Below are 54,485 nucleotides of genomic sequence, written 5' to 3'. Positions count from 1 at the left end.
GGACGGCGGCGCTTTCAATCGGCGGCGTTCGCGCCTATGAGTGAGGCTTGTCCTCGGGGGGCCGCGCTTAGGCGGCTGAGAGGCGGGCGAGCCCGCGACCCGTAGAACCTGATCCGGGTCATGCCGGCGAAGGGAAGGCGTTCCGAGCATGCGCATGCCCGGATTCCCGGTCGCCGGCAGGCCTTTGGCCGCAAAGGAGCTTGCCGGTGAACATCCAGACGCCCGTCAAAGACGCCATTCCCACCGGCGAGCGCCCCGGCTCGCGCAAGGTCTATCAGCCCGGTGTGCTGTGGCCCGACATCCGCGTGCCGTTCCGCGAGGTGGCGGTGCATCCGTCGGCCAACGAGCCGCCGGTGACCATCTACGATCCCTCCGGCCCCTACACCGACCCGAAGGTGAAGATCGACATCGACCAGGGTCTGGCGCGGGTGCGCGAACCTTGGGTCGTCTCGCGCGGCGACATCGAAGTGGTTGAAAATCCTCGCGAAGTGAAGCCGGAAGACAACGGCTTCGCCAAGGGCGAGCATCTGGCGCCGCAGTTCAACGCGCCGCGCCGCGTCTATCGCGCCAAGGCCGGCGGGGCGGTCACCCAGCTCGAATACGCCCGCCGCGGGATCATCACGCCGGAGATGGAATACGTCGCCATCCGCGAGAACCTGCGCCGCGAGCAGGCCGACCCCTTCATCCGCGACGGCGAGGACTTCGGCGCCTCGATCCCCGACTTCGTGACGCCCGAGTTCGTCCGCGACGAAGTGGCCCGCGGCCGCGCGATTATCCCGGCCAACATCAACCACACCGAACTCGAGCCGATGGCGATCGGCCGCAACTTCCTGGTGAAGATCAACGCCAACATCGGCAACTCCGCCGTGCTGTCGACCGTCGCCGACGAGGTCGACAAGATGGTCTGGGCGATCCGCTGGGGCGCCGACACGGTCATGGACCTGTCCACCGGCAGGAACATCCACAACATCCGCGACTGGATCATTCGCAACAGCCCGGTCCCGATCGGCACCGTGCCGATCTACCAGGCGCTGGAAAAGGTCAACGGCGTCGCCGAGGACCTGAACTGGGAGGTTTTCCGCGACACCCTGATCGAGCAGGCCGAGCAGGGCGTCGATTATTTCACGATCCACGCGGGCGTGCGGTTGCCGTTCATTCCGCTGACCGCCAAGCGCGTCACCGGCATCGTCAGCCGCGGCGGGTCGATCATGGCCAAGTGGTGTCTGGCGCACCACAAGGAGAACTTCCTCTACGAGCACTTCGAAGAGATCTGCGAGATCATGCGGGCCTACGACGTCTCGTTCAGCCTGGGAGACGGCCTGCGTCCCGGCTCGATCGCCGACGCCAATGACGCCGCCCAGTTCGCGGAACTGGAGACCTTGGGCGAGCTGACGCCGATCGCCTGGAAGCACGGCGTGCAGGTGATGATCGAAGGGCCGGGCCACGTGGCCATGCACAAGATCAAAGCCAATATGGACAAGCAGCTGAAGGCCTGCGGCGAGGCGCCGTTCTACACCCTCGGCCCGCTAACCACGGACATCGCGCCGGGCTACGATCACATCACCAGCGCCATCGGCGCGGCCATGATCGGCTGGTTCGGCACCGCCATGCTTTGCTACGTCACGCCGAAGGAACATCTGGGCCTGCCGGACCGCGAGGACGTCAAGGAAGGCGTGATCACCTACAAGATCGCCGCCCACGCCGCCGATCTCGCCAAGGGCCATCCGGGCGCTCGCACCTGGGACGATGCGCTCAGCCGCGCCCGCTTCGAGTTCCGCTGGGAGGACCAGTTCAACCTCGGTCTCGACCCGGAAACGGCGCGCCAGTACCACGACGAGACCCTGCCCAAGGAGGCGATGAAGACCGCGCACTTCTGTTCGATGTGCGGCCCGAAGTTCTGCTCGATGAAGATCAGCCAGGACATCCGCGAGGCCGCCGCCAAGCAGAACGACGTCGCCGCCGGCATGGAGAAGATGAGCGAGAAGTTCCGCGCCGAAGGCGGGGAAATCTACGTTCCCGCCACTTCGGCGGAGTAGCTCCGCCGCCGCTCCCCCGGGGGAAGCTGGGACCTGGAACTTGCCTGCGACCGCATTCGACGTGGATGGGGCATATTCAGCTTGGGTCCCGGCTTTCGCCGGGATGCGCGGAGGACGTCATGGAATTGAGGCCCGGTGCGAAGCTTGTCGAACAGGACCTGTCCGACCTCGACTGGACCGACGCCGACCTGACCGATGCGGTGTTCGAGCGCTGCACGCTCAAGGACGTCCAGGTTCAGGGCGCCGTGCTCCAGGGCGCGCGCTTCACCGAGTGCCGCCTGGTTCGAAGCCGCTTCGCCCATGCCGACCTGCGCGAGGTGGTGTTCCATGGCTGCAGCTTCGCCGATGACGACGGGCATGTGGGCGCGACGTTCGCCTTCTGCCGGCTGGAGGAAGCGCGACTGCGCAAGTGCGACCTGTCGTTCGCACGGTTCGAGCGCTCAAGCCTCTGGGGCGTCGAGATGGAGGCCTGCAACCTGCGGGGCTCGGCCTTCGTCCGCGCCGACTTCAGCCGCGCGTTCGGCCGCAACGTCGTGCAATGGGCCGGAGCGCTCAAGGGCTGCAACCTGGAACTGGCTGACCTGACCCAGTTTCGCCTGCCGAAGGGCGACCTGAACCGATCCAATCTGCGCGAGGCGGTTCTGGTCGACGCCGATCTGGAGGGCGCGGACCTGCGCGAATGCGACCTGTTTCAGGCCTTGACCGTCGGCGCAAAGCTGGCCGGCGCCGACCTGCGCGGCGCGGAGGTGAGCGGCCTGAACCTGGCTGAACTGGCCACCCTGCAAGGAATGAAAATCACGCTGGATCAGCAGTATCGCCTGCTGAGCGCGATGGGCGTGGATGTCCACGCCGAGTGATCAGTCCCGTTCGGCGCGGGCTTTGACCGGCTCGGCCTTCCAGACGCGGACAGCGACCGCCGCCGTGATCGAGGCCAGCACGGCGGTGATCGCGCCACACCACTGAAGCGTGTTCATGCCCTCGGCGGCGAAGCGGCCGACGGCGGCGCTGACAAAGAACACAAGACCCGCGGTGCCCCACTCGGCGCCCCAGCTCGAAAACAACAGCTTCAGCATAAGTAGTCCTCAATGGATCGCGACTGCGGCGGCAAAAGCCACAGCGAACGGCGTTCGGGAATGTGGCAAGGGGTCGCTTGGCCGTTAGGCGGCCGCGGCGAGTCCCTGGCGATCGGCCACTGCCTGCAGCACTCCGAACAGCTTGGCGGCCTCGATCGGCTTGGCCATGTGCAGGTCCGCGCCCGCCGCCAGGCTGGCGGCCTGATGCGAGGGCAGGGCGTTGGCGGTGAGCATCACGATGGGCGTCTGGCCCAACCCGCGCATGCGTTCGCGCTCGCGGATCGCCCGCACGGCGGTCAACCCGTCCATGACCGGCATCTGCATGTCCATCAGCACCAGGTCGAAGCGCTGGAAGGCGAAGGCCTCGCAGGCCTGCTCTCCGTTCTCCACGCAGACGAGGTCGACGGGCAGTTCGGCGAACAGCACCTGGACGACCTTGCGATTGGTGGGGTGGTCGTCGGCCAGCAGCACGCGCAACGGGCGGTCCGGAGCGGCGTCGGCCTCGGGCTCGGCCTGCGCGTCCACCGGGGCATGAGTGATCGCCATCGGCAGCCTCACCGTGAAGGTCGCGCCTTCGCCTGGCGCGCCGGTGGCGTCGATCTCACCGCCCATCAGATCGATCAGTTGCTTGGCGATCGTGAGACCCAGACCAGCGCCGCTATATCTGCGCGTCCGGGAGCGGTCGCCCTGCTCGAAGCGGCTGAACAGGCGCGCCTTGTCGGCCGGATCGAAGCCGATGCCAGTGTCCTGCACATCGATCCGCCAGCGGTCGGGACCGTCGGCGCGCACGGCGATGGCGACATAGCCCTCGCTGGTGAATTTCACGGCGTTGGAGACGAGGTTGAGCAGCACCTGCTTCAGCCGGACCGAATCGCCGGCGACCACGGTCTCGGCAGCCGGATCCAGGTCGACGATGACGTCGAGCGCCTTTTCCTGGGCGCGCGTTCCGGCCAGGGCGGCGACGGCCCGGATGGCGTCGCCCAGGTGGAACGGACGCTCCACCACCTCGACCGCGCCGGTCTCGATCTGAGAGAGGTCCAGCACGTCGGAGAGCAGCCGCTCCAGCGACTCTCCCGACCCCTGGATGATGCCGACCATCTCGGCCTGCGAAGGATTGAGCGGCGTCCTGCCGAGCGCCGCGGCGATCGCATTGACGCCGTTCAGCGGGGTGCGGATCTCATGGCTCATATTGGCGAGGAATTCGCTCTGCGACTTGTGGCTGACCACGAACTGGATGGCTGCCGCGCGAATGCGGGCGATCATCACCGCGCCGACCAGGCCGAAGGCCAGCAGCACCAGCGCTACGGGCAGGACGGCGGCGCGGGCCAGTTCGGCTCCAGGCTTGTGCGGGGTCCAGCTGAGGATCAGCGGGGGCTGGCCGGCGCCGGTCGGCAGGACGACCTCCGCGTCGCCGGGCGCGGCGGCCGACCGGCCGACGCTGGAACGCAGATTGTACAGCTGCAGGCGCTCCTGCAGCTTGCCCAGGGAGTTAGGATCAACCTTCAGCGCCATGATGACGATGGGCGCGTATGGGCGGCTCGGAACCGCGGTCGCGAAGTCCGGCTGCACCAGGGTCGCCGAGACCAGATATACGGCGCCGTCCCGGGCGACGAAGTCGCTGGCCTGGATGGCGTGCGAGACGATCTGCCTGGGCGCGCCGATGTCACGCTGCGCAATCGGCCCACGCTCGGCTTCAGCCCGTCGCACTCTGGCGATCAGGGACTCCGCGCCGCGGAACTTCAGGAAGCTGGACGGATCGACGGTCTTGCGATGATGGCGCGCATAGAGCGCACGGTTGTCGCCGTCGAGGACGAAGAGATGCTCGAAGTCGATATTCTGGGCGAAGTAGTCGTTCAGGTTGGCGTCGGCCCAGGCCGCGTTGAACCGGTTGTCGAGGTTGACGATCGCCTCGTCCCAATTGGTCTCGGGCAGGATCGAGCGTTCGATCTCGGCGATGTTGGTCAGGATGCCACGCTCGACGAGTGCGATCTCGCGCAGGCGGACGTCCTCGTCCACCTGCCGCGCCCAGATGAGCAGGCTGGCGACAAACACCGCCATGGCGCCCAGGGCCAGCGCCACCAGGGGCGCCAGTAATCTGAACTCGGACTCCCGCCGCATATCCCGGCCCCTTACTCGGCACTACGGAAGGCGACATTGCGGCTTAGTGGTTAAGGGAGGGTGTGGTCACGCTTGATGCACGAAAAAGGCGACTCCCGTGCGGGAGTCGCCTTCCTCCGTCGCTCTCGACGCTTTTAGGGCGTCGGCTCGCCAAGGCTCTCCTGAGCCGGCGCCGGGGCCGAGGACGCGGCCGGATCGGGCGTCATGGGAACAGCCGGCGCTTCAGCCTCCGGCGTGACGGTCAGCGCCGGGGGCGCGATCGCCGGAGCGCCAGCCGGGGTCTGTGCGATCGCCGAATACGGGACCGGCGCCGACGGCAGCGTCGCGCTGGCGTCGCTCGCCCAGGTCTCGGGGCTGTCGGCCACGGGGGCCGGAGCCGGGCGGGCGCTGGCGGTCCGGACCGGCGCGGCTCTCGGCGCGGCCTGACGCTCGATCACGGGCGGAGCCGGCGGCGCCGCGGCGGTGGTGGTGGTCAGGGCAGCCGCACTGGTCGCCGGCGGAGGCACCTCAGGCATCGCGGCGATCTCAGTGACCGGCGGGGCGGCGGCGGGCGTTGCGGCCTCCTGTTCGGCCATCAGGCCATCGCCAGGCCGCATCATCAGGAAGGCGGCCGTGGCGAGCACGCCGGCGGTGACGACGCCGCCGACGATCAGCTGGACCGGCGGTCCGCTGCGCTTGGTCGGGCGACGGGCATAGATCGGGGCGAAGACCGGCGCCTCATCGGCGCGGTTCGCTTCGGCGCGAGCCGCCGAACGCGGCGTCTCGAAGTTTTGTCGAGCGATAGGATCGTAGGTCGTGGTCATTTCGGATCTCCCGGTCATGGGTCGAAATGAGCAACGGCCGAGCCTGAGATTGCGTTCCGTAGTTTACCGGAGCGGAAGATCTTTCCGAGTGCCTGAAAATCCTGAATTCATAGGGATAATTGGCCGTGAAGAGGGTGAAATTTTCTTCGTTGCACTGCCTGTTCGGAATCAGCGACGGGCGATTGCTTGTCTAAACTGAGGCGCGTTCGGCCGGCTTTCGCCGCGATCCCGCCCTATTCCTTGCGGGTCGGGTTCAACTCGGCGATCGAGCGCACGATCCTGTCGGGCTTGATCGCGCTGTCTGGCGGCAGGCCCTCGCCCAGATGATCGTGCCAGATCGCGTAGATGCCGAGCCGCTGGGGCGCGACGACCTCCCACTCCAGATTGTCGCCGACCATCCAGGTCTCGTGCGGGGCGACGCCCAGCGCCTGCATGGCGTGCAGATAGGCTTGCTCCTCGGGCTTGCCGAAGCCGGCCTCGCCCTCGATCTGCACGTGGTCGAACAGCGGGGCCAGATTGAAGCGTTCGACCTTGGCCCGTTGCGGCGCAGCCGCGCCGTTGGTGACGAGGGCCAGTTTCACGCCGAGGTCGCGGAAGGCCTGGACCGTCTCCAGCGCGCCGGGAAAGAACTTGGCCTGCTCCTCGCGGTAGACATGGAACCGCTCGCCGAAAGTGCGGGCGAACGCCGGCGTAAGGCCCGGAGCGCGGCCGTGGAGTTCGGAAAAGCCTTCCTCCACCGCCAGGATGCGGCCCGCGCCGAGATTCTGGCGCCAGATGGCCGCTCGCGACTCGTCAGACCAGAACCGTCGGAAGCCGGCCTCTATCGCGACCGCGGCGTCTTCCGGCGCCACGGGGGCGAAGTGGTCGGCGAACTCCTCGATCACCTCCTGCAGGATGAGGCGGCGAGAGCCGAACGAGATGATGGTTTCGTCGAGGTCGAAGAGAATCGCTTTGGGCAGGGCGTCCATGCCCAGTTCCAGTGCCAGTGAAACGGGTCGGATTCCAGAGCGGAGGGCGGCAGGTGAGTCCTCGGCGCCACGCTTTGGCTCGCCTGACGCGTGTGTGACCGCGAGGGGCGACGGCTCAGCTTGACCCCTCTGACCGGGCGCCTCCAAGGTGGCGATACGTCGGAGGGAATGAATGCGACTCAAGGCCCGTCTGGAGCGTGATTGGCGGTTCTTTCGCAATCTCAGGCGCACCCTGAAGAGGGTGAAAACCATCGCGCCGACCTCGCCCAACCTGATCTGCGACGATATTCAGGCGGCGGTCGATCAATGGCGCGACCGTCCCGCCCTGACGTTCGAGCACAAGACGATCACCTATGGCGAGATGGACGCCATCGCCAACCGCTTCGCCCATTGGGCCAAGGGGATCGGCGTGCGGCGCGGTCAGACCGTGGCGCTCTTCCTGCCCAACCGGCTTGAGTATTTTCCGATCTGGTACGGCCTGACCAAGATCGGCGCCGTCACCGCCCTGATCAACAACCAGCTGGCCGGCGCGCCGCTGGCGCACTGTCTGAACATCTCCGGCGCGGCGCACGTCATCGTCGACAGCGAGACCTCGCCCGCCTTCGAGCAGGCCAAGGGTCTGCTGGAGCGGACGATGCAGCAATGGGTGCTGGGGCAGGCGCACGGCGACCAGCGCGACCTCAGCCAGGCGCTCAAGAGCTGCAGCCAGTTGCCGCCGGACCGGTCCGTGCGGGACGGCATGACCGCCAAGGACACCGCGCTCTACATCTACACCAGCGGCACGACCGGCCTGCCCAAGGCCGCGCGCATCACCCACGTGCGGGCGCAGCTCTACATGCGCGGCTTCGCCGGTTCGACCGGGGCGAACGAGAAGGACCGGATCTACGTCGCCCTGCCGCTCTATCACGCCACGGGCGGGCTCTGCGCCCTGGGCGCGGCGCTGCTGAACGGCGGTTCGGTGGTGCTGAAGAAGAAGTTCTCCGCCAGTCACTTCTGGGACGACGTCGTCGCCGAGAACTGCACCATGTTCGTCTACATCGGCGAGCTGTGCCGCTACCTCGTCAATCATGAGGAGGTCGAGGGCGAGCGCCTGCACAAGATCCGCCTGGCCTTCGGCAACGGCCTGCGCGCCGACGTCTGGGCGCAGATGAAGAGCCGCTTCCGGATCCCGGAGATTCTCGAGTTCTACGGGGCGACCGAAGGCAACGTCTCGATGTTCAACTTCGACGGCAAGGTCGGGGCGATCGGACGCGTGCCGAAGTGGCTGAAGGATCGCTTCAACTTCCGGCTCGTCCAGTTCGACGTCGAAAAGGAAGAAGAAGTCCGCAGCGTCAACGGGCTGTGCATCGAGGCCGGCGCTGGCCAGATCGGCGAGTGCATCGGCAAGATCGGCCATGACGCGCGCAGCGAGTTCACGGGCTATGTCGACAAGGCCGCCTCGGACAAGAAGATCCTGCGCGACGTGTTCACGAAGGGCGACGCCTGGTTCCGCACCGGCGACCTGATGAAGACCGACGCCGACGGCTACTTCTATTTCGTCGACCGCATCGGCGACACCTTCCGTTGGAAGGGCGAGAACGTCTCGACCGGCGAGGTGGCCGGCCATCTGCAGGCCATTCCCGGCGTCGCCGAGGCCAATGTCTATGGCGTCGAGGTCGAGGGCGCCGACGGCCGCGCGGGCATGGCGGGCCTCGTCGTCGATCCCGACTTCGACATCAAGGTCTTTGAGGAGGTGGTGAACCGCGAACTGCCGTCCTACGCCCAGCCGGTCTTCGTGCGGATCCTGCCGGCGATCGAGACGACCGGCACGTTCAAGTACCGCAAGATCGACCTGGTGGCGGAAGGCTTCGACCCGGCCCTGTTCAAGGGCGTTGTCTATTACAAGGACCCGACCAAGGGTTATGTGAAGATGACCAAGCCCGGCCACGCGAAGATCCTGGCCGGCGGCGTGAAGCTCTAGCGCCGCGCGCCCTACGCCTGGGCGCGGACTCGCCTATATTGGCGACATGCCGACCGAAGTGACCGCAGACGCGCCCCTGCAGGGTGCAGCCCTGATCAAGGACGAGGTGCGCCGTCTGCCCGACGCGCCCGGCGTCTACCGCATGATGGGCGAGGGCGGCGAGGTCCTCTACGTCGGCAAGGCGCGCTCGCTGAAGAAGCGGGTGCTGCAATACGCCCAGGGCCGCTTCCACACCCAGCGCATCGCCCTGATGGTCGACCTGACGCGCTCGATGGAGTTCGTCACGGTCCGCACCGAGACCGACGCGCTGCTGCTGGAAATCAACCTGATCAAGCAGCTCAAGCCGCGCTTCAACGTGCTGCTGCGCGACGACAAGAGCTTCCCCGAGATCGTGATCCGGCGCGACCACGCCGCCGCCCAGCTGCGCAAGCATCGCGGCGCGCACACGATCAAGGGCGACTATTTCGGACCGTTCGCCTCGGCCCACTCGGTGACCAAGACGCTGAACACCCTGCAGAAGGCGTTCCTGCTGCGCTCGTGCTCGGACAGCGTCTACGAGAGCCGCACCCGGCCCTGCATGCTGCACCAGATCAAGCGCTGCGCGGCCCCCTGCACCGGGCTGATCAGCCTCGAGGACTATGCGGGCCTGGTCGAACAGGCCGAGGACTTCCTGCGCGGGCGTAGCCGCGCGGTCGTCGGCAAGCTGTCGGCCGAGATGCAGGCCGCCTCGGACGATATGGAGTTCGAACGCGCCGCCCGGATCCGCGACCGCATCCGCGCCCTGGCCTCGGTGGCGCAGGAGCAGCAGATCAATCCTGAGACCCTTGAGGAGGCCGACGTCTTCGCGCTGTACGCCGAGGGCGGCCAGGCCTGCGTCCAGGTGTTCTTCTTCCGGGCGGGCCAGAACTGGGGCAACCGCGCCTATTTCCCGCGTGTGGACAGGACCGACGAGGACGTCGACGTCATGTCGGCGTTCCTGGGCCAGTTCTACGACGACAAGCCGATCCCGCGGCTGATCCTGACCAACATCGAACCCTCGGAGTGTCAGTTGCTCTCCGAAGCCTTCGCGTTGAAGGCGGGGCGCAAGGTCGAGATCAACCAGCCCAAGCGCGGCGAGAAGGCCCAGCTGGTCGATCACGCCCTGACCAACGCCCGCGAGGCCCTGGGCCGCAAGATGGCCGAGAGCTCGGCCCAGTCGAAGCTGCTGGCCGGAGTTTGCGAGGCCTTTGGTCTGGAGGCCAGTCCCGAGCGCATCGAGGTCTACGATAACGCCCACATCTCAGGGACCAACGCGGTCGGCGGCATGATCGTCGCCGGCCCGGAGGGCTTCCAGAAGGGCCAGTATCGCAAGTTCAACATCAAGGGGACCGACCTCACCCCCGGCGACGACTACGGCATGATGAAGGAAGTCATGCGCCGCCGGTTCTCGCGCATGGTCAAGGACGAGGAAGCCGGCGAGAATCCGCCGCGTCCCGACCTGGTGCTGGTGGACGGCGGGGCGGGCCAGCTGGCCGCCGTGATGGAGATCATGGCCGACCTGGGCGTGGACGACATCGACGTGGTCGGAGTCGCCAAGGGGCCGGACCGCGACGCCGGCCTGGAGCGCTTCTTCATCGAGGGCAAGACGCCCTTCATGCTCGAGCCCAAGTCGCCGGTGCTCTACTACCTTCAGCGCCTGCGCGATGAAGCGCACCGTTTCGCCAACGGCAGCCACCAGACCCGGCGCGCCATGGACATCAAGAAGAACCCGCTCGACGAGATCGACGGCGTCGGGCCGGGCCGCAAGCGCGCCCTGCTGCATGCGTTCGGGTCGGCGCGGGGCGTCAGCCGCGCCTCGGTCGACGACCTCGCCAAGGTCGACGGGGTGAGCGAGGCGCTGGCGCAGCGGATCTTCGATTTCTTCCGCAAGGGTTGAGCATGCGGCTAGTCTGCTCGTCCTGATCAACGAGGAGACGCTCATGTTCCGCATCGCCGCCGTAGCCGTGCTCGCCGCCCTGATCCCGGCCGTGAGCCAGGCCAGCTCGCCGCAGGCCTGGGAAGAGTTCCGCGCGGACGTGGGCGCCAAGTGCCTGGCCGCGGCCAAGGCGACGGGAATGAAGGCGCCGGAAGTGCTGGTCCACCCTGTCGGTACGGAGACCCACGGGCTTGCCGTGCTACGGGAGGGCGCGGACAAGCGAATCTGCGTCTATGCCAAGCAAACCAAGACGGTCGAGCTGACGCCGGCCACCTAAAGGACAGTCCAGCGCGCCATGAAAGCTCTGCCGAACATCCTGACCTCGCTGCGGCTGGTCCTGACACTCTTCGTCTTCCTGGCCCTGGCGACGGCGGCCGGCGCCGTGCCCTATGTCAGCGAGCGCCTGACGCCTGAGGCGCAGTTCTCACTGCAGCGTTGGGCCTTCTGGTCGTTCGTCATCGCCGCCGTCACCGACTTCTTCGACGGTTGGCTGGCGCGCAAGCTCGACGCGGTCACGGTCTGGGGCGCGATCCTCGACCCGATCGGCGACAAGGTGCTGGTCTGCGGCGCGATCCTGGGCCTGCTGGCCATGGGCGGTCAGCCGGCGGTGGTGCTGCCGGCGGGCCTGATGCTGTTCCGCGAGTTCACGGTCAGCGCGCTGCGCGAAGTCGGCGCCGGCAAGGGCGTGAAACTGCCGGTCACGATGTTGGCGAAGTGGAAGACGACGCTGCAATTGACCGCCCTGGCGGCCGAGCTGCTGGTGGCGTCGTGGGGCGCATTCGGCCTGCCTGCCGATCCGGCCATCGAGCAGCCGGTGGTGCTCTTCGCCCACGGCCTGATGTGGCTGGCGACGATCGTCACCCTGATCACCGGCGCGCAGTACTGGGAACAGACCCGCAAGGCGCTGATGACGAAGTAGGGGGCCCGCGTCGCCGCGAGCCCCACGTGGTCGCTCAGGCCGGGGCCTTCTCGCCGGCCCGAGCCTTCACGCGCTCGAACCAGGCGACGATGTTCTTGTTTTCGGGGTTGAGCGGCTGGCCCACCGTGGCCCCGAACTGCAGGAAGCAGAACAGCATGATGTCGGCCAGGGTGAAGCGCTCGCCGGCCACCCAGGTCTTGCCGGTCATCAGGCCGTCGAGCCAGGTCAGCTTTTCCTGGGCCAGTTCCTTTAGATCCCCGGCGGCATGCGGGATCGTCCGCATGCGGCTCTGGAACAGCGGCAGGCCCTCGGCATAGCGGAAGCCGCTGGTCAGCGGCTCGCAGATGTTGAGATCGATACGGCGCACCCACATGCGGGTGGCGGCGCGCTCCTCGGGCGTCGCGCCGATCAGCGACGGGCCCGGCAGCTTCTCGTCCAAGTACTCGCAGATGGCGGTGATCTCGGCCAGGTGCGAGCCGTCGTCCAGTTCGAGGCACGGCAGCTGCCCGGCCGGGTTCTTGGCCACGTAGGGCGCCTGGCGGTTTTCGCCGCCCATCAGGTCGACCTTCTCGGTCGGCAGCTCCGCGCCCTTCTCGGCGAGGAACATCGTCACGACCGCCGGATTGGGGCCCATCGAAGAATAGAGTTTCATGCCGTCCTCCCTGGACTTCTGCTTGGGCGGCATCTCGCGCGCTTTACCTTGGGTCGATCAAGTCCGTTTGTCGCGATTGGGCGACTAGGACATCGGATTGGCGGGCGGCGGCGGCTCGGGCAGGGGGATGAACTCCTGGTCGTCGGCGTCGGGCAGCTTCATGCGTCCGGCGCGCCAATCGGCCTTGGCCTGTTCCAGGCGGTCCTTGGACGAGGAGACGAAGTTCCACTCGATCAGCCGAGGACCGATCGGCTCGCCGCCGAGCAGCATGACGATCGCGTCGCTGATCGCGGTGAACAGGACGGGCTGGCCGGGCAGGAACACCAGCATCTGGCCCTCGTGGTACTGGCGCCCGTCCACCTCGACCATGCCCTGGGCCACATAGGCCGCGCGTTCGGGATACTCGGCCGGGAGCTGCGCCTGGGCGCCGGCGTTCAGATGCCAATGGACGTAGAACATCGGCGAATGGGTCTGGACCGGCGAGGAGGCGCCGAAGGCCTGGCCGGCGATCAGCCGCGCCCACATGCCCTTTTCCTCATGGGTCGGCAGGACGTCGGGCGAGTAGTGGCTGAATGAGGGCGCCATCTCCTCGTCCTCGACCGGCAGGGCGATCCAAGTCTGGATGCCGTTCATTCGGCCGCCCTTCTCGCGCAGCGTTTCGAAGCGCTCGGAGTGGGTGATGCCGCTGCCGGCGGTCATCCAGTTGACCTCGCCTGGACGGATCGGCTGGGTGACCCCCACGGAATCGCGGTGGGTCATCTCGCCTTCGAACAGATACGAGAGCGTCGAGAGGCCGATGTGCGGATGGGGCCGCACATCCACTTCGCGACCGAAGCCGGCCTGGAAGTCCGCCGGCCCCATGTGGTCGAAGAAGATGAAGGGCCCGATCATCCGCCGCTTGGCGTACGGCAGCACGCGTCCGACCTCGAACCCGCCGAGGTCCTTGCGCCGTTGGTCGATGACGAGGTCGATCATTTTCCCGCTCCCTGCGTTTCCTCCTGCAGGGGAGGTGCAGGAAGGAGGCTAGCCTTGCGCGCTCACATAGGGGCTGACAAGGCCGAGGGGCGCGGCGGTGGTGTGCTTCACGGACCGAATGACGATCCGGCTTTCGATGTTCGACACCAGGCCCAGCGACAGGATCTTGTCGCGCAGGAAATCGTCGAAGGCATGCATGTCGCGCGTCACGATGCGCAGTTCATAGTCGGCGGCGCCGGTTACGGTGGCGCACTGCACGACTTCGGCCAGCTTGGTGATCGCACTTTCGAAGGCGTCGAGGTTGTCCTTGGTCGGCAGGCTGAGCTTGACGGTGCAGTAGACCTCGAAGCCAAGGCCCAGGAGGTCGCGGTCCAGGATCGTCACGCGGCGCTGAATGACGCCGGTGTCTTCCAGGCGCTTGATCCGCCGCCAGCAGGGGCTGGAGGACAATCCGACCCGTTCAGCGATCTCTGCGACCGACAATCCGGCGTCATGCTGGATCAGATCCAGAATCTTGGCATCGACCGCGTCGAGGGCCTCGGACAATATTTCCTCCATCAAACGGCATATGTCGGCGTCATTCTTGCCCCGAAATGGCTTTGGAGGGGCACGCCTTTGGCAAGCAATTCCATCGATCTTATATGATCTTCTATAGCCATTGGGGAGCCGAAAAGGAAAGATATTGCTATGCGGCACGCTGACGTGACGCTCGACGACAAATTCCTGCTCACGGAAGGTCGAGTCTTCATCACCGGCGTTCAGGCGCTGCTCCGGGTGATGATGGATCAGCATCGGCTGGACAAGGCCGCTGGCCTCAACACGGCCGGTTTCGTGTCGGGCTATCGCGGCTCGCCGCTGGGCGGCCTGGACCAGCAGGCCCACCGCGCCGGCAAGTTCCTCAAGGAAGCCGAGGTCGTCTTCAAGGAAGGCCTCAACGAAGACCTCGCGGCCACCGCCGTCTGGGGCAGCCAGCAGGCCAATCTGTTCCCGGGCGCCAAGTTCGATGGCGTGACCGGCATGTGGTACGGCAAGGCGCCGGGCGTCGATCGCACCGGCGACGCGTTCAAGCACGCCAACTTCGCCGGAACCTGGTCCAAGGGCGGCGTGCTGGCCGTGGCCGGCGACGACCACACCTGCAAATCCTCCACCCTGCCGTCGCAGTCCGAGTTCGCGTTCCAGGACTTCGAGATGCCGGTGCTGTCGCCGGCCGACGTGCAGGAAGTGCTCGACTACGGCCTGATGGGCATCGCCATGTCGCGGTTCTCGGGCCTGTGGGTCGGGCTGATCGCGCTGGCCGACACCATGGACTCAGGCGTCACCATCGACGTGTCGGTGAACCGTCACCAGATCGTCGTCCCGACCAACTTCAACATGCCGGCCGGCGGCCTCGGCATCCGGCTGAAGGACCAGCCGCTGGAGAAGGAGCGCCGGCTCCGCAATTTCAAGATTCCAGCTGCGCTCGCCTTCGCCCGCGCCAACCGTCTTGACCGGGTCATGCTCGGATCCTCGCGGCCGCGCCTCGGCATCGTCTGCCAAGGGCAGGCCTACAAGGACGTGATCGAGGCGCTCGCCGCCATGGGCATCTCGTCCAAACAGGCCTCCGATCTCGGCGTCGCCATCTACAAGGTCGGCATGCCCTGGCCGCTGGAGCCGACGGGGCTGCGCTCATTCGCGGCCGGCCTCGAGACGCTGATGGTCATCGAGCACAAGCGGCCGCTGATCGAGACCCAGGCCCGCGCCGCGCTCTACGACCTGCCGGCCCACGCGCGGCCCAAGATCGTCGGCAAGGTCGATGAGCAAGGCCATCCCCTGCTGTCGACGCTGGGCTCGCTTTCGGTGGCCGAGGTCGCGCTGGCGATCGCCGACCGACTTCCGCCCGGACCGCATATGGAGCGGGTCCACGACTATCTCAGCCGCGTGTCGGCCGCCTCGGTCGCCGCCGTGACCCTGGCCGCCGACCAGCAGCGCAAACCGTTCTTCTGCTCGGGCTGTCCGCACAACACCTCGACCCGCCTGCCGGAAGGCACGCGCGCCCTGGCCGGCATCGGCTGCCACTACATGGCCAGCTTCAACGACCCGCAGACCGACCTGAACAGCCACATGGGCGGCGAGGGTCTGACCTGGGTCGGCTCGGCGCCGTTCACCACCGAACCGCATGTGTTCGTGAACCTGGGCGACGGCACCTACAATCACTCCGGCTCGCTGGCGATCCGCGCCTCGGTGGCCGCCAGTTCGCACGTCACCTACAAGCTGCTGTTCAACGACGCCGTCGCCATGACCGGCGGCCAGCCGGCCGAGAGCGGCTTCACTCCCGCCCAGATCACCCGCCAACTGGCCTCCGAAGGCGTCGCCAAGACGGTGATCGTCGCCGACGATCCCAGTCGCTACGAGGGCGCCACCGACCTGGCGCCGGGCGTCGAGGTCAAGCCGCGCTCCGAGCTGATGGCCGTGCAGAAGATGCTGCGCGAGACGCCCGGGACCACGGTGCTGCTCTACGATCAGGTCTGCGCCACCGAGAAGCGCCGTCGCCGCAAGCGCGGGTCGATGGAGGTCGCCACCAAGCGCGTCTTCATCAACCCACTGGTCTGCGAGGGCTGCGGCGACTGCTCGAAGAAGTCGAACTGTGTCTCCGTCGAGCCGCTGAACACCGAGTTCGGCCGCAAGCGGAAGATCAACCAGTCGACCTGCAACACCGACTATTCCTGCCTGGACGGCTTCTGCCCGTCCTTCGTCACCATCGAAGGCGGCGAGAACGCCCAGGCCAAGACCATGCCGGCGCTGACCGCGGACTCGACCCCGCTGCCGACGTTCGAGCCGCTGGAGGGCGTACGCAACATCGTCTTCACCGGCATCGGCGGCACGGGCGTGACCACAGTCGCGTCCATCCTGGCGATGGCCGCGCACGTCGACGGGCGCGCTTCGTCGGTGGTCGACATGACCGGCCTGGCCCAGAAGGGCGGGGCGGTATTCTCGCACGTCCGCATCGGCGAGACCGAGGACACCGTCGTCGGCGGCCGCGTGCCGGCGGCCAGCGCCCACGTCCTGATCGCCTGCGACATCCTCTCGGCGGCCGGCGCCGACGCGCTGGCGCTCTACGCCAAGGACCGCACGGTCGCGGTCGGCAACGAGGACTTCGCGCCGACCGCCGACTTCGTCACCGACCGCGATGTGCGCTTCGACAGCGGCGCCATGTCCCGGCGGATCAAGGCGGCCAGCAAGGCCTACGACGAATGCCCGGCCCACCATCTGGCCGAGACCACCTTCGGCGACGCCATCTACGCCAACATGATCATGGTCGGCTTCGCCTGGCAGAAGGGCCTGATCCCGCTCTCCAGCCGCGCGGTCTATCGCGCCATCCGCCTGAACGGCGTGCAGGCCGAGGCCAACCTCCAGGCGTTCGAGCTGGGCCGCCGCGTGGCGCACGATCCCAGCCTGGCCCGGGCCGCCGAGGAGCACACGCCGACGCCCGAGACCATGCCGCTGGACGAACTGATCGCCCATCGGACCCGCGAGCTGACCGCCTACCAGAACGCGGCCTACGCCAAGCGCTATGCCGACACGGTGGCCAAGGTCGCGGCCGCCGAGGCGCCGCTGGGCGCCGACGCTCTGACGCGCGCCGTCGCCGTGAACCTCTACAAGCTGATGGCCTACAAGGACGAGTACGAGGTCGCGCGGCTCTATACCGACGGCCGGTTCGCGGCCGAGCGCGGCAAGACCTTCAAGGGCGGCAAGGCCAAGATCCTGCTCTCGCCGCCGCTGATCGCGCCCAAGGGTCCGGACGGCAAGCCCAAGAAGATCGAGTTCGGCGGCTGGATGCTGGAGACCGCGTTCCCGATCATGGCCAGGATGAAGAGCCTGCGCGGCGGGCCTTTGGACATCTTCGGCCGCACCGAGGAGCGGCGCATGGAGCGCGGCCTGATCGCCGAGTACGAGGCCGGTCTCGACAAGCTGCTGCCGGGCCTCGACGCCGGGCGCCTGGCCCTGGCGACCCAGATCGCCCAGGTCCCGCAGGCGATCCGCGGCTTTGGCCACATCAAGGAAGCCTCGGTGAAGGTCGCCAAGGCCGACGAGGCCAAGCTTTGGGCCAAGTGGGAGGCCGCGACGGCCTAGATCGGCAGGGCGTTGGCGCGTTCGGCGAGCAGCGCCGCCTTCAGCGCCCCATCGCCGTTGCGTCCGGCGGCCTCGATGATCGTCAGGTCGAGGAGGTCGCGCTGGGCGTGGCTGCCGCCGAAGCGGGCCGCGCGGTTGCGCACCTCGCGCAGACGATCGACGGTCTGGCCGAAATGGCCCTCGCCGAACGCATGGATCGCCTGCATGACCGGCAGACCGACCTCGCCTGTAAAGCCGGCGTTGTCCACGCCGCTGGTCAGGGCTTTCGCCTGCAGCTCCAGCAGGGCCTTGGCCGCTTTCGGTCGCCCGGCGCCGACAAAGGCCATCATCGCGTGGGCGTCGTCGAAGGCGTAGGTTCCCTTGTCGACCTTGGCCTCATAGGCGTCGGCCAGCGGCTCCCATCGCTCGCCCAGATCGACGCCGCGCAGGTGCAGCCGCCAGAGCAGCGCCGCCGCGTCCACCATGTCGAACGCCATATCCGATTTCGCGCCCCAGATCGGGCCGTCATACAGCGCCAGCACCTCGTCGACCTCGTCCAGGCCCAGGTGGAAGAGCGCCAGATGCCACCAGTTGTGCACCTGGAAAAAGCTCTCCTCGGTCCATGACGGGACATCGCCGCGGAACCAGGCGATCCCGTCGCGGCGGCGATCCTGCATCTCCATCACGTGGGCCACCGCATGGCGGGCCCAGCCGTTGCGGGCGTTGAGCTCGATGGACTTCCGACCGGCCTCCTCGGCGCGTTCGTAGTGGCCGGATTCCTCCAGGCCGAAGGCGTGCATGCCCAGCAGGGCATGGTAGCCGGGCTGGCCGGGCGACCATTGCGGCAACGCCCGTCCGATGCGGTCGCGCAACATGCGGCTGTCGCCGACCAGGAAGTCGATCAGGTGCCCGACCTGCAGGGCCAACCCATCGCGCGGATTGGCGATGGCGAGGTCCTCCAGGATCCGGGCCGCGGCCTTCAGTTCGCCGTCGCGCATCTTGGCGAGGGCGGCCAGGTGCCCGCGCTCGCGGTCGTTGGCGGGCAGGTCCTGTGCGTCGGCCAGGGCCGCGACGCCGATCTGCGAGGTCTCGGCGTTGGCGCCGATCAAGGTCAGGTAGGACTTCAGCGCATGGCCCATCACGAACTGCGGACTGTCGGCCAAGGCCTCGTCCAGCAGGGTCATCGGATCGCCCGCGTAGCAGTAGTAGGCCTCCAGGGCCTGCTCGTACCGCTCGGCCGCGCCGGCGCTGGCGCCGCTCAGAATGTCTCCGGAAAACGCCCGCACGCTCATCTACGCCTCCATCGAAGGGGCCTGAAAAATGGTGGGGTACTTGTCGGGAGTTATACGAGCGGCGGCCGATGGCGGCAATCTAAGGACGGTCGGCGACGGCCCTCCTGGGCGGCCTACTTCGCGGCCTCGCGGATGGCGGCCGTCAGGCTGTCGCGCGCGGCGTTGAGCTCTGCGGTGTCAGCCGCCGGCCAGGCCGAGTTGATCGCGATGACGAGGTCGTCCTTCGGGAAGGTGGTGATCGCCTGGCCGAAAATGCCGATCGCCTCATAGGCGCCGGCCTTTGGATTAACCCACCAGAAGTAGCCGTAGTCGCCGTATTCCGGATGCGCGGGATCGACGGCGACGTGCGAGCGGGTGGCGTCGGCGGTCCAGCCCTCTGGCGTGATCTGCTGACCGCCGGCCTTGCCGCCGCCGAGGATGAACATGCCGATGCGGCCATAGTCGCGCAGGGTCATCGACATGCAGCAGCCGCCGCGCTCGTGGCCTGCGACGTCCTCGGCCCAGATGGCGTCCTGCTCCATTCCGAACGGCGCCCAGATCTTCTCCGACAGATAGGTCGCCAGCGGCTTGCCGGTCGCCTTGGAGACCAGGATACCGACCAGGTCCGTCTCGCCGGTCGAGTAGTGGAACTTGGCGCCCGGCGTCACGTCGCGCGGCAGCTTTCGCATGTAGCTTACGATCGGATTGACGCCAGGCTCAGTCACCGCCTGGCCGACCTTGGCGACGTCGGAATTGAGGTCGGTGTAGTCCTCGTTCCACCTGGCGCCGGAGGTCATGGTGATCAGCTGGCCGACAGTGACGCCGTCATAAGCGCCGCCCTTGAGCTCGGGCACGTAGGTCGTAACCGGCTCGTCCAGGCTCTTGATGTAGCCATCCTTGATCGCCGCCCCGACCAGGGTCGAGGTCACCGACTTGGCGACCGAAAACGAGGTCCAGCGGTCGTCCGCATTTCTGTCGAGGCCGTAGCGCTCCAGCACCACCTTGCCGTCCTTGATCACCAGCAGGCCTGAGACGCGGTAGGCGGCCATGTAGTCGGCGACGCTCATGGTCTTGCCGCCGATGGCCACCTTCACCTTGTCCTCGATGGAGGCGCCGCCGGGCAGCGGGAACACGTGCTCGCCGCGCTTCACCACCTTGTAGGGGACGACCTTCTCCATCGACTTGTAGCCGAGCTTCTGCTGCTCGGGGGTCCAGGTCAGAACCGCCGCGCCGCCCGGCAACGGCGTGTCGGCCGCCGCCTGCGCCGCAACGGGCGCCAGCAGGAACGCCGCCGCCAGGGTGAGTTTCATTGCGTGCATGGCCGCCCTCCCGCTCTATTTATGATTGAAGGCCAAGCTAGAGAGCGCTGCGCGGTTTGCATACTGGCGTCCTTCGGCTAGGCCTTGGCGCATGGCGGATTTCGATTTCGATGCGGTGGTGGTCGGGGCGGGGGCGGTGGGCCTGGCTTGCGGCTATGCGCTCAGCAAGCGTGGCCTGGTGGTCGCGGTGCTGGAGGCCGGCCCGATCATCGGCGAGGGCGTCTCGGCCCGCAATTCCGAGGTTATCCACGGCGGGCTCTACTACCCGACCGGATCGTTGAAGGCGCGGCTCTGCGTCCAGGGACGGCGTGCGCTCTACGCGTTCCTCGATGCGCACAAGGTCGCCTACGACCGTTGCGGCAAACTGGTCGTCGCGACCAACGCCGAGGAGGTCGGCCGCCTGGACGGCATCCTCGAGCAGGCGGAGGTCAACGACGTCGAGGGCATGGCGCGCCTGACCAAGGCCCAGGCTCTGGCGCTCGAGCCCCAGCTCAACTGCGAGGCCGCGCTGATCTCCCCCGAGAGCGGCGTCTTCGACAGCCACGGCTACATGCTGGCTCTGCAGGGCGAGATCGAGGCGGCGGGCGGCGCGGTGGTCACCTCCACGCCGTTCGAAGGCGCGACCCCGCTCGATGGCGGCGGCTATTCGATCCGTGCTGGAGGGGCCGAGCCGACGACGCTGACCGCACGTCTTCTGGTCACCGCGCCCGGCCTTTCCGCCCAGGCTGTCGCCGGAGAGATCGAGGGCTTTCCGAAGGCCGGCATCCCGCCGCTGCACTACGGCAAGGGCGTCTACTTCCGGCTCAGCGGCAAGGCGCCGTTCGCGCGCCTGATCTATCCGCCGCCGATCCCCGGCGCCCTGGGCACCCACTATCGGCGCGATCTCGGCGGCCAAGCCGTGTTCGGCCCCGACCTGCACTATGTCGACGCGCTGGACTACAGCGTCGATCCGGCCTTGGGCGATGAGTTCTACGCCTACATCCGCAAGTTCTGGCCCGGCCTGCCCGACGGCGCCCTGGCGCCCGACTATGCGGGCATCCGTCCCAAGCTGCATGGCCCTGGCGAGCCGCAGCCCGATTTCCGGATCGACGGCCCGGAAAAGCACGGGCTGGCGGGCCTGGTCGCCCTGTTCGGGATCGAGAGCCCCGGCCTGACCTCCTCGCTGGCGATCGGCGAAGAGGTCGCCGGGCGGCTCGGCCTTTAGCCCTTCGGCGTGACCTTCAGGACCCGGCCGTTCTTGCTGTCGGTCGCCAGGTAGAGCGCGCCGTCGGGGCCGACGATCACGTCCCGGATGCGCTCGTTCAGGTCGGTCAGCAGGCGCTCCTCGCCGACCACCCTCCCGTCCTGCATGACCAGCCGCACCACGGCCTTGCTGGCCAGGCCGCCGATCAGGATGTTTCCCTTCCAGGCCGGGAAAAGGTCGGCCTCATAGAAGGCCATGCCGGCCGGCGCGATCACCGGGTCCCAGTAGTAGACCGGCTGCTCCATGCCTTCCTTGGCGGTCAGGCCGGCGCCGATCTGCTTGCCGGAGTATTCCAGGCCATAGCTGATGGTCGGCCAGCCATAGTCCTTGCCGGCCTGCGGCTGGTTCAGTTCGTCGCCCCCGCGCGCGCCGTGCTCGACTTCCCAGAGCTTGCCGGTCTTGGGATCGATGGCGGCCGACAGGATGTTGCGGTGGCCGTAGGACCAGATCTCCTGCTTCACGCCGGGCTTGCCGACGAACGGGTTGTCCTTCGGGATCGAGCCGTCGGAATTGATGCGGACCACCTTGCCGAGAGTGCCGTCCAGGCGCTGGGCCTGGGCGCGGCCTTCCAGGATCGAACGCTCGCCGGTGGTCACGAACAGCGTGCCGTCCGGCGCGAACGCCAGCCGCCCGCCATAGTGCTTGGTCGAGTTCAGCGACGGCGTCTGGTGGAAGATGACCTGCACGTTTTCCACGCGGTCGCCGGTCAGCTTGCCGCGCGCCACCGCCGTGTTGTTGGTCCCGTCGGCCGCCGGCTCGGCGTAGCTCCAGTAGATCAGGCCGTTCTCCGCGAACTTCGGATCGACCGCCAGGCCCAGCAGGCCGCCCTGGTCGGCGCCGACCACGGCGGGCAGGCCCATAACGGGTCCCGACAGCTTGCCGTCGGTCCCCAGGATGCGGAGTTGGCCGATGTGCTTTTCGGTGATCAGCAGTCGGCCGTCGGGCAGGAACGCCAGCGCCCAGGGCATCTCCAGGCCCTCGGCGATCGTCGTGACCTGGACCGCGACGTTCGACTTCACTTCCGGCGCGCGCGTCTGGCCGGCGAAGGCGGGCTTCTGGTCCGGCGCATTGGCAGGCTTGGAGTCCACCGGCGCGGCCGTCCTCGCCGACTGCGCCTGCCCGTCCGATCCGCCGCAAGCGGCGACCAGGGCGGCGAGGGCGGTGGTGATCAAGAGACGGCGCATCAGGGGCTCCAGGGGTTCAGGGACGTCCGGCGACGGCGGCCAGGGCTTCGGCCGGCTCGGCGCCTTCAAGGTGGATCAGCGACCAGACTGCAAAGAACAACAACGGCCAGCGTCCGGTTGCCTGGGTGGTGAAAGCGGCGCCCGCGTCGGGGCCGAGAATGCGGCGCACGGCTTCGACCCCGCCGATCCGCCCGGCGATCTCGCCGGCGCGCGGGGCGATCCAGGCGTCGACCGGCACGGTGAAGCCCTTCTTGCGCCCCCAGGGATCGGCCGCAGGGCACGCCTGCTCCAGCCACTTGCGCAGCAGCCATTTCCCATAGCGCCCCCGCACCTTCATGCGGTCGGGCAGGGGGAAGGCGAAATCGGCGACCTGCGGGTCCAGGAACGGCGTGCGCCCTTCCAGCCCATGCGCCATCAGGCAGCGGTCGAGCTTCAGCAGCAGGTCGTTGGGCAGCCAGGTGGCGATGTCGGCCCATTGCGCACGCTGCAGGCCGGAAAGCGTCTTCGGCGCGGACGCCGCGGCGCGCCAGCGCTCGACGACGCCCTGGTCCTCGGTCCGCGGTTCGGCGGGACGCCCGCCCAGCCAGGCGGGGCGCAGGGCGCGGCGATAGCGGCCATAGCCGCCGAACAGTTCGTCGCCGCCTTCGCCGGTTAAGACCACGGTCAGCGTGCCCTTGGCCGCTTCGGCCAACTTGTAGGTCGGCAGCGTGGCGTAGTCGGCGGTCGGATCGTCCATCGCCCAGGCGACCTGCGGCAGGATCCGCCAGAAGTCGTCCTCGCCGAAGCTGGTCTCGCGCCAGTCTAGGTTCAGCGCCGTGGCGACCCGTTCGGCCTGGCCCCGCTCGTCGCGCGCCCCGGGCGCCTCGAACCCGCAGGTGAAGGCAGTGACCGGCCGCGCGTTCAGCCGCGCCATCAGCGTCGCGATCGTCGCCGAGTCGATGCCGCCTGACAGGAACAGGCCATAGGGCACGTCCGAGCGCTGATGCACCCGCACGCTGTCTTCCAGCACGCTGTCCAGGCGCTTGATCAGTTGGGCTTCGTCGCCGCCCCGCGACGGCGGCCGCGCGGCGATCGCGGGCCTGACCTCGCGCGGCGTGATCTTGCCGTCCACGACCTCGACGATCTCGCCGGGCGCCAGGCGGCGCAGGCCCTTGAAGATCGTCTCGCCGGTCAGGGTGTAGTTGAAGGCCAGCAGCTCGCGCGCCCGATCCTCCGACAGCTCCGCCCCGATCAGGCCCGCCGCCAGGAAGGCGCGCGGTTCCGAGGCGAAGGCCACCGAGCCCTCGTGCTCGAGCAGGTACAGCGGCTTGATCCCGAACGGATCGCGCACCAGCCAGGTTCGCCCGTCGTTCCCGACCAGGCAGAAGGCGTACATGCCGCGCAGGCGATGAAAGGCGGCGGGGCCTTCCTTGGCGTAGATGTGCAGCAGCGGTTCGAAATCCGAGCCGGTGCCCATCTGGCCCTCGAGGCCGAACTCCTGCGCCAGTTCGACATAGTTGTAGATCTCGCCGTTGCCGATGACGGTCGAGCCGGCGCCGTGCAGAGGCTGCCACCCGCCTTCCAGGTCGATGATCGACAGGCGCGCATGGGCGAGGGAGCGTCCCTCGCCGTCCTCGACGAACACGCCGTCGGGGCCGCGGTGTGTCAGGGCCTCGATCATCGGGCGGGCCGAACCGCCCGCGCCGAGGATCCCTGCGATGCCGCACATCAGGCGGCTCCGTAGTCGGCGAACAGGCGCCGCCATTGGGCGACGACCGCCGCCGGCGAGAATTCGGCCTCGACTCGCTCCGATCCGTTCTGGACCAGGCGGATGCAGAGCATCGGATCGGCGATCATCCGGTTGACGGCCTCCGCCAGCGCCCCGGCGTCGTCGACCGGCACCAGCAGGCCGTCCTCCTCGCTGCGGATCAAGGCCGAGGGGCCCTGGCTGGCGGCCGCGACGACCGGCAGGCCGTGCGCCCAGGACTGGATGACCACATTGCCCAGCGGTTCGTAGCGCGAAGGGAACACGCAGATGTCCGCCGCCCGGTAGAGGGCCGAGGGATCGTTGCGCCAACCCAGGAAGCGAACGCGCGGCGCGACGCCCAGGGCGGCGGCCATGGCGCGCAGCTTTGCGTCCAGCGGCCCGGCCCCGGCGATCCAGAGGTAGGCCTCGGGGATGTTCACCAGCGCTTCGAGCGCCACATCATGCGCCTTGGCGTCGTGCAGCCGGCCCATGGCCAGCAGCAGCGGCACGTCTTCCGGCGTCTGCAGGTCGGCCCGATTGGCCGGCGCGGTGTCCGGCGGGGCGAGGGCGAAATTGGGAATGTAGCGGACCTTGCCCGCCGGCCAGCCTTGGCCCACCACCCACTCGGCGATGTCCTCGGTGTTGGCGACAAGCTCCTCGAAGCCCTTGTAGTACTTGATGTTGTAGTAACCGCCCAGCCGGCCGACCCGCGCCCACGGGCCGGCGGGCGTGTGGCGCGCCGCCCGGTTCATCCAGGCCAGCGCCAGTTTCACCTCCGAGCGGGTCGCAAAGGTCTTCAGCTTCGGCTTGGTCAGGATGTCGATGGGGCCGCCGAACCGGAACACGCCGGTCGGTACCTGGAGCCGCCGAAGCGCGGCCTCGCGATTCGGATTGGCGCGAATGGCGGCGGCCTGCTTCACCCCGTCGTCGGCCAGCGCCGCGATCAGATCGAGGAAATAGGTCTCCGCGCCGCCTTCGCCGGCCGTTCCCAGAAGATGCAGGACGCTCATGCCGGGGGGACCCTAGTGTGGGCCGCGCGAAAACGGAATCCGCTTTTGGTCGAGACGTCGCATCCAACCCGCTTGAAGATGCGAAAAACCCAATCTATAAACCGCGCCTCGCCGAATGGCCCGGCGGCTGGGTAGCTCAGATGGTTAGAGCGGTGGATTCATAACCCACAGGTCGGCGGTTCGATCCCGCCCCCCGCCACCACTTCAAAACGCCGGCCGGAACAGGCCTGCCAGCGTTTCAGACAAATCCGATCTTGCGATGACGCCGCGCCGTTCCGCGCTAGCCGGCGGCGGCGGCCGTCTCTGCGGCAATGGTCCGGATCGCCTTCTCGAAGGCGGCGGCGGGTTGGCCGCCGGAGATCAGGTAGCGGTCGTTGACGATCACCGCCGGCACCGAGCTGATGCCGGCCTGATACCAGTGCCGTTCGGCTGCGCGCACGTCATCGGCGTATTGGCCGGAGGTCAGGACCTCGCGCGCGGCGCCGCCGTCCAGTCCGGCGGCCTGCGCGGCGGCGACCAGCACCTCGTGGTCGGCCGGGCTCTGGTTCTGGGTGAAGTAGGCGTCGAACAGGGCGCGCTTCAGCTCATGCTGGCCGCCGGTCAGGCCGGCCCAGTGCAGCAGCCGGTGAGCGTCGAAGGTGTTGTAGATCCGGCTCTGCGCGTTGGTCTTCATCGTGAACCCGACATCGGCGGCGCGCGCATGAATCGCGGCGCGGTTGGTCGCCGACTGCTCGGGCGTGGCGCCGTACTTCTGGCCGACGTGCTCGACGATGTTCTGCCCTTCCGGCGGCATGTCCGGATTGAGCTCGAAGGGCTGGAAGTGGATCTGCGCCTGGACCAGGTCGCCGACATTGCGCAGCGCTTCCTCAAGGCCGCCGAGACCGACGACGCACCAGGGGCACGAGACGTCGGAGACGAAGTCGATCTTCATGGGCTGGGTCATCGCGGTTCCCTCGGTCAGGACGAACAACGCCCGCGCCAGGGGGGAATGGCGCGGGCGTTTCTCTGTAGACGCGAGCCTGGCGGGGGGGACCAGGTTTTTCTCGCCGTCAGGAGACAGATTGGGAGCCGGAGCCGACTTTGCAATGGCCCGATCAAGGCCATTTCGCGGTCGGCGCCGCTAGAGCGCCAGGTCGCGGGCCCAGCGCGCGAGCGCCGCCATTTCTTCGCGCGAGCGGCGGATGTCCTCGCGGATCACCACGCAGGTCGAAGGCTCGAAGACGCCTTTCTCGATGTGGATTTCGAGCGCCGCGATCAGCGCCTCCTGCGCGGCTTGGGCGCGCGATACCGGATAGATGTTGGACAACGCTGTGCTCCCTTCGCTCGCAAGCTTCACTGCAGGATCTACAGGGTCAATTATGAGCCGCTTATGCCGTCGTTGGGCGTCGCGATTGCCCGAAGGCGGCGGCTGGGCGATGATCGCAGTATGGAAGAAGGGGCGCCTGTTTTGAAGACCGCGATAGTCCTGGCCGGCGCCTTGGTCCTTTTGGGCGCGTGCTCGCCCCGGGACGTCACGAACAAGGCCGCCGAGATTTCGCTCTGGGCGCAGCGCGGGTTCGCCGAGTCCCAGGCGGACTATGGCGACAGTTTCCCGGCCTATGGCGGCGGCGACGGCTATGTCCGCCCGCCGACTCCGACGCCGTTCGAGCAGGCGGCCGCCGGCGCCGCGGCGGAGAAGGCTGATGCGCCCGCAGCGCAGCCGCCCGCCCCGCAGTATGTGGTGATCATGCCCTAGCGGTGGGCTGTTTCCCGCAGCGTCTTGACCCCGGCCGCATCGGTGGCGTGCCAGAGCGCAGGCAGGAAACGGCGAAGGCCCTTCGTCCAGCGCTTGCGATAGCGCCAGCCTTCGCCGTCCGGTGCGATGTCGAATTCGTAAGCGGGGGGCGGCGGCGCCTTGTCCATGATTGATCCTCACTCCAAGCGTTCGAGGCGCTGGGAGCAGGATCGGCGCCAACCCGCCGCTTAGCGGTCGTCGCGCAGGTAGACGACGTTGGAGCGGGCGCTGCTCATCAGGTGGCCGATCAGGAAGCCGGCCAGCGCCGCTGTGGCCAGCGCGATGTAGGGGCGCTCGTGCACGAACACGTCGGCCTGTTCGGCGCGCTGCTTGGCTTGCACCTTCAGCCGGCCGTATTGGTGTTCGGCCTCGCGGCGGGCCTGGCCCACCTTGTCTTCCATCACGGTTCGGGCGTCGCGCGCGAAGGTCGTCGCCGCTTCGGCCAGCGCGCCGGACGCGGCCACCGCGCTCTTCTGAGCCCGCTTGGCGGCGCGCTTGGTCTCGGAGCGCACGTCGCCGGCGGCGTCCTTGAAGGTGTCGGCGGCTTCGCGCACGGCGTCGCGCGCCTCGCCGTTGGTGCCATAGGCGTTGGTCATAAAATCTCTCCGCTCGGTGGACGCGCCGCGCCCGTTCTCCTGGGGGTGAGCCCTTGAAACGAGAGGGGGAACCGACGGTTCCGGTCAGCCTACGGAAAAGGCGCCGCGGCGGCGCGCGGGCCACGCGCGGCAAATTTCGTGGGCGCCGACATCAATCTGACATTGCGCTGCAGCAGAATAGGCGTACCTCGACTTTTGCAAGTGCACAGTTGCGTAGGCCCTTCGCGGGTCAAAATGAGGCAGTCCGATGATCATGACGTCCCTTCGAGTTTTCCCCAGCCTGTTCATCGGTCGGCGTGAAGTGCTCCAGGCTGTCGAAAGCCCGGCCATCTCCGAAACTGAAACCGGCTCGGCGTTTCTCTGCGGCGCCTGCGAAGAAGTCGTCATGACCGGGCGCGACAGCGCTCAGATGCGCGACGTGGTCGTGAAGTGCCGCTGCGGCGAGTACAACCAGCTCTAGATCGCGACGATCCAGCCGTCTGTCAGGCTGGCGACCACTACGCCGACCAGAACCATCTGTGCGCCGCCGCTCAGCGAGACGACGACGTCCGCGCCCACCTGGGCCACGGTCCAGCTCGCGCCCTCGCTTACCAGCACGCGATCGCCCTCGGCGCGGATGAAGTCCATCACGCGATCGACCCCGGCGTCGCCCCAGGTGTGGAAGCTGTCGGCGCCGGCCGCGCCCCACATCGTGTCGTCGCCGCGGTCTCCCGACATCCAGTCGTCGCCGGCCTCGCCGTACATGATGTCGTTGTGCTGGCCGCCGCGCATGACGTCGGCGCCCACGCCCCCGTACATCGTGTCGTCGCCCATATTGCCATAGACGAGATCCATGCCGTTCTCGCCGAACAGCAGATCGTTGTGCTGGCCGCCGACGACCCAGTCGTCGCCTTCGCCGCCATAGGCCGTGTCGGCGCCCTGGTTGCCGTGGATGTCGTCGAAGCCCAACCCGCCGACGATGTAGTCGTCCCCGGTCTCGCCGCGCAGGAAGTCCTGCCCGTCGCCGCCGCTCAGGCTGTCGTTGCCGGCTGCGCCATAGAGGTCGTCGTCGCCCGCCCCGCCGGTGAGGGCGTTGGCCGCGGCGTTGCCGTTGATGGTGTCGGCGCCCGTGCCGCCAATTGCGTTCTCGATGGTCGCGCCGACCGCGACAGCGACGTTGCCGACCAGGCCGCCGACATTGGAAAAGGCCCCCTCGCGCAGGTCGATCAACTGGCGGACCGAGAAGCCCGAGAAGTCGAAGGTATCGACACCGCCGGCGTCCCAGACCGCAAAGACCAGCTTCTGGCCCGAGGCGATGGCGTCGAACCAGGGCCGATCGGCGGTGGAATTGAAGCCGTAGACGGTGTTTCCAGTACGGGTCGACATGTTCGCCCCGTACTCCATCTGGGCCGCTGCGATGTCGTCCAGCAGGGGCGCGGCCGAGTAGCGGCCGCCGAAGTTGGCGCCGGTGTTCTGCTCGCCGAAGTAGCTCATCACCGTGAACTGGCGGGAGTCTTCATAATAGAGCGCGTCGGCGCTGTAGCTCGGCGATCCGTCGGCGTCGTAGTCGGCCGGGTGGCCCAGGCCGATCGCGTGGCCGATCTCATGGACCAGCACCATCGCGCCGTAGTTGCCCATCGCCGGGGAAAGGTTGCTGCCCTTGGTGCTGTTGATCCAGACGTCGCCCGCGCGGGACGAGGACGCGGTCGACCCGGGATAGAAGGCGAATGCGGCCGACCCCTCGCTTCCGGTGGCGTAGTTGCCGAACAGGATCGTCGCGTAGTCCGAATAGGCCGCTTCGCCGGCGCCGCCGATCCCGACCCGCATGAAGCGGATGTTGGCCACGTCGCTCCAGGCGGCAAGGGCCAGCTCGGTCTGCAGGATCTGCGCCTCGTTGAACCGCGAGAAGCCGGCGGTGTCTTCGGGCATCGTCGTCGGGGCGTCGGCGCGATAGGCGTAGGTCACCGCTGCCGGGACGCCAAGCGCGCCCGACCAGCCCGGTTCGCCGCGAATGATCTGATGGGCCGCCTGGGCGACGGTATAGCTTTGCTTGCCGTCCACGAGGCCGCCGCGCGCGTCGGCGTTCAGGAAAAACTGCGGGGCGGGATCAACTGACATGGAACGCTCCCAGCGACATTGATAGGCGCTCGATGCGGGTCCGACAACCGGCCCCCCGACGGCCCCTCATCCCTAGGCCCGGCGGCTTGCGAAACGATTTACGCCACGCGGGCCGCGCCCCATTCGTTCCAGCCGGCGAAGCGCGGCGTGCCGGGAAGGTACATGGTCTGCGAGCGCTCGACCTGGAAGCCGGCGGCGGCGATGGCGCTGGTCACCGGGCGGGTCAGGTGGCAGCCGCCGGCCAGCCGTTTCCACAGGGGTTCGATCCGCCGCTGCCACTTGGCGACGTCCGGGTCCGGGGCCAAGCCGTGCTCGCAGAATAGGAACCGCCCGCCCGGCCTCAGCACCCGGCGCGCCTCGGCCAGGGCCGACGTGGGCGTGTGGACGGAGCAAAGCGTGAAGGTGCAGACGACGCAGTCGAACGCCGCATTTTCAAAGGGCAGGGCCTCGGCGACGCCGTCTTCGATAGAGACCTCGAGCCGTGGATCGCGCGGCGCCGCCATGGCCTGGGCGCGCAACTCCGCGGCGGGGTCCACGCCGAATACGCGGCTCACCTTGCCGGCGTCATAGAGCGCGAGGTTGAGCCCCATCCCGACACCCAGCTCCAGCACCCGGCCCTCCGCCAGCGGCACGATCTTGGCGCGCTGCTTCATCATCGGCGGCGAGGCGCACGCGCAAGTCAGCAGCTTGGGAAGGATGCGGCGTTCGTAAAAGGTGGCCATGGGCCGACGATGACGGGCGCGGCGGCGCGCGCCTAGCCCTTACGCCGCGGCAGCGTCGCTCGAACCGCCCAGGTTTTCCTGCAGGGTGCGCAGCAGGTGCTCCGGCTTCATCGGCTTTTCCACGACCCCGTTCATGCCCGCCTTCAGATAGGCGGCGGCGTCTTCGGGGTCGGCATTGGCGGTCAGTGCGATGATCGGCACCTGGCCGGCCGGGCCGGGCAGGGCGCGGATCTCGCGCGTGGCGGTCACCCCGTCCATGCGCGGCATCTTGATGTCCATCAGGATCAGGTCGAAGCGGCCGGTGCGCGCGGCCTCGACGGCCTCGACGCCGTCAGTCGCGGATTCGGACGTGCAATCGAACATCTCGCAGAGGGTCTCGGCGACCATTCGATTGGTGGCGTTGTCGTCCACCACGAGGATGTGCGCGGCGCGCTCGGTCTGGCCAAGGGTCTCCTCGGCCGGGGCTTCTTCGTACGCAGTGGGAACCGAGACCTCGAACACCAGGGTCTCGCCGGTCCCGACATTGGCCTCGGAGCGGACCTGGCCGCCCATGGCGTCGACGATCTGGCGGCTGAGCGCCACGCCAAGCGCTGTCTCCAGGCCGAACAGCGCCTCGATCTCGCGGATGTCGAGGGCGCGATCGCCCATGACGCGGTCGGCCGCGCCGCGGATGCGCCCTTCCAGGCGGGTGATATCGCCGTCGACGACCGCCTTCAGCGTCGCCTCGACGGCGCCGCGCCGCACCCCGGCCAGGGCCTGGGCGATGAAAGCGTCGAAGATCTGGTTGATGCGGCCGCTGTCGACCATGACCAGTGTGTCGGGGTCGCCGTCATAGGAGACCAGCAGGGTGACGCCGCCATCGGTGGCGCGTTCTTCCCAGCGGGCCTGTACGTTGTCGGCCAGTTCGGCGGCGCGCCTGGCCTGCGGATCGAAGGCCAGGCCGGCGGAGGCCGCGTCCTTGAGATCGGTCGAGGACGCCAGGATCTGCCGGACGGCCCGGGCCGCCTCGGCGACACCGGCTACGCAGGCTTGAGCGTCCGCGCCCATCGGTTGGCGGGCAAGGCGTTCGGCAAGGGCGAGCACGCCTTCCATCTGCTGATGGATTTCGCTCGTGACGCGCTCGTAAAAGAACTCGGGCAGAGACATGAACGCCAGGGTCCAAAGGGAACTTATGCTCAGCATGGGCCTAAGCGCTTGCGGAGACGTTAAATTCCACCCAGGGTTAGCGTAAATTGACGCTGAAGCGAAAAGAGCCTGTCGGGTTCCCGACAAGCAAAAGGGCGGCGGGATTTCTCCCGCCGCCCTTCGCTTTCCCGGGATGCCCCGGACTTAGAAGCGGTACTGCAGCTCGACGCCGTAGGTCCGCGGCTGGATCAGGCCGCGGGTGATCGCGGTGCTGGTCTGGCGAATATAGGTGGTTCCACCGACGACCAGGCCCGGGTTCGGGTTGGCGAACACGGCGGTCGGGTTGGTCGACGACGTCGAGGTGAAGCCCTCTTCGTCCGTCACGTTCTTCACGTAGCCGATGAGCGAGTAGCGGTCGGCGGCGTCCTTCCACAGCACCCGCAGGTCGCCGGTGCCGTAGGCCGGCACGGAGAAGTCGGGGTTGTCGAAGGGCTGGTAGGTGGTCTCGTCGGTCCAGGTGTAGCTGCCCGAGAGGACCAGCGAACCCGGCGAGAAGTCGAAGGTGTAGTTGGCGTTCAGCGCGAACTTGTTCTCCGGCGACTGGTAGATCCTCGAACCGGCCAGGTCCTGGAACACCAGCAGTACGCCGTTGGTCGTCGCGCTGCCGCCGGCCGGACGGGCCGTCGACTTCAGAGCGCTCGGATCCGCCGGATCGTAGAAGCAGCAGCCCTTGGTGATCTCGGTGTGCAGGTAACCGTAGGAGGCCGAGATCTGCAGCGGCTGGATAGGCTGCCACATGGCTTCCAGTTCCAGACCGTAGGCTTCGGCGTCGACGTTGACGAAGTTGTTCGACGCCGCGGTGCCGGCCGCGTTCAGCTGCGACAGGTTCAGCTGCAGGCCCTCGAAGTCGTTGTAGAAGGCCGAGGCGTTCAGGATCAGGCGACCGCCGATGGTCTTCTTCAGGCCGAGTTCGTAGGCGTTGACCGACTCTTCGTCCGCGGTCGGCTTGGCCGCCAGGGTGCCGAGCAGGAAGCCGCCCGACTTATAGCCGCGGCTGTACTTGGCGTAGACCAGAGTGTCGTCGTCCGGGGTCCAGTCGAGGTTCAGGGTGCCGGTGACGGCGCTCCATTCGTCTGACAGGTTGCGGTAGTTCTGGACGCCGGCGCGGGTCGGATCCATGTCGCTGGAGACGTCCACCGCGGCCGGGCCGAACGGGCCGACCGGGTTGAACAGCACTAGGCGCTGGGTTTCGAAGCCGTCCTTCTGATCCTTGGTGTAGCGCAGGCCGGCGGTCAGGGCGAAGGCGTCGTTGATCTTGTAGGTGCTCTGGCCGAACACCGCCCACGCCTTGGACTCCAGCTCCGCCTGGTTGTCGGCGAAGTTGCGCGACGGGTTGGTCGAGGGCAGGCCGGCCGCGGCCAGGCTGGCGACGCCGGGCGCCGCGCCGTTGATCGAGCCGTAGTAGAAAGCTGGCGTCGCGAACTGGGCTTGCAGCGGGCTGGCCAGCTGGATGCGCTGACGATACCGCTCCTGGTACTGGTAGAGACCCAGGATCCAGCTCAGCGGGCCGTCCGAGTTCGAGGAGAGGTTGATCTCGTTCGAGTAGTACTTCTTGTGCTCGTTGAAGTCGGTGGTCTGGTCGCCGTAGACCGGCACCGTCGAGCCCGGCAGGAAGAAGGCGCTGGTGCGGTTGGTGGCGTCGTTGTCGCCGCCGGTCTGGTAGTTGTACTGCTGGAAGCCGCCGATGTACTTCAGGTCCGCCCAGCCCAGATCGTAGCTGATCGTGGTGGTGAACAGGTGGTTGCCGCGCAGCTGGCCATAGCCGTTGCGGTTGGTCGACTGGGTGTAGGGATCGGTGAGGCCCGGGTTCGGGGTGGTCATCCCGAACTGCGGGTTCGGCGCCAGGCCGCCGATCAGCGGGAACGGACGGGTGGTGTCGTAGGGCGTGATCAGGTTGGCGAGGCGGTCGCCGACGCCGGTCGAGTCATCCCAGTTCGAGCGCGAGTAGCGGGCCCAGACGTCCAGGTTGTCGCCGAGCTCGGCTTCGGCCTGGATCTCGAAATAGGTGCGCTTGATGGTGGCGCCGTCATTGGCGCCGCCGATGTTGTTGATGAAGCCGTCGCGCTGCCAGTCCTGGCTGCCGCCGATCTTGAAGCGCAGGTTGTCGGCGACCGGAACCGAGAGGACGCCCTCGACCTTCGAGCGGTCGAAGTTGCCGTAGCCGAGGCGGATTTCGCCGCCGAACTCGTTCGAGGGGCGCTTGGAAATGGTGTTCAGCGCGCCGCCCATGGCGTTGCGGCCGTACAGCGTACCTTGCGGGCCGCGCAGGATTTCCGTCCGCTCGACGAACAGCGAGCTTTTGAACAGTTCCGACGAGGAGGCCGAGTAGAAGCCGTCGGTATAGGCGGCCACGCCCGGATCGTTGCCGATGTAGAAGGTGTTGCGCCCGGCGCCGCGCAGCGAGACGCGGTCGGTGCCGGAGTAGTTCATGCCCGGCGTGAAGTTCACGAAGTCCTGGATGCCGGTCATGCCGCGGATGTCGCGCTGCTCGGAGGTGTAGGCCGAGACGGCCACCGGCACGTCCTGCAGCGCCTGTTCGCGCTTCTCGGCCGTGACGACCAGTTCTTCGATCTGGAAATCTTCCTGGGCGAAGGCGGGGGCGGAAATTGCCGTGAGCGTCAGAACTGAAGCGCTCAGGGCCAGCATGGTCCGCAGACGCGGTGCGTTGGTAGCCATCAAGTATCCTCCCAGGGCGGAGGGGCGTGGAGCGCCCTCTTCGTATCCGCCCGCATGATGCGTTGATCCAGCGCAGGGAGGCGCCGGGGAGGGGGAAACTCCGTCCGCCCCGCCCCGCCGTCAATGTGAGGGGCGATAACTGATCGCGATTCAGCTGAGCTTTTGAGAATTTGTGGCCGAAATACCGCGCTTTCAAATCGCGCGTACAAAAATGACCGCTGTTTTTCTGAAGGTTATGAATCAAAGAAAAACAAAGTGGTTGGGCATCTGCGGCGGGATGCCCGGCCATACCTTAACCGCAAAATGTCGTTCGGATTTCATTGGCGCGCCAAGAAAAAGGCCGCCGTCCCGAGGGGCGGCGGCCAAGGCCTTGCGGCTGGGTAGATCAGGTCATCAGAAGCGCTTCTGCAGCGACACGCCGTAGGTGCGCGGCTCGGTGTAGAAGGCGTTCCGGAACAGGCCCGAGGAGTCGTCGGTCAGGTAGAAGTCGGTGATCGCTTCCTCGTCGGTTGCGTTTTTGACATAGGCGCCGATCTCCCAGCCGTTGACCGGATTGGTCAGGGTCACGGTCAGGTTGACGTTCTGCCAGTCGTCGAGGCGGTCCGGCTCGGTGTTGTAGATCCGGGCGAAGGTTTCGGTCTGCTTGTAGTAGTCGCCGCGCGCCGTCAGCGACCAGTCGTTGTCGAAGTCCCAGGTGTATTGGGCGCCCAGCGAGATGGTCCAGTGCGGGGCGTTCGGCAGTTCCTTGCCTTCGAGCGAGATCGGCACGCCGTCGCTGACCAGGCCGCCGAAGGCGTTGGTGCCGACCGCCAGCGCGCCGCTGCCGATGTTGGTGCCCGCGCCGGCCGTCGAGGCCGGGGTGCAGACGCCGAGCAGGGCGAACGGGTTGTTGGTCAGGTTCGAGACGGTCAGGGCCGTCTGGGCCGCGGCCAGGTTGACGACGCAGTTCGACGCCGCGCTCGACTTCACCAGCACCAGGTTGGGATCGCCGCCCGTGCGGTTGAAGGTGTCGATCGAGGTGCCGGAGCTGATCTCGGTGTCGAGCCAGCCGATCTGCGCGTTGAGCCGCAGCCCTTGCAGGGGCTGCCAGACGGTTTCCAGCTCCGCGCCCTTGATCTTGGCGTCGATGTTCTCGTTGGTCGAAGCGCGGTTGACGATCTTGGAGACCTGGTAGCCCTCGTAGTCATAGTAGAAGGCCGTCAGGTTCAGGGTCATCGTCCCGTCGAGCACCGTGTTCTTGGTGCCGATCTCATAGGCGTTGATGAACTCAGGCTCGAAGGTCGGCGGGCCGCAGATCACGCCCGCGCCGCCGCTGCAGGGGGAGTTGAGGCCCCCGGCCTTATAGCCGCGCGAGAAGAAGGCGTAGAGCAGGGTGTCGTCGGTGAAGTCGAGGTCCGGCTTCCAGTCGAAGCCGACCCGGCCCGTCGTCTCCTTGAACTCCACGTGCAGGATGTCGGGGGTGCCCGGCAGCGGCCCGGCGATGCCGAAGCCGGGGATGCCGAGGTTGACCTGGTGGTTTTCGACTTCCTTGTCGTCGACCGTATAGCGCAGGCCGCCGGTGAACTTCAGGGTCTCGGTCGCCTGCCAGTAGAGCTCGCCGAAGGCGGCGTGCGAGCGCAGGTCATAGGGGCCGTAGGCGTCGTAGTAGTTCCGGCCCGAGCGATCCGGCTCGTAGTTCTGGTCGATGGTGATGCAGGGCGCGGCGCCCGCGCAGTTGGGATTGCCGGTGCTGAACAGGTTGTTGATCTGGTAGTAGCCGGTCCCGGTGTTGAACATCACGTAGTAGTCGCCGGTCGCCTGGTAGCGAACCATGATCCCGCCGACGTTGAAGTTGAACGGGCCGTCATAGGCCGACTGCAACCGCAGCTCCTGGCTCCAGCCCTTGGTGTAGGCCGAGGAGATGTCGCTGGTGGTGAAGCGGTTGTAGGGCTGGTTCTGGGCGTCGTTGATCACGCCGCCGGGGAACAGCGCCCCGTAGATCCCGGCATAGCCCGGCACCGCGGCGAAGGCGTTGACCGGGTTGGGGGTGGTGTTGAAGCTCGTGCTCGGGACGTAGCGGTTGTAGTCCTGGCGCGTATAGAGATCGAAGTCCGTATAGGACGTCAGCCAGGTCAGCCGCAGCTCGTCGGTCAGGTCCCAGTCGACGTTGAACTGGATGATGTCGGTCTTGGATTCGTAGATCGGGTCGAAGGTGGATTCGATGTCGCGGACGTTGGTCGTCTGCATCTTGCCGGCATAGGCGTCGCCGGTCTGGAACCCGCCCAGGGCGCCGAACAGCCCGCCCAGCGTCGCCTGCGAGTTCACCGTTCCCAGCGCGCCGGCCGAGTAGAGCGAAGTCGCCTGACAGCCTTGGCTGAACAGGCCGCGCTGGATCTGGCCGATCAGGCCGCCGGCCGCGGCCGAGTACCCGACCCCGCCGATACTGGCCGGTCCCAGGTCCTTGGTGCAGAACTGCTTGCCGATCCGCGAGCGGTTGTCTTCCTCGTTGAAGTGATCCCACAGCAGGTAGGCGTGGAAGGTGTCGGTCGGATTGAAGGCCAGGGTCGTGCGGATTCCATAGAGGTCGCGGTCGTCGGCGTCGTTGCCGGTCACCAGGTTGTCGCCGAACCCGTCGCGCTTCAGGTAGGAGCCGGCGACGCGCAGGGCGAACTCGTCGCCCAGCGGCACGTTGATCATGCCGCGCAGCTTGCGGGTGTTGTAGTTGCCCAGTTCGCCGCGGATCATCGCCTCGAACTCGTCGATCGGCTTGGCGGTGATCATGTTGACCACGCCGCCGGTGGCGTTGCGTCCGTAGAGGGTGCCTTGCGGCCCGCGCAGCACCTCGACCCGCTCCACGTCGTAGAACTCGGTCTCGAACAGGTTGTTGGAAAGCAGCGGCGCGTTGTTCAGGTGGATGCCGGTGCCGGCGTCCCCGGAACCGGCGACGAGCTTGGACCCGATGCCCCGGATCTGGAAGTTGTAGCCGGTGAAGTTCCCCTTCGAGAAGTTCACGTTCGGAACGGCGATGACCAGGTTCGGGCCGCCGTCGATCTTCGCCTTCTCAAGTGCGTCCTGATTGAAGGCCGACACGGCGATGGGGACGTCTTGGAGGGCTTCCTCACGCTTCTGGGCGGTCACCACCAGTTCTTGAATGACGTTCTGGGACCAGGCCGGGGACGCAACTGAACTCAACGCTACAGCGGACGCGCCCACGATCAGTAGGCTCCGCAAATGCAGAGTATTGGACATTCCAGGTTCCTCCCAAGACGCCCGAGGCTCTCTACAAACCGGCCCGGTGCGTCACCTTGCGCCGCACGAGAATTCGTCAAAGGGGTGGCGGCCACTCCCCCGACCAGCAAGGCTCGCGCTCAGTTGTGGAGTCTGTCAACGTGACGACGTTAAGTTATCGACGTTCAGGGCAAAACTAACCAATCCCTGTTGCTGAAATGCATAGGCGCGATTTCTTTCAATTGCAGGTGGTTCTCCATGGGTTGCCGGGGCGTCAACTTGGCGCTTTCCGGTATTCGCGATGCTGCATGTGCGAGATCGTTGTTTCCTCAGGCGTTTTGGATTCTCTGGTATGGAGACGGGGCTGCGCGAATGTCGCGCCGGGCTTCCGATTTGCGCCGCGCGCGCGCATATGGGGCCGATGAGCGAAGCTTCCCCGCAGTCCCGCGCCCTGGTCCTGTTCTCCGGCGGCCAGGATTCCAGCGTCTGCCTGGCCTGGGCGCTGGCCCGTTACGATCATGTCGAGACGGTCGGCTTCGATTACGGCCAGCGGCACGCGGTCGAAATGGAACAGCGTTCTTTGGTTCGTGAAGCGATCCGGGCGCGTTTCCCGCAATGGGCCGGCCGGCTGGGCGAGGATCACGTCCTCGATCTGACAGGCTTTGGCGCGGTCGGCGAGACCGCCATGACCCAGGAGCGCGCCTTCGAAATCACCGAGAAAGGCCTGCCGAACACCTACGTGCCTGGCCGCAACCTTGTCTTTCTGACCTATGCGGCGGCCCTGGCCGATCGCCGCAAACTGAAATTTCTAGTGGGCGGGATGTGCGAGACGGACTTCTCCGGCTATCCGGACTGCCGTCGCGAGACGCTGGACGCGCTGGAGCGGGCGCTGAACCTGGGCATGGCCCAGGACTTCGTCGTCGAGACGCCGCTGATGTGGCTGACCAAGGCGCAGACCTGGGCGCTGGCCAAGCAGTTGGGCGGCGAGGATTTGATCGAGATCATCGTCCGCGACAGCCACACCTGTTACCGGGGAACCCGTGGCGAGCTCCACGATTGGGGTCACGGCTGCGGCGACTGTCCGGCCTGCGACCTTCGCGCTCGGGGCTGGAACGAGTGGGTTGGCGCCGGCCGCCTGGAACTTGAGGCATGAGCTACGCCGTCAAAGAGATCTTTCTGACCCTCCAGGGCGAAGGCGGCCAGGCCGGCCAGCCGGCGGTGTTTTGCCGCTTTGCGGGATGCAACCTGTGGTCGGGACGTGAGGAAGATCGCGCCAAGGCGGTCTGCACCTTCTGCGACACCGACTTCGTGGGCATGGACGGGGAGGGCGGCGGCCGGTTCGCCACCGCCGACGATCTCGCCCGCGCGGTCGAGGCGGCCTGGACCGGCGGTCCCGACCATCGCCTGGTGGTCTGCACCGGCGGCGAGCCGCTGCTGCAGGTCGATCCGGCCTTGATCGCAGCCCTGCATGCGCGCGGCTTCCGGATCGCGCTGGAGACCAACGGCACCCTGCCCGTGCCGCAGGGCGTCGACTGGATCTGCGTCAGCCCCAAGGCCGACGCCGAGGTGGTGCAGACCCGCGGCCAGGAACTGAAGCTGGTGTTCCCGCAGCCGCTGGCCGATCCGGCGCGGTTCGAGCACATGGACTTCGAGCGTTTCCTGCTCCAGCCGATGGACGGCCCGGCGCGCGTCGAAAACACCCAGGCGGCGATCGCCTATTGCCTTGCGCACCCCCGGTGGCGTTTAAGCGTCCAAACCCACAAGTACCTGGGTATTCCGTGACACGCGCGCACGCGCGGCCGGACGCCCCTCCAGATCCCACGATGACCCAGCCGATTTTCGAGATCACCAAGGCCGCGACCTTCGACGCGGCGCACTACTTCGCCGAGGGGCCCGAACATCGGCCCTATCGGAACCTGCATGGCCACTCCTTCAAGGTCGAAGCGACCGTGCGCGGCGCGCCGCAGGAGCCGGTGGGCTGGGTGGTCGATCTGGCCGATCTGGACGGCGAACTGAAGGCGGTCGCCGCCGAACTGGATCACGGCCTGCTGAACGAGAAGCCGGGGCTCGAGCGCCCGACCCTGGAACACATCTGCCTCTACTTCGCTGAGCGCCTGCAGCCCAAGTTTCCGGGCCTGTCGCGCATCGTCGTCTCGCGCCCGACCATCGGCGAGAGCTGCGCCATGGCGGTCAGCGGCTAGGCCTACTTCCGACGGCGGTCGTCCCTGTCGTCGTCGTCGTCGTCGTCGCCGTCCGGGATGATCGCGCCGGCCGCCATGCCGACGCCCTTGGCGGTGACGCCCACTGCCGCGCCGGTCACGCCGACGGCCGTTCCCACCACGGCGCCGGTGGCGGCCACGGCCAGGCAGCCTGACAAGCTCAGGGCGACGCCCGCCAGCAGCGAGAGCCTGGCGAGAAGGCTAAGGGCGGACATGCGGGGAAGGTCTCCGGCGGGGCTGACCCATGCCTACCGGCCGAAGATCACCAAATGGTGGCGAAAACTAAAGCTCCAGCGCCCGAACGTTGCGGTGATCGCCCGACCGCCGCCAGGGCCCCTCGTGCCTCGGGTCGTTGCGCCGTCGCCGCTCGGGACCGAAGTAGTCGCCTGCGCGGATGAACGGCCGGGCGTGGTCCACCACCTGCTGCAGCCGCGCGATGACGCCGCTCGCCGTGATCGGCTTGGCCATGAACTCGTTGACGCCGGCGTCCCGCGCCTCGCTGATGCGGGTCATGGTCGAATGCCCCGTGATCATGATCACCGGGATCAGGGGGCAGGGGCTTTCCGGCCCGGTACGGATCGCCCGCACGAAATCGACCCCGTTCAGCGGCTCCATGGCCAGGTCGGTCAGGACGATGTCGATGGCGTGGTTGCGCAGGGTCGCCAGGCCTTCGAGTCCATCGCCCGCCTCGAACGTCTGGGTGATCCCGAGCGCTCTGAGAATCTGCGCCAGCAACAGGCGCGTGTGCTTGTTGTCGTCGACGATCAGAACCTTGAGGCGATCGAGGCGCACATTCACCGCGCTGACTGTGGGGCCGATTCGCGATGATTCGTTTCGCGATGACAGCTGATTAGCTGCGCGAAAGTTGCACGGTCAATGTCAAAAAACAGCGATTCGTGAGTGTCGAAATTCCAGCGCCCGCAAAGGGTCAGCGGCGCTCCGTACCGCCCGGAATATAGGCGCCGCCGCCGGTCTGGGCCCGGTGGCGCAGATAAGCGTCGGCCAGCACGCACGCGGTCATCGCCTCGACCACCGGCACGGCGCGCAGCCCCACGCAGGGGTCGTGGCGGCCCTTGGTGCGCAGGTCGATCTCCTGGCCGGCTTCGTTCAGGCTGCGGCGCAGCGTCAGGATCGACGAGGTCGGCTTGAACGCCACTCGCGCCACCACCGGCGCGCCGGATGAGATGCCGCCCAGGATGCCGCCGGCGCTGTTGGACAGGAACAGCGGCTCGCCGTCGTTGCCCATGCGCATCTCGTCGGCGTTCTCCTCGCCGGAGAAGGCGGCCGAGGCGAACCCCGCGCCGATCTCCACGCCCTTGGAGGCGTTGATCGACATCAGGGCCGCGGCCAGTTCGGCGTCCAGCTTGCCGTAGACGGGCGCGCCCCAGCCGGCCGGCACGCCCAGCGCCTCGACCTCTACGATCGCGCCGGTCGATGACCCGGCCTTGCGGACCTGCTCCAGGTGCTCTTCCCAGACCGGCACGGTCTGCGCGTCCGGGCACCAGAAGCCGTTCTCGTGGCGCTGGTCCCAGTCGAAGCGGCTGCGGTCGATGGCATGCGGGCCGATCTGCACCACGGCGGCGCGGACGGTGACGCCCTCGATGATCTTGCGCGCCACGGCGCCGGCGGCGACCCGGGCGGCGGTCTCGCGCGCCGAGGCCCGTCCCCCGCCGCGATAGTCGCGCACGCCGTACTTGGCGAAGTAGGTGTAGTCCGCGTGGCCCGGCCGGAATTGGGTGGCGATCTCGCCATAGTCGCGCGAGCGCTGGTCGACGTTCTCGATCAGCATCGAGATCGGCGTGCCGGTGGTCACCTGGCCGTCGGTGCGCTCGTCCTGAAACACGCCCGACAGGATCTTCACCGCGTCCGGCTCCTGGCGCTGGGTGACGAACTTGCCCTGGCCGGGACGGCGCTGGTCCAGCCACACCTGAACTTCCTCGGCGGTCAGGCCGATACCGGGAGGGCAGCCGTCCACGACGCAGCCCAGGGCCGGTCCGTGGCTCTCGCCCCAGGTGGTCACGCGAAACAGATGGCCGAAGGTGTTGTGCGACATGGCGGCGTTCTTAAAGCCGGCTCCGGCCCAAGGCTAGAGCAGGCCAGGGTTTAGGCCGCCCAGGCAGCCGCGAACCGGCGGCGCAGGGCGCGCGTGGCGGTGTCGGTGATGCGGGTCTGCTCCGTCAGGCGCAGGAACAGGTGACCCTGCGGATGATCGCCGCGCGCGGGCAGTCCCTGGCCCGCCAGCCGGATCAGGCCGCGCTCGCCGGCCTTCCTGGTGATCCAGACCACCCGGCGCCCCAGCGGCGTGTCGACCGCGACCCGGCCGCCCTGGGCCAGGACATGCGGATGCAGCGGCGTGGTGATCCAGAGGTCGTGCCCGCGCACCATGATCTCGCCATCCCCGCGCACGGCGATCTCGAATAGGTCGGCGCCCGCCCGCAGCAGGTCGCCGGAGCGCAGGCCCGCGGGCAGGGTGATCTTCAGGCTGCGAGCGTCGGCGGTCTCGCGCAGCACCACCCCGCCGTTCAGCGCCAGCAGCGGCGTGATCGGCAGGATCCTGTCGTCCTGGGGGGTTTTCCTGACGGTGGCGGGCGGTTGGATGATCTTGTCGGTGGGGGTCGGCTCGGTCAGCAGGCGATAGGCCTCGACCACCTGGCGGAACCGTTCGGCGTCGCCGCCGGGCCGGTCGGGGTGGGCCAGCTTCGCCGCCTCGCGAAAGGCGCGGCGCAGTTCGGCGGGCGTGGCGCCGGACGCGGCGCCCAACACGGCGCGCGCCCGCTTCCTGTCCAGCATGGGTGACTTGGGCGCGGCCATCCGGCGACTGTGGACGGCGCATGGTCAACGGCGCGTTAAGCATGGCGCGCGCGCGCCAAGGCGCTATATCGAGGCCATGAGCGACAAGGCCCAGATCCCTCCCTCGCCCAGCGAGGACGAGTACGTCCGCCAGGTGACCGCGGCCGAGCCGCCGCCCCTGCTGTCGGAGCAGGATCCCTTCGCCCTCTTCGCCGAATGGATGAAGGAGGCTGCCGCCAAGGAGCCGAACGATCCTAACGGCATGGCGCTGGCTACCGTGGACGAGAGCGGCATGCCCGACGTGCGCATGGTGCTGCTCAAGGACGCCGGTCCCGACGGCTTCGTGTTCTACACCAATCTCGGCAGCGCCAAGGGCCGTCAGCTCGCAGCCAATCCCAAGGCCTCGCTGCTGTTTCACTGGAAGTCGCTACGCCGCCAGGTCCGCGTTCGCGGCACGGTCACGCCGGTGACGCCGGAGGAAGCCGACGCCTACTTCGCGACCCGCGCGCGGCCGGCCCAGATCGGGGCGTGGGCCTCGGAGCAGTCGCAGCAGTTGCCCGACCGTCTGGCGCTGGAGAAGCGCATCGCCGAGATCGGCCTGAAGTTCGGCCTCGGCAAGGTGCCGCGCCCGCCGCACTGGTCCGGCTACCGCGTGCGGCCCGAGGCGATCGAGTTCTGGCGCGACCGGCCGTTCCGGCTGCACGAGCGCCTGGTCTTCGTCCGCGTGGGGGAGGGCTGGACCACCCAGCGCCTCTATCCTTGACCGACGCCGAAGAGGCCGAAGTCGTCGCCTGGCTGGAAGGCGAGGCGGAAAAGAAGATCGAAACCGGCTGCGCATGGGTGTTCCTGGCCGGCGACACCGCCTTCAAGGTCAAGAAGCGGGTCGATCTGGGCTTCCTGGATTACTCCACCCTCGACCTGCGCCACTGGGCGCTGGAGCGCGAGTTGCGCTTCAACCGGGCCGCCACCTCCGACATCTATCGCACGGTGCGGACCATCACCCGCAAGGCCGGCGGGGGGCTGGAGCTGGACGGCGCCGGCGCGGTGGTCGAGTACGCGCTCGAGATGCGCCGCTTCGATGAGAGCTTCGTGCTCGCCGCCCGTCCCTGGGCGGTCGACGGGCCGCTGGCCGAGGCCATGGGCCGCGAGGTCGCGGGCGTCCACGCCAAGGCCGAGCTGCGCCCGCAGGGCGGCGGCGGCAAGGCGCTGAAATACACCATCGACTCCAACGCCAAGCTGCTCCGCGAACTGGCCTCGAAGCTGGGCCATGAACGGGTCGAGGCGCTGATCGCCGCCACCGACGCCGAGTACTTCAGGCGCGAGCGGCTGCTGGACGCCCGTCGCGGCGCTGGCTTCGCCCGCCAGTGCCATGCCGACTTGCATCTTGGGAACATCCTGCTGGAAGACGGCAAGCCGGTCCTGTTCGACTGCATCGAGTTCAACGACATCCTGTCCGACATCGACATCCAGTACGACCTGGCCTTCCTGTTGATGGACCTCGACTTCCGCCGCCGTCGCGACGCGGCCGTGCGGGTGCTCTCGGCCTATGTCGACGAGGGACGCCGCCATTTCGGCCCCGATCTGCTGGACGGCCTGGCCGCCCTGCCGCTGATGATGGCCGTCCGCGCCGGCGTGCGCGCCCACGTCCAGGCGCACAGCGCCGACCTGGAAGGCGCGGGCGCCTATCTCGACGCCGGCTTGGCGCATCTGTCGCCGCCGCCGCCCAAGCTGACCGCGGTCGGCGGGCTCTCGGGCTCGGGCAAGTCGACCTTTGCGCGGCTCATCGCGCCGGGCCTGGGCGCCTCGCCGGGCGCGGTGGTGCTGCGCACCGACGAGATCCGCAAGCGCCTGCTGGGCGTGGCGCCCGACGCCGCGCTGCCGGCCAGCGTCTATTCGCCCGCCTTCTACCAGGAGGTCTACGACACCCTGCTGGCGGAGGCCCGGGCCCTGCTGGACGCCGGGCGCGCAGTCGTGGTCGACGCCACCTTCATCCAGCCCGAGCTGCGCGGCCGCGTCGAAGCGCTGGCTAAGAACGCCGGGGTCCCGTTCCACGGGGTCTGGCTGCAGGCTCCGCCCGAAGTCCTGGCCCAGCGCATCGAGGGGCGGGAAGGCGACGCCTCCGACGCCACGGTCGCCACCCTGCGCATGCAGCTCGAACGCGACGTCGGCCCTATCGAGTGGGTCCGCGTCGACGCCTCAGGCCCGGCCCAGGACGCCGCCGAGGCCTGGTCGATCCAGCACGCGGGCGCGCCGCCGCCTTAGGGATCCAAGGGATGTCATCCCGGTTTGCGAAGCAAGACCGGGACCCATGAACACCTGATTTCTAGAGGTTGTCAGAGCGCCTCGCCGACAAGCGTCTCACGCTTTTCCGGGATGACAGTGGCGGGCGGCCTCAGACCGCCTGTCCGGCCACCCAGCCCGACGACCACGCCCACTGGAAGTTATACCCGCCCAGCCAGCCGGTGACGTCGACCACCTCGCCGATGAAGTAGAGCCCCGGTACGGCCTTGGCCTGCATGGTCTTTGACTCCAGCGCGTCGGTGTCCACGCCCCCCAGCGTCACCTCGGCGGTGCGATAGCCTTCCGAGCCGACCGGCTTCACCGTCCAGGCGTTCACCGCTGTGTCGATGCGCCCGATGGCCTTGTCCGACAGGTCGCCGGCGTTGGCGGGGGCCGCGGCCTCGTCCAGGATCATCTGCGCCACGCGCCGCGGCAGGTGTTCCGACAGCACGGTGATCGCCGCCTGCTTGCCGCGGGTCTGGCGCGCGCTCTTCAAGGCGGCGGCGATGTCCACGCCCGGCGCCATCGACACCGTGATCGCCTGGCCCTCGCGCCAGTAGGACGAGATCTGCAGGATCGACGGGCCCGACAGCCCGCGGTGGGTGAACAGCATCGCCTCCGTGAACTTGGTCTTGCCGCTGGCGACGACGGAATCCACCGCAACCCCGGCCAGCGGTTTCAGCCGCTCCAGCATCCCGATCTCGAAGGTCAGCGGCACCAGGGCCGGGCGTGTCTCGACGATGTTCAGCCCGAACTGCCGCGCGATCTCGTAGCCGAAGCCGGTGGCGCCCATCTTCGGGATCGACTTGCCGCCGCTGGCGATCACCAGGGCCTCGCAGGTCACCCGTCCGCCGCTGGTCTCCAGGGAGAAGCCTTCGTCCTCCTGCTCGACCCGCTCGACGCTGGTCTTCAGGCGCATGGTCACGCCCGCCGCGCGCATCGCGCTGGTCAGCATGGCGATGATGTCCTTGGCCGAGTTGTCGCAGAACAGCTGGCCAAGTGTCTTCTCGTGATAGGCGATGCCTTCGCGCTCGACCCAGGCGATGAAGTCCTTGGCCGTGTAGCGGCGCAGCGCCGAGATCGCGAAGTGCGGGTTGGCCGAGAGGAAGTTGGCCGGGGCGGCGTTGACGTTGGTGAAGTTGCAGCGCCCGCCGCCGGAGATGCGGATCTTCTCGCCCGGCGCGGCGGCGTGATCGATCACCAGAACGCGGCGGCCGCGTTTGCCGGCCTCGATCGCGCACATCATGCCCGCCGCGCCGGCGCCGATCACCACGACGTCGAACTGATCCACTAGGTCCTCGCGGCTTGGATGAAGGAAAGTCGGCCCTTCGATAGGACCAGGACCGACAAGTCAACCGGCGGGCTGGAACAGCTCGATCGGATTGCCGAACGGATCCTCGCACAGGATTTGCCGCCCGCCCGGCCCGGAAACGATCTGATTGCGGAAGGGCGCGCCGCGGGCGGTCAGCTCCGCGACCATCGCCTCTATGTCATCGACCTCCAGCACCATGCGGTTCCAGCCGCCGGGCTGCGGCCTGCGTCCGTCGGGCATCGGCCTGGCGGCGGAGGAGGACGGCCCTGCCGTCCACAGCGTCAGGTCGCCGCGCTTCAGGATCGCCATGGCCGGCGCGAACTGCTGCGCCACCTCGAACCCTAGCACCCCGGTATAGAAGTCCACCGCTGCCTCGACGTTGGTCACCAGGTATCGGATCGTCGCCATCGCAGGTCTCCCTTCGTCCGCAACCACCATGACGCAGCGGCTTTTCGCGACAAGCCCCTGTTCACCGAGCCGCGTTGCGTTAAGGAATTGGTGAATCTAGCTTGCGCCCAGCCCCAGAGAGGGCGGCGTCGTCGGGAGGAAGTACGAGTATGCAAGGTTTGATGCAGGACTGGCCGCTGACGGTCGACAAGATCCTCGACCACGCCAAGGCCTGGCACGGCGGCCGCGAGGTCGTCAGCCGTTCGGTCGAGGGGCCGATCGTCCGCACCACCTACGCCGCGATCCATGAGCGCGCCAAGCGCGTGTCGAATGCGCTGAAGGCCCTGGGCGTTGCGCCCGGCGACCGCGTCGCCACGCTCGCCTGGAACACCGGCCGCCACATCGAAGCCTGGTACGGCATCATGGGCATCGGCGCGGTCTGCCACACGCTCAACCCGCGCCTGTTCGCCGAGCAGCTCGTCTACATCATCAACCACGCCGACGATCGGGTCATCTTCACCGACCTGACCTTCCTGCCGATCCTGGCCGCCATCCGCGACCAGATCCCGGGCGTGAAGCACTTCGTGGTGCTGTCGGACGAGGCCCACCTCGGCGACCAGCTGCCCGGCGCGCTCGCCTACGAGACCCTGATCGAGCAGGCCTCGGCCGACGTCGCCTGGGGCGGCTTCGACGAAAACACCGCCGCCGGCCTCTGCTACACCTCCGGCACCACCGGCAACCCCAAGGGCGTGCTCTACTCGCACCGCTCGAACTTCCTGCACACCCTGGTGACCATGGGCGGCGACGTCCTCGGCATCCGGGCCACCGACACCGTGCTGCCGGTCGTGCCGATGTTCCACGCCAACGCCTGGGGCCTGGCGTTCTCCGCGCCCGCCGTCGGGGCCAAGCTGGTCATGCCGGGCCAGAAGCTCGACGGCGCGTCGGTGCACGAGCTGCTGGAGACCGAGGGTGTGACCTTCTCGGCCGCCGTGCCGACCGTCTGGCAGATGCTGCTGCAGCACCTGCGCGCCACCAAGGGCCAGCTGACCACCCTGAAGCGCGTCGTCATCGGCGGGTCGGCGGTGCCCGAGAGCATCGTGCGCGGCTTCCGCGACGAGTTCGGCGTCGACGTCACCCACGCCTGGGGCATGACCGAGACCTCGCCGCTCGGCACCCAGGCCACCCCGAACGCCGCCATCGCCGCCATGGACGACGAGACCCAGCTGCAGTTCAAGCTGAAGCAGGGCCGCGCCCCGCTCGGCATCGAGCTCAAGCTGGTCGACGATGCGGAAAAGGACCTGCCGCATGACGGCTCGACCTTTGGCCGCCTCAAGGTCGCCGGCCCGTTCGTGGTCGGCCAGTACTTCAAGTCCGAGGGCGGAAACATCCTCGACGACGCCGGCTTCTTCGACACCGGCGACGTCGCCACCCTCGACGAGCATGGCTTCATGCAGATCACCGACCGCGCCAAGGACGTGATCAAGTCGGGCGGCGAATGGATCTCGTCGATCGAGATCGAGAACATCGCCGCCGGCCACCCGAAGGCCGAGCTCGCCGCCGTCATCGGCGTCGCGCATCCGAAGTGGGACGAGCGGCCGCTGCTGCTGGTCAAGCTGAAGGCGGGCGAAACCTCGACCAAGGAAGAGTTCCTGCAGTTCCTCGAAGGCAAGATCGCCAAGTGGTGGACCCCCGACGACGTCGCCTTCGTCGAGGACATCCCGCTCGGCGCCACCGGCAAGATCGACAAGAAACTGATCCGCGACCGGATGAAGGACTACGTCCTGCCGACCGCCGCGGCGAGCGTCGGCGGCGCGGTGGCCCTGGCCGCCTCGCCCGAGCCGAAGATCTACGCGCCCGAGCATTCCGACCATGACGACGGCGCTTGGCTCGAATGGACGCCCAGTCCCCACCAGACCCTCGATCGTACCCAGTCCCAAGTTCAGTCCGGCGCCAAACTGCAGTCGCCGGAGGCCCCGGCGGACGCCGTCGGCCCTTTTCGGCGAAGCTGACCGCGCCTCAACCGGCCTTCAGGCCGGTTGAGCGGCGGCCAGCCGCATCCCTGCAGGTGCGTCAACCCGCCGTCTCGCACGGCTTCGCCGATCTTTATCTGCACGGCGCGACCCTGGTCGCCCTGGCGCCGACCTTCCTGGTCGCCGTCGGGGTGATCGCGCCCAAGCTCGGTCTGATGAGCGAGGGCGTCGGGGTCGGCCTGATCGCCATGGAGTGGGCGCCGCACTTCGCGCTCGGCAGCGTCGCCGCCGGGTTCTTCGGCGTGCTGGTCGCCGTCCTGGCCGGCTTCTCGAAATTCTGGCTGCGCGCGCTGCTGGTGCTCGCCATCACCACCGCCACCCTGTTCGCCTATGTCTACGACCGCGAGGTTCGTCAGCCGGCCGCCGTCGCGGCGCTGTCGCTTCGCTGATGATCCTGCGCTCTGCCGCCGGCATCCCCGTCCAGGCGTTCGCCCCCCTCAAGGGTCTCGACGCTTAGAGCGCCGTGCTGGCGGGCCCGCGAAATCGCTCGAAAAGCGGCGGCCCAGACCCTTTGTGCGACCCGGCGCCGCCGCCGTTTGAACAATTGTGGCTGGCGTCACGGCCCTATTTCCGCTAAAAGACAAAATCGAATATCGCTTTCGGTTCGGTTGTTCTCCCCGCTTTTTCTTCGGAAATCGCCCCGAGCCGACCTCAACCTTCTCCGAAAATTTGATCCGTCGCCTCAGACTGGGCGCGCGAAAACTTGCACCTGAAAGGTGACAATTATGACGACCGGCATTGTGAAGTGGTTCAACCCGACCAAAGGCTTCGGCTTTATTCAACCTGACGCGGGCGGTGCGGACGTGTTCGTCCACATCAGCGCGGTCGAGCGCTCGAGCCTCGGCTCGCTCGAAGAAGGCCAGAAGGTCGGCTACGAACTGGAACTGGACTCCCGCAGCGGCAAGATGACCGCCGTCCAGTTGCAAGCCGCCTAAGAGTTTGTCCTCCGCTTGGGCCGGCCCGGCCTGCTCGGCGGAGGAACCGTCAAGATCATGACCATCCCCACCATCGAGCGCGCATTCCAGATCGCGCGATCAGGCCAGGCCCGCGACATCGCTACGCTCAAGCGCCAGCTTGAGGCCGATGGCTGCCGTGCTGTGGACGCCCTGCTGGCGCCGCGCAGTCTGCGTGGCCACCTGGAAGCCATCTGCCTCGCCGCCTTCAAGCCGGCGACCGCTGACACGCCCGACAGCTGAAAGTACAAATGAACGAAACCCAACGCACAGAATTCGCCGAACGCCTGAAGACGGCGGCCGACGCGCGCAGCGCGCTCCTCGCCAAGCTTCGGCCCAAGCCGACGGTCACCGCCGCCCAGACCCCCGATCGCAGCGCGCTCCGCGCCGCTGAGCTGGAAAAGGTCCGCGCCGCCCGCCGTCAGGCCAAGGCCGACAAGCAGCTTGCCGCCGCTGAAGCGCAGGAAGCCGCCCGCCAGGCCGACGAGGCCGCCGTCGCCGCGTCGCTCGACGCCAAGCGGGGCGAACGCAAGGAGCGCAAGGCGCTCACCAAGGCCGAGCAGAAGACCAAGCGCGACCTGCGCTACGCCGCTCGCAAGGCCCGCCAATAGTTACGAACAGGAGCACCGATGGCGAGGAAGCCGAACTATCAGTTTGAGCGCATGGAGCGCGAGCGCCAGAAGGCGAACAAGACCGCGGCCAAGGCCGCCGAAAAGCGCGAAGAGCGCGAACGCGCCCGGGCGACTTCTGCGCCGGCGGATGAGGAAAAATAGGCCATGTCGACCAGCGTCGTTTACAGCCATGAGACGGTCAGCCTCGACGGACAGGTGTTCTCCGATTGCGAGTTCCTCAAGTCTCGCCTGATCTATGCCGGCGGCGAGCCGCCGATCTTTGAACACTGCCGCTTCCAGGACTGCGAGTGGCGTTTCGACGACGCGGCCGGCCGCACGCTCGCCTACCTCAAGAACCTTTGGGGCGCGGGCGAGAAGGCCTCGGTTCAGGCCGCGATCAAGGAAATCACCGGCGTCGCGCGCTGACGCGACAGTTTACCGGTTCAGATGACGTCATCTGAACCGGAACGAACTCAGTCTAACAGGCCAGAATTGTTGTCCCGGTGAAGTGGGGATTTAGCGGCGACCCTAACGGATAGTCCCGCCAATTTCTGTCCCGAGCGCTCGGGGATCCCACCATCGAAGCGTTCTCATGCGCTTGCCAGGCGGCGACGCCAACGAAGTCCGCTCGCTGGCCTTAACGTGACTTCGGCTATCGACACACGTTGCGGACATTGCCCCCCTCTGGTTGTCTGGGGGTTCCAAGTCCAACCTAAGCGGGGCGTTCGTGAGCGATCAGCAGAGGGATACCTTCGACGCCGTCGCGGCCGAGTACGACGCTGTTCGCCCGCCATACCCTGACGAGTTGTTCGCCGATCTAACTGAAGTTGTCGGGGCGGCCGGTCAGCGTGTGTTGGAGGTCGGTTGCGGCAGCGGCCAGGCTACGACTGGCTTGATTGGCTGCGGTTGGGACGTCGTGGCCGTCGATCCGGGCGCCGAGCTGATTGCCCTCGCAAATGCGCGTCATAGCGGCGTCGAATTTCACGTAGCCCGCTTCGAGACGTTCGATCCAGAGCCGGCCAGCTTTCGGCTCGTCGCCTCTGCGCAGGCGTGGCACTGGATCGCCCCCTCCGTCAGCTTCCCGAAGGCAGCGATGGCCCTGCAGCCGGGCGGGTGGCTCGCCATCTTCGGGCATGTTCCGTCGTCACCGCCACCTGAGGTCATGAAGGTGCTTCAGCCCATCTATGCGGAGATTGCGCCGGACCTCTGGAAGCCTCCACCGCAGGCCTGGTACCTGCCAGAAGGCCCTGTTCGCATGCTCATCGACGCTTCCGGCCTATTCGGGCCAGTGATCCGTAAGGCCTACATTTGGTCAGAGCGTGTTACTGGCGGCGCCTTTGTACGGCAACTGCGCACCCGATCAGACTACAATGTCATCGCCCAGGACCGACGCGACCAGCTGTTGGCCGAGGTCGAGAAAGCGCTAGCACCGCTGGGTGAACTCTCCCTGCGCAATGAAACGCATTTGTATTTGGCGGAACTCAGTTCCTGAGCACGTCCGTCGACTCTCACCCCCTTGCGGTCATTCGATGTGCCGGTAGTTTGGAGTCGTGAGCAGAAGCAGACATCAGACGATCAAGGGCGTCTTCGGTGGCAAGCCGGCCAGCGAGGTGGACGCCATGATCGACGGTGGCGACGAGGGCGTCGAAGCCCTCGCGGAGAAGAAGCTGTTCAAGTTGGGAGAGCAAAAACGGCGAGCTGCGACAGGCAATCAGCCGAAGAAGACATAGGTCTGCTGCCCCCCTCGCTGACGACTATGGAATTCGCTCGTTGGCGCCCGGCCGGGAGCCGACGGGAATGACCGCCTGGCGCCAGAAGCGGACCAAAACGCTTGGTCCAAGAGTCGACAACCATTGACGTGTTGAAGCTCTCCGCAGCTCAATTGCGGGACGGCGTAGTTCGCGTCGCCCACTGGAAGGGAAAGAGCTTTTCGAGGGCGTCCGACCGATACTCACGACACGTGGTTGGGGAGCTGCCGCTTCCAAAAAGGTTCTCAAATGCCGTGCTGAGAGTCTGAAAACGGGCTCCCGGTTCGATACCTTTGAAAGTATCTCCAAGGGTAGAGGTTCCATCGTCGGTCGCGAAGCGGACGGAAATCGTCTTCGCCTTGATTAGACGGTCCATTGCTACAGCAGCTTTTGCGTCGGTGCGGTCGAGGACGACGGTCGGGGCGCACATGCCTCGGCGCGCACGATAGGGTGCTCGGTACACTTCCGCTCCGTCCACTTCGACAGTAGCTACGCCTGGGCCGCACACCTTGGGCGCGCCCCCGCTGTTGTACGCGAGGCCGATGCTGTCGATGGTTGCGCTCAGCGGCGCAACAGCTTTGACTTCATAGCTGAACGTCAAAGTCGTCATCGGCAAGGGTCTAGGTGGGTCCAACAGCAGGAACGTGACGTGAAGCGAGGCTCGCGTGAGCTCAATCTGCTCGCCATTCATGATAGCGGACGCTGAAGCCGACGACCCGTCAGGACCGGAGACCCTGCTGCTGCACTGGAGAAGCGGTTCGGTAGCGTGCGCATTCCCAATAGCGAAGCCTGCCGCGGTAGCTGCGGCGATGAACATTCTACGGAACGAGCGCACCACGTCTCCACCAGGAGCAATCAACGAGCTGGGCTAGATATCCATCGATTAGATTGATGAGGTGTTCGCGCGCTCCGAGTTGCCGCGGGCTGGAGACGGGGTCGGTTACGCGCACCCGTCTCTGCCATTTCGAGTGTCCGCTTCGATACTCGCGCGTCATTGACCGAACGCGACTGGAAGGTCGCCTCGGGACCGAAACTCTGGTCAAAAGCGGGGGAAGGGCGCCAACCCCAAAAACTCTGATCTTTGGACTCAGCTGGCCAGCCGATAGTCGCTGTCCAGGCCGGGATCGCGGTCGTCCGAAACGACCACGCCCCGGCGGGTCAGGTCGATCATGTGGCCCAGCACCGAACGGGCCGCCGCCGGCCACAGCCGCTTGTCGACCTCGGCGTACAGCACCGGCACCATCTCCTTGATCTTGCCGTGGCCTTCGCCGACCGCCTTCAGCACCTGCGCCTCGCGGGCGCGGCGGTGGGCGATGTAGGCCTCGATGAACGGGCGGACCTCGCGCACCGGCGGACCATGGGTCGGCCACAGGACGTCGAAGTCGCGGTCCTTCACCAGGTCCAGGCTCTCCATATAGGCGGTCATGTCGCCGTCCGGCGGCGACACCACCGTCGTCGACCAGCCCATGATGTGGTCGCCCGAGAACAGCGCGTTCTCTTCCTTCAGCGCAAAACAGATGTGGTTCGACGTGTGGCCCGGCGTAGCGATCGCCTCCAGCGTCCAGCCCGGTCCCGTGAACACCGCCCCGCCGCCGCAGATGTCGATGTCCGGGGTGAAGCTGAGGTCGTGCCCGGCCTCGGTGATCACCGTCGAATCGCCGGCCTTCGCGCCCACCGCGCAGCCATAGATCTTGGCGCCGGTCTTCTCCTGCAGCGGCCCGGCCAACGGAGAGTGGTCCGAATGGTGGTGCGTGACCAGGATGTGGGTGACGGTTTCGCCCTCCAGCGCCGCCATCAGCGCGTCCAGGTGCTCGGGCAGGTCGGGGCCGGGGTCGATCACCGCGACCTCGCCCTTGCCGACGATGAAGGTGCCGGTGCCCAGATAGGTGAACGGGCCGGGGTTGTTGGCCACCACCCGGCGGATCAGCGGCGAGACCTGGTCGCAGGCGCCGTACTCGAACTGAATCTCACGAACATAAGGGATCATCGAAAATTCCTGCGGCGGCGCCCGACTTGCTTTGACGTCTTCGAACTTGGGGAACGAGGTCGGTCATGGCGACGGACGCGGCGATTTATGTATCAAAACGGCTCCAACGGCCGGCCTTCGCGCTGCTTTGTCTCCTGGCGGTGCAACTGGTCCTGGCCGTCGCGAGCTGCGAACCCGAGCAGGTAGCCATGGGCGCGGCCCGGGTGCAACTCGATCAGAGGCCGTAGACCGGGCTCGGACGACGAGATCGCGGTCGCCTCGCCCGCAATCGCGCGATTTCCGCGTGCGGGGCGCCAACTGTTCAAGACGCAGCGGGACTCCGGTGGCACTTTTCGACGCCTGATCGGGGGACCATCATGCGCCATCTGTTCATAGCCATCGCTGCGGCGCTTGCCGTTTCGACCGCCGCGGCGGCCGACCCTCAATGGACTTCCGCGTCGCCCAGCAGCCAGGGCGCCTCCGCCGAGGGGCTGTCGGCCCTGGATGCGGCTGTTCGCGCCGGGACCTACCAGAAGATCACCAGCGTCCTGATTGCGCGGCGCGGCCGGCTGATCCACGAGACCTATTTCGATGACGGCGGCGCCGATCGTCGCCGCAACACCCGCTCGGTC

General features: G+C 67.4%; 55 protein-coding genes, 1 tRNA gene and 1 riboswitch (1 of these 57 running past the window's edge). Of the genes, 27 read left to right on the top strand and 29 right to left on the bottom strand.

Going from position 1 to position 54,485, the window contains the following annotated elements:
* Positions 1-44 precede the first annotated feature (44 nt).
* Positions 45-152, top strand: a riboswitch (TPP riboswitch).
* Between the two features lie 54 nt (positions 153-206).
* Both thiC and ASC79_RS11720 read left to right on the top strand, forming a co-directional pair.
* Entirely contained in the window at positions 207-2,036 is a 1,830-nt protein-coding gene (gene thiC, locus ASC79_RS11725; protein ID WP_056016188.1) for a phosphomethylpyrimidine synthase ThiC, read from the top strand.
* A 119-nt stretch (positions 2,037-2,155) separates the two neighbouring features.
* Complete coding sequence (locus ASC79_RS11720) at positions 2,156-2,893, top strand: pentapeptide repeat-containing protein (protein ID WP_056016183.1); 738 nt, start codon at positions 2,156-2,158, stop codon at positions 2,891-2,893.
* On the opposite strand, the gene ASC79_RS11715 is transcribed toward ASC79_RS11720, so the two are convergent.
* From ASC79_RS11715 to ASC79_RS11700, 4 genes are all read right to left on the bottom strand, one after another.
* A complete protein-coding gene (locus ASC79_RS11715) occupies positions 2,894-3,109 on the bottom strand; it encodes a hypothetical protein (protein ID WP_056016180.1) in 216 nt (71 codons plus the stop codon).
* Positions 3,110-3,193: 84 nt separating this feature from the next.
* A complete protein-coding gene (locus tag ASC79_RS11710; RefSeq protein ID WP_082532084.1) occupies positions 3,194-5,227 on the bottom strand; it encodes an ATP-binding protein in 2,034 nt (677 codons plus the stop codon).
* 134 nt (positions 5,228-5,361) lie between these two features.
* Positions 5,362-6,030 carry a hypothetical protein gene (locus ASC79_RS11705; RefSeq protein ID WP_056016173.1) on the bottom strand — a complete coding sequence of 223 codons (669 nt, stop codon included), beginning with the start codon at positions 6,028-6,030 and terminating at the stop codon, positions 5,362-5,364.
* A 233-nt stretch (positions 6,031-6,263) separates the two neighbouring features.
* Entirely contained in the window at positions 6,264-6,998 is a 735-nt protein-coding gene (locus ASC79_RS11700; RefSeq protein WP_156378252.1) for an HAD family hydrolase, read from the bottom strand.
* Positions 6,999-7,170: 172 nt separating this feature from the next.
* Between ASC79_RS11700 and ASC79_RS11695 the strand changes: the two genes are divergently transcribed.
* Genes ASC79_RS11695 through pgsA form a run of 4 tightly spaced genes read left to right on the top strand, consistent with a single transcriptional unit; the run spans position 7,171 to position 11,831 of the window.
* Positions 7,171-8,958: a long-chain-acyl-CoA synthetase gene (locus tag ASC79_RS11695; RefSeq protein ID WP_056016169.1), complete on the top strand. Its 1,788-nt coding sequence runs from the start codon at positions 7,171-7,173 to the stop codon at positions 8,956-8,958.
* A gap of 46 nt (positions 8,959-9,004) precedes the next feature.
* Positions 9,005-10,873, top strand: a complete 1,869-nt coding sequence (gene uvrC, locus ASC79_RS11690; protein WP_156378251.1) for an excinuclease ABC subunit UvrC — start codon at positions 9,005-9,007, stop codon at positions 10,871-10,873.
* 43 nt (positions 10,874-10,916) lie between these two features.
* Complete coding sequence (locus ASC79_RS11685; RefSeq protein ID WP_056016163.1) at positions 10,917-11,189, top strand: hypothetical protein; 273 nt, start codon at positions 10,917-10,919, stop codon at positions 11,187-11,189.
* 18 nt (positions 11,190-11,207) lie between these two features.
* Entirely contained in the window at positions 11,208-11,831 is a 624-nt protein-coding gene (gene pgsA, locus ASC79_RS11680) for a CDP-diacylglycerol--glycerol-3-phosphate 3-phosphatidyltransferase (RefSeq protein ID WP_056016160.1), read from the top strand.
* Positions 11,832-11,865: 34 nt separating this feature from the next.
* On the opposite strand, the gene ASC79_RS11675 is transcribed toward pgsA, so the two are convergent.
* The 3 genes from ASC79_RS11675 to ASC79_RS11665 all read right to left on the bottom strand — a co-directional run bounded on the left by ASC79_RS11675 (position 11,866) and on the right by ASC79_RS11665 (position 14,004).
* Positions 11,866-12,483: a glutathione S-transferase family protein gene (locus tag ASC79_RS11675; protein WP_056016157.1), complete on the bottom strand. Its 618-nt coding sequence runs from the start codon at positions 12,481-12,483 to the stop codon at positions 11,866-11,868.
* A gap of 84 nt (positions 12,484-12,567) precedes the next feature.
* A complete protein-coding gene (locus tag ASC79_RS11670; RefSeq protein ID WP_056016154.1) occupies positions 12,568-13,458 on the bottom strand; it encodes a pirin family protein in 891 nt (296 codons plus the stop codon).
* A 48-nt stretch (positions 13,459-13,506) separates the two neighbouring features.
* Positions 13,507-14,004 carry an Lrp/AsnC family transcriptional regulator gene (locus ASC79_RS11665; protein WP_056016151.1) on the bottom strand — a complete coding sequence of 166 codons (498 nt, stop codon included), beginning with the start codon at positions 14,002-14,004 and terminating at the stop codon, positions 13,507-13,509.
* Positions 14,005-14,145: 141 nt separating this feature from the next.
* Here ASC79_RS11665 and ASC79_RS11660 point away from each other — a divergent pair, with 141 nt between their 5' ends.
* The gene (locus ASC79_RS11660; RefSeq protein ID WP_056016144.1) at positions 14,146-17,568 is read left to right on the top strand and encodes an indolepyruvate ferredoxin oxidoreductase family protein; all 3,423 of its coding nucleotides are present in this window, start codon (positions 14,146-14,148) and stop codon (positions 17,566-17,568) included.
* Here ASC79_RS11660 and ASC79_RS11655 read toward each other — a convergent pair.
* The gene (locus ASC79_RS11655) at positions 17,565-18,839 is read right to left on the bottom strand and encodes a tetratricopeptide repeat protein (RefSeq protein ID WP_056016141.1); all 1,275 of its coding nucleotides are present in this window, start codon (positions 18,837-18,839) and stop codon (positions 17,565-17,567) included. The two genes, ASC79_RS11660 and ASC79_RS11655, sit on opposite strands and share 4 nt — an antisense overlap.
* 113 nt (positions 18,840-18,952) lie before the next feature.
* A complete protein-coding gene (locus tag ASC79_RS11650; protein WP_156378250.1) occupies positions 18,953-20,137 on the bottom strand; it encodes a serine hydrolase in 1,185 nt (394 codons plus the stop codon).
* A 91-nt stretch (positions 20,138-20,228) separates the two neighbouring features.
* On the opposite strand from ASC79_RS11650, the gene ASC79_RS11645 reads away from it, so the two are divergent.
* Positions 20,229-21,341 (top strand): NAD(P)/FAD-dependent oxidoreductase, encoded by a 1,113-nt coding sequence (locus ASC79_RS11645; protein WP_056016135.1) that lies wholly within the window; start codon positions 20,229-20,231, stop codon positions 21,339-21,341.
* Here ASC79_RS11645 and ASC79_RS11640 read toward each other — a convergent pair.
* The 3 genes from ASC79_RS11640 to ASC79_RS11630 are packed head-to-tail and all read right to left on the bottom strand — an operon-like array spanning position 21,338 to position 25,300.
* Positions 21,338-22,564, bottom strand: a complete 1,227-nt coding sequence (locus ASC79_RS11640) for a PQQ-dependent sugar dehydrogenase (RefSeq protein WP_056017894.1) — start codon at positions 22,562-22,564, stop codon at positions 21,338-21,340. The genes ASC79_RS11645 and ASC79_RS11640 overlap by 4 nt on opposite strands.
* Before the next feature lie 16 nt (positions 22,565-22,580).
* Positions 22,581-24,272 carry an asparagine synthase (glutamine-hydrolyzing) gene (gene asnB / locus ASC79_RS11635; protein ID WP_056016132.1) on the bottom strand — a complete coding sequence of 564 codons (1,692 nt, stop codon included), beginning with the start codon at positions 24,270-24,272 and terminating at the stop codon, positions 22,581-22,583.
* Positions 24,272-25,300, bottom strand: coding sequence for a glycosyltransferase (locus ASC79_RS11630; RefSeq protein ID WP_056016129.1), 1,029 nt, complete (start codon positions 25,298-25,300; stop codon positions 24,272-24,274). The genes asnB and ASC79_RS11630 overlap by 1 nt, the downstream gene beginning before the upstream one ends.
* A 125-nt stretch (positions 25,301-25,425) precedes the next feature.
* Between ASC79_RS11630 and ASC79_RS11625 the strand changes: the two genes are divergently transcribed.
* Positions 25,426-25,502 (top strand) — tRNA-Met (locus ASC79_RS11625).
* A gap of 78 nt (positions 25,503-25,580) precedes the next feature.
* On the opposite strand, the gene ASC79_RS11620 is transcribed toward ASC79_RS11625, so the two are convergent.
* Positions 25,581-26,243 carry a DsbA family oxidoreductase gene (locus ASC79_RS11620; protein ID WP_056017891.1) on the bottom strand — a complete coding sequence of 221 codons (663 nt, stop codon included), beginning with the start codon at positions 26,241-26,243 and terminating at the stop codon, positions 25,581-25,583.
* A 177-nt stretch (positions 26,244-26,420) separates the two neighbouring features.
* Entirely contained in the window at positions 26,421-26,606 is a 186-nt protein-coding gene (locus tag ASC79_RS11615; RefSeq protein ID WP_056016126.1) for a hypothetical protein, read from the bottom strand.
* A gap of 141 nt (positions 26,607-26,747) precedes the next feature.
* On the opposite strand from ASC79_RS11615, the gene ASC79_RS11610 reads away from it, so the two are divergent.
* Positions 26,748-27,035 (top strand): hypothetical protein, encoded by a 288-nt coding sequence (locus ASC79_RS11610; protein WP_056016123.1) that lies wholly within the window; start codon positions 26,748-26,750, stop codon positions 27,033-27,035.
* Here ASC79_RS11610 and ASC79_RS21080 read toward each other — a convergent pair.
* Positions 27,032-27,202, bottom strand: coding sequence for a hypothetical protein (locus tag ASC79_RS21080; protein ID WP_156378249.1), 171 nt, complete (start codon positions 27,200-27,202; stop codon positions 27,032-27,034). The genes ASC79_RS11610 and ASC79_RS21080 overlap by 4 nt on opposite strands.
* Positions 27,203-27,262: 60 nt before the next feature.
* Positions 27,263-27,670: a DUF883 family protein gene (locus ASC79_RS11605; RefSeq protein ID WP_056016121.1), complete on the bottom strand. Its 408-nt coding sequence runs from the start codon at positions 27,668-27,670 to the stop codon at positions 27,263-27,265.
* 247 nt (positions 27,671-27,917) lie between these two features.
* Between ASC79_RS11605 and ASC79_RS11600 the strand changes: the two genes are divergently transcribed.
* Positions 27,918-28,130, top strand: coding sequence for a hypothetical protein (locus tag ASC79_RS11600; RefSeq protein WP_056016118.1), 213 nt, complete (start codon positions 27,918-27,920; stop codon positions 28,128-28,130).
* Here the strand turns inward: ASC79_RS11600 and ASC79_RS21700 are convergent.
* The 5 genes from ASC79_RS21700 to ASC79_RS11575 form a co-directional block, all read right to left on the bottom strand.
* On the bottom strand, positions 28,127-29,767 hold the full coding sequence (locus ASC79_RS21700; protein WP_056016115.1) for a M10 family metallopeptidase C-terminal domain-containing protein: 1,641 nt from the start codon (positions 29,765-29,767) through the stop codon (positions 28,127-28,129). The two genes, ASC79_RS11600 and ASC79_RS21700, sit on opposite strands and share 4 nt — an antisense overlap.
* Before the next feature lie 98 nt (positions 29,768-29,865).
* Positions 29,866-30,489: a class I SAM-dependent methyltransferase gene (locus ASC79_RS11590; protein WP_056016112.1), complete on the bottom strand. Its 624-nt coding sequence runs from the start codon at positions 30,487-30,489 to the stop codon at positions 29,866-29,868.
* A gap of 39 nt (positions 30,490-30,528) precedes the next feature.
* Positions 30,529-31,635, bottom strand: coding sequence for a response regulator (locus tag ASC79_RS11585; RefSeq protein WP_162244288.1), 1,107 nt, complete (start codon positions 31,633-31,635; stop codon positions 30,529-30,531).
* 183 nt (positions 31,636-31,818) lie between these two features.
* The gene (locus ASC79_RS11580) at positions 31,819-34,350 is read right to left on the bottom strand and encodes a TonB-dependent receptor (protein ID WP_056016106.1); all 2,532 of its coding nucleotides are present in this window, start codon (positions 34,348-34,350) and stop codon (positions 31,819-31,821) included.
* A 393-nt stretch (positions 34,351-34,743) separates the two neighbouring features.
* On the bottom strand, positions 34,744-37,467 hold the full coding sequence (locus ASC79_RS11575; RefSeq protein ID WP_327082823.1) for a TonB-dependent receptor domain-containing protein: 2,724 nt from the start codon (positions 37,465-37,467) through the stop codon (positions 34,744-34,746).
* 511 nt (positions 37,468-37,978) lie between these two features.
* Between ASC79_RS11575 and queC the strand changes: the two genes are divergently transcribed.
* Genes queC through ASC79_RS11560 form a run of 3 tightly spaced genes read left to right on the top strand, consistent with a single transcriptional unit; the run spans position 37,979 to position 39,758 of the window.
* Positions 37,979-38,710, top strand: coding sequence for a 7-cyano-7-deazaguanine synthase QueC (gene queC, locus ASC79_RS11570; protein WP_056017888.1), 732 nt, complete (start codon positions 37,979-37,981; stop codon positions 38,708-38,710).
* The gene (gene queE / locus ASC79_RS11565; protein ID WP_056016100.1) at positions 38,707-39,339 is read left to right on the top strand and encodes a 7-carboxy-7-deazaguanine synthase; all 633 of its coding nucleotides are present in this window, start codon (positions 38,707-38,709) and stop codon (positions 39,337-39,339) included. The genes queC and queE overlap by 4 nt, the downstream gene beginning before the upstream one ends.
* Before the next feature lie 41 nt (positions 39,340-39,380).
* On the top strand, positions 39,381-39,758 hold the full coding sequence (locus ASC79_RS11560; protein ID WP_056016088.1) for a 6-carboxytetrahydropterin synthase: 378 nt from the start codon (positions 39,381-39,383) through the stop codon (positions 39,756-39,758).
* A gap of 2 nt (positions 39,759-39,760) precedes the next feature.
* Here the strand turns inward: ASC79_RS11560 and ASC79_RS11555 are convergent, their stop codons facing one another.
* From ASC79_RS11555 to ASC79_RS11540, 4 genes are all read right to left on the bottom strand, one after another.
* Positions 39,761-39,991 (bottom strand): hypothetical protein, encoded by a 231-nt coding sequence (locus ASC79_RS11555; protein WP_056016085.1) that lies wholly within the window; start codon positions 39,989-39,991, stop codon positions 39,761-39,763.
* 67 nt (positions 39,992-40,058) lie between these two features.
* Entirely contained in the window at positions 40,059-40,568 is a 510-nt protein-coding gene (locus tag ASC79_RS11550; RefSeq protein ID WP_056017885.1) for a response regulator, read from the bottom strand.
* Between the two features lie 136 nt (positions 40,569-40,704).
* Positions 40,705-41,829, bottom strand: coding sequence for a chorismate synthase (gene aroC, locus ASC79_RS11545; protein WP_056016082.1), 1,125 nt, complete (start codon positions 41,827-41,829; stop codon positions 40,705-40,707).
* A gap of 50 nt (positions 41,830-41,879) precedes the next feature.
* Positions 41,880-42,566, bottom strand: a complete 687-nt coding sequence (locus tag ASC79_RS11540; RefSeq protein ID WP_156378247.1) for a J domain-containing protein — start codon at positions 42,564-42,566, stop codon at positions 41,880-41,882.
* 97 nt (positions 42,567-42,663) lie between these two features.
* On the opposite strand from ASC79_RS11540, the gene pdxH reads away from it, so the two are divergent.
* Positions 42,664-43,329, top strand: a complete 666-nt coding sequence (gene pdxH / locus ASC79_RS11535; protein ID WP_056016076.1) for a pyridoxamine 5'-phosphate oxidase — start codon at positions 42,664-42,666, stop codon at positions 43,327-43,329.
* Complete coding sequence (locus ASC79_RS11530; protein WP_056016073.1) at positions 43,326-44,828, top strand: bifunctional aminoglycoside phosphotransferase/ATP-binding protein; 1,503 nt, start codon at positions 43,326-43,328, stop codon at positions 44,826-44,828. Before pdxH ends, ASC79_RS11530 begins: the two co-directional genes overlap by 4 nt.
* Positions 44,829-44,958: 130 nt before the next feature.
* On the opposite strand, the gene ASC79_RS11525 is transcribed toward ASC79_RS11530, so the two are convergent.
* Both ASC79_RS11525 and ASC79_RS11520 read right to left on the bottom strand, forming a co-directional pair.
* Complete coding sequence (locus tag ASC79_RS11525) at positions 44,959-46,137, bottom strand: NAD(P)/FAD-dependent oxidoreductase (protein ID WP_056016070.1); 1,179 nt, start codon at positions 46,135-46,137, stop codon at positions 44,959-44,961.
* Positions 46,138-46,197: 60 nt separating this feature from the next.
* Positions 46,198-46,566, bottom strand: a complete 369-nt coding sequence (locus tag ASC79_RS11520) for a VOC family protein (RefSeq protein WP_056016068.1) — start codon at positions 46,564-46,566, stop codon at positions 46,198-46,200.
* A 149-nt stretch (positions 46,567-46,715) separates the two neighbouring features.
* Here ASC79_RS11520 and ASC79_RS11515 point away from each other — a divergent pair, with 149 nt between their 5' ends.
* The 9 genes from ASC79_RS11515 to ASC79_RS11480 all read left to right on the top strand — a co-directional run bounded on the left by ASC79_RS11515 (position 46,716) and on the right by ASC79_RS11480 (position 51,869).
* Entirely contained in the window at positions 46,716-48,554 is a 1,839-nt protein-coding gene (locus tag ASC79_RS11515; RefSeq protein WP_235528640.1) for a long-chain-fatty-acid--CoA ligase, read from the top strand.
* Positions 48,555-48,610: 56 nt separating this feature from the next.
* Positions 48,611-48,964 carry a hypothetical protein gene (locus ASC79_RS11510; protein WP_056016066.1) on the top strand — a complete coding sequence of 118 codons (354 nt, stop codon included), beginning with the start codon at positions 48,611-48,613 and terminating at the stop codon, positions 48,962-48,964.
* Positions 48,965-49,300: 336 nt separating this feature from the next.
* Positions 49,301-49,510, top strand: coding sequence for a cold-shock protein (locus tag ASC79_RS11505; protein ID WP_056016063.1), 210 nt, complete (start codon positions 49,301-49,303; stop codon positions 49,508-49,510).
* A gap of 57 nt (positions 49,511-49,567) precedes the next feature.
* Positions 49,568-49,771 carry a hypothetical protein gene (locus ASC79_RS11500; RefSeq protein ID WP_156378246.1) on the top strand — a complete coding sequence of 68 codons (204 nt, stop codon included), beginning with the start codon at positions 49,568-49,570 and terminating at the stop codon, positions 49,769-49,771.
* Between the two features lie 8 nt (positions 49,772-49,779).
* Positions 49,780-50,139, top strand: coding sequence for a DUF6481 family protein (locus ASC79_RS11495; protein WP_056016056.1), 360 nt, complete (start codon positions 49,780-49,782; stop codon positions 50,137-50,139).
* Between the two features lie 18 nt (positions 50,140-50,157).
* Complete coding sequence (locus ASC79_RS21350) at positions 50,158-50,301, top strand: hypothetical protein (RefSeq protein ID WP_200937173.1); 144 nt, start codon at positions 50,158-50,160, stop codon at positions 50,299-50,301.
* A 3-nt stretch (positions 50,302-50,304) separates the two neighbouring features.
* The gene (locus ASC79_RS11490; protein ID WP_056016053.1) at positions 50,305-50,565 is read left to right on the top strand and encodes a hypothetical protein; all 261 of its coding nucleotides are present in this window, start codon (positions 50,305-50,307) and stop codon (positions 50,563-50,565) included.
* A 301-nt stretch (positions 50,566-50,866) separates the two neighbouring features.
* Positions 50,867-51,631 (top strand): trans-aconitate 2-methyltransferase, encoded by a 765-nt coding sequence (locus tag ASC79_RS11485; protein WP_162244287.1) that lies wholly within the window; start codon positions 50,867-50,869, stop codon positions 51,629-51,631.
* Between the two features lie 58 nt (positions 51,632-51,689).
* Positions 51,690-51,869 carry a hypothetical protein gene (locus tag ASC79_RS11480; protein WP_056016048.1) on the top strand — a complete coding sequence of 60 codons (180 nt, stop codon included), beginning with the start codon at positions 51,690-51,692 and terminating at the stop codon, positions 51,867-51,869.
* Positions 51,870-52,017: 148 nt separating this feature from the next.
* On the opposite strand, the gene ASC79_RS21075 is transcribed toward ASC79_RS11480, so the two are convergent.
* Positions 52,018-52,578: a hypothetical protein gene (locus ASC79_RS21075; protein WP_156378245.1), complete on the bottom strand. Its 561-nt coding sequence runs from the start codon at positions 52,576-52,578 to the stop codon at positions 52,018-52,020.
* Between the two features lie 396 nt (positions 52,579-52,974).
* Positions 52,975-53,874: an MBL fold metallo-hydrolase gene (locus tag ASC79_RS11475; RefSeq protein ID WP_056016045.1), complete on the bottom strand. Its 900-nt coding sequence runs from the start codon at positions 53,872-53,874 to the stop codon at positions 52,975-52,977.
* 65 nt (positions 53,875-53,939) lie between these two features.
* Between ASC79_RS11475 and ASC79_RS21345 the strand changes: the two genes are divergently transcribed.
* Both ASC79_RS21345 and ASC79_RS11470 read left to right on the top strand, forming a co-directional pair.
* The gene (locus ASC79_RS21345; RefSeq protein WP_200937171.1) at positions 53,940-54,101 is read left to right on the top strand and encodes a hypothetical protein; all 162 of its coding nucleotides are present in this window, start codon (positions 53,940-53,942) and stop codon (positions 54,099-54,101) included.
* A 129-nt stretch (positions 54,102-54,230) separates the two neighbouring features.
* Positions 54,231-54,485, top strand: the 5' portion of a protein-coding gene (locus tag ASC79_RS11470) for a serine hydrolase (protein ID WP_200937170.1). The gene runs 846 nt beyond the window's last position; the window shows 255 of its 1,101 coding nt (coding positions 1-255); the start codon lies at positions 54,231-54,233; its stop codon lies off the right edge, out of view.

The organism is Phenylobacterium sp. Root1290 (genome assembly GCF_001425305.1).
Classification (GTDB): domain Bacteria; phylum Pseudomonadota; class Alphaproteobacteria; order Caulobacterales; family Caulobacteraceae; genus Phenylobacterium.
Note: the sequence above shows the minus strand (reverse complement) of the source record. Positions and strands in the feature narration are given on the sequence as shown.

Excerpts from the sequence above, each read along its gene's own strand:
- ASC79_RS11685 (WP_056016163.1), top strand. The coding sequence starts at position 10,917 with ATGTTCCGCATCGCCGCCGTAGCCGTGCTCGCCGCCCTGATCCCGGCC.
- asnB (WP_056016132.1), bottom strand. The coding sequence starts at position 24,272 with ATGTGCGGCATCGCAGGGATCCTCGGCGCGGGCGGTTCGGCCCGCCCG.
- ASC79_RS11670 (WP_056016154.1), bottom strand. The coding sequence starts at position 13,458 with ATGATCGACCTCGTCATCGACCAACGGCGCAAGGACCTCGGCGGGTTC.
- ASC79_RS11650 (WP_156378250.1), bottom strand. The coding sequence starts at position 20,137 with ATGCACGCAATGAAACTCACCCTGGCGGCGGCGTTCCTGCTGGCGCCC.
- ASC79_RS11540 (WP_156378247.1), bottom strand. The coding sequence starts at position 42,566 with ATGCTGGACAGGAAGCGGGCGCGCGCCGTGTTGGGCGCCGCGTCCGGC.
- ASC79_RS11620 (WP_056017891.1), bottom strand. The coding sequence starts at position 26,243 with ATGACCCAGCCCATGAAGATCGACTTCGTCTCCGACGTCTCGTGCCCC.
- ASC79_RS11580 (WP_056016106.1), bottom strand. The coding sequence starts at position 34,350 with ATGGCTACCAACGCACCGCGTCTGCGGACCATGCTGGCCCTGAGCGCT.
- ASC79_RS11600 (WP_056016118.1), top strand. The coding sequence starts at position 27,918 with ATGATCATGACGTCCCTTCGAGTTTTCCCCAGCCTGTTCATCGGTCGG.
- uvrC (WP_156378251.1), top strand. The coding sequence starts at position 9,005 with ATGCCGACCGAAGTGACCGCAGACGCGCCCCTGCAGGGTGCAGCCCTG.
- ASC79_RS11500 (WP_156378246.1), top strand. The coding sequence starts at position 49,568 with ATGACCATCCCCACCATCGAGCGCGCATTCCAGATCGCGCGATCAGGC.
- queE (WP_056016100.1), top strand. The coding sequence starts at position 38,707 with ATGAGCTACGCCGTCAAAGAGATCTTTCTGACCCTCCAGGGCGAAGGC.
- ASC79_RS21700 (WP_056016115.1), bottom strand. The coding sequence starts at position 29,767 with ATGTCAGTTGATCCCGCCCCGCAGTTTTTCCTGAACGCCGACGCGCGC.
- ASC79_RS11700 (WP_156378252.1), bottom strand. The coding sequence starts at position 6,998 with ATGGACGCCCTGCCCAAAGCGATTCTCTTCGACCTCGACGAAACCATC.
- ASC79_RS21345 (WP_200937171.1), top strand. The coding sequence starts at position 53,940 with ATGGCGACGGACGCGGCGATTTATGTATCAAAACGGCTCCAACGGCCG.
- ASC79_RS11560 (WP_056016088.1), top strand. The coding sequence starts at position 39,381 with ATGACCCAGCCGATTTTCGAGATCACCAAGGCCGCGACCTTCGACGCG.
- ASC79_RS11505 (WP_056016063.1), top strand. The coding sequence starts at position 49,301 with ATGACGACCGGCATTGTGAAGTGGTTCAACCCGACCAAAGGCTTCGGC.
- queC (WP_056017888.1), top strand. The coding sequence starts at position 37,979 with ATGAGCGAAGCTTCCCCGCAGTCCCGCGCCCTGGTCCTGTTCTCCGGC.
- ASC79_RS11645 (WP_056016135.1), top strand. The coding sequence starts at position 20,229 with ATGGCGGATTTCGATTTCGATGCGGTGGTGGTCGGGGCGGGGGCGGTG.
- ASC79_RS11495 (WP_056016056.1), top strand. The coding sequence starts at position 49,780 with ATGAACGAAACCCAACGCACAGAATTCGCCGAACGCCTGAAGACGGCG.
- ASC79_RS11490 (WP_056016053.1), top strand. The coding sequence starts at position 50,305 with ATGTCGACCAGCGTCGTTTACAGCCATGAGACGGTCAGCCTCGACGGA.
- ASC79_RS11515 (WP_235528640.1), top strand. The coding sequence starts at position 46,716 with ATGCAAGGTTTGATGCAGGACTGGCCGCTGACGGTCGACAAGATCCTC.
- ASC79_RS21080 (WP_156378249.1), bottom strand. The coding sequence starts at position 27,202 with ATGGACAAGGCGCCGCCGCCCCCCGCTTACGAATTCGACATCGCACCG.
- ASC79_RS11695 (WP_056016169.1), top strand. The coding sequence starts at position 7,171 with ATGCGACTCAAGGCCCGTCTGGAGCGTGATTGGCGGTTCTTTCGCAAT.
- ASC79_RS11660 (WP_056016144.1), top strand. The coding sequence starts at position 14,146 with ATGCGGCACGCTGACGTGACGCTCGACGACAAATTCCTGCTCACGGAA.
- pdxH (WP_056016076.1), top strand. The coding sequence starts at position 42,664 with ATGAGCGACAAGGCCCAGATCCCTCCCTCGCCCAGCGAGGACGAGTAC.
- ASC79_RS11715 (WP_056016180.1), bottom strand. The coding sequence starts at position 3,109 with ATGCTGAAGCTGTTGTTTTCGAGCTGGGGCGCCGAGTGGGGCACCGCG.
- pgsA (WP_056016160.1), top strand. The coding sequence starts at position 11,208 with ATGAAAGCTCTGCCGAACATCCTGACCTCGCTGCGGCTGGTCCTGACA.
- ASC79_RS11705 (WP_056016173.1), bottom strand. The coding sequence starts at position 6,030 with ATGACCACGACCTACGATCCTATCGCTCGACAAAACTTCGAGACGCCG.
- ASC79_RS11675 (WP_056016157.1), bottom strand. The coding sequence starts at position 12,483 with ATGAAACTCTATTCTTCGATGGGCCCCAATCCGGCGGTCGTGACGATG.
- ASC79_RS21075 (WP_156378245.1), bottom strand. The coding sequence starts at position 52,578 with ATGAATGGCGAGCAGATTGAGCTCACGCGAGCCTCGCTTCACGTCACG.
- ASC79_RS11710 (WP_082532084.1), bottom strand. The coding sequence starts at position 5,227 with ATGCGGCGGGAGTCCGAGTTCAGATTACTGGCGCCCCTGGTGGCGCTG.
- ASC79_RS11590 (WP_056016112.1), bottom strand. The coding sequence starts at position 30,489 with ATGGCCACCTTTTACGAACGCCGCATCCTTCCCAAGCTGCTGACTTGC.
- ASC79_RS11630 (WP_056016129.1), bottom strand. The coding sequence starts at position 25,300 with ATGAGCGTCCTGCATCTTCTGGGAACGGCCGGCGAAGGCGGCGCGGAG.
- aroC (WP_056016082.1), bottom strand. The coding sequence starts at position 41,829 with ATGTCGCACAACACCTTCGGCCATCTGTTTCGCGTGACCACCTGGGGC.
- ASC79_RS11555 (WP_056016085.1), bottom strand. The coding sequence starts at position 39,991 with ATGTCCGCCCTTAGCCTTCTCGCCAGGCTCTCGCTGCTGGCGGGCGTC.
- ASC79_RS11640 (WP_056017894.1), bottom strand. The coding sequence starts at position 22,564 with ATGCGCCGTCTCTTGATCACCACCGCCCTCGCCGCCCTGGTCGCCGCT.
- ASC79_RS11720 (WP_056016183.1), top strand. The coding sequence starts at position 2,156 with ATGGAATTGAGGCCCGGTGCGAAGCTTGTCGAACAGGACCTGTCCGAC.
- ASC79_RS11605 (WP_056016121.1), bottom strand. The coding sequence starts at position 27,670 with ATGACCAACGCCTATGGCACCAACGGCGAGGCGCGCGACGCCGTGCGC.
- ASC79_RS11475 (WP_056016045.1), bottom strand. The coding sequence starts at position 53,874 with ATGATCCCTTATGTTCGTGAGATTCAGTTCGAGTACGGCGCCTGCGAC.
- ASC79_RS11585 (WP_162244288.1), bottom strand. The coding sequence starts at position 31,635 with ATGTCTCTGCCCGAGTTCTTTTACGAGCGCGTCACGAGCGAAATCCAT.
- ASC79_RS11520 (WP_056016068.1), bottom strand. The coding sequence starts at position 46,566 with ATGGCGACGATCCGATACCTGGTGACCAACGTCGAGGCAGCGGTGGAC.
- ASC79_RS21350 (WP_200937173.1), top strand. The coding sequence starts at position 50,158 with ATGGCGAGGAAGCCGAACTATCAGTTTGAGCGCATGGAGCGCGAGCGC.
- ASC79_RS11655 (WP_056016141.1), bottom strand. The coding sequence starts at position 18,839 with ATGAGCGTGCGGGCGTTTTCCGGAGACATTCTGAGCGGCGCCAGCGCC.